General features: G+C 43.2%; 38 protein-coding genes. 21 read left to right on the top strand and 17 right to left on the bottom strand.

Translation table 11 applies throughout. The features are described 5' to 3' along the window. The first annotated feature begins 336 nt into the window (after positions 1–336). A complete protein-coding gene (locus ACT3ID_RS18330; protein ID WP_491543518.1) occupies positions 337–1,191 on the top strand; it encodes a 3-hydroxyacyl-CoA dehydrogenase family protein in 855 nt (284 codons plus the stop codon). Positions 1,192–1,669: 478 nt separating this feature from the next. Beyond that, positions 1,670–1,816 carry a DUF8066 domain-containing protein gene (locus tag ACT3ID_RS18335; RefSeq protein WP_491543519.1) on the top strand — a complete coding sequence of 49 codons (147 nt, stop codon included), beginning with the start codon at positions 1,670–1,672 and terminating at the stop codon, positions 1,814–1,816. Positions 1,817–1,832: 16 nt separating this feature from the next. Here the strand turns inward: ACT3ID_RS18335 and ACT3ID_RS18340 are convergent, their stop codons facing one another. Then, complete coding sequence (locus tag ACT3ID_RS18340) at positions 1,833–2,159, bottom strand: hypothetical protein (protein ID WP_491543520.1); 327 nt, start codon at positions 2,157–2,159, stop codon at positions 1,833–1,835. Positions 2,160–2,706: 547 nt separating this feature from the next. Between ACT3ID_RS18340 and ACT3ID_RS18345 the strand changes: the two genes are divergently transcribed. From ACT3ID_RS18345 to ACT3ID_RS18355, 3 genes are all read left to right on the top strand, one after another. Next, positions 2,707–3,690, top strand: a complete 984-nt coding sequence (locus ACT3ID_RS18345; RefSeq protein ID WP_491543521.1) for a threonine ammonia-lyase — start codon at positions 2,707–2,709, stop codon at positions 3,688–3,690. 131 nt (positions 3,691–3,821) lie between these two features. Then, a complete protein-coding gene (locus tag ACT3ID_RS18350) occupies positions 3,822–4,358 on the top strand; it encodes a hypothetical protein (RefSeq protein ID WP_491543522.1) in 537 nt (178 codons plus the stop codon). Next, positions 4,336–5,349, top strand: coding sequence for an alpha/beta fold hydrolase (locus tag ACT3ID_RS18355; RefSeq protein ID WP_491543523.1), 1,014 nt, complete (start codon positions 4,336–4,338; stop codon positions 5,347–5,349). The genes ACT3ID_RS18350 and ACT3ID_RS18355 overlap by 23 nt, the downstream gene beginning before the upstream one ends. A 32-nt stretch (positions 5,350–5,381) precedes the next feature. On the opposite strand, the gene ACT3ID_RS18360 is transcribed toward ACT3ID_RS18355, so the two are convergent. Beyond that, positions 5,382–6,527 carry a helix-turn-helix domain-containing protein gene (locus tag ACT3ID_RS18360; protein WP_491543524.1) on the bottom strand — a complete coding sequence of 382 codons (1,146 nt, stop codon included), beginning with the start codon at positions 6,525–6,527 and terminating at the stop codon, positions 5,382–5,384. 283 nt (positions 6,528–6,810) lie between these two features. Between ACT3ID_RS18360 and ACT3ID_RS18365 the strand changes: the two genes are divergently transcribed. The 6 genes from ACT3ID_RS18365 (at position 6,811) to ACT3ID_RS18390 (ending at position 12,563) form a co-directional block, all read left to right on the top strand. Continuing rightward, on the top strand, positions 6,811–7,653 hold the full coding sequence (locus ACT3ID_RS18365) for a LytR/AlgR family response regulator transcription factor (RefSeq protein WP_491543525.1): 843 nt from the start codon (positions 6,811–6,813) through the stop codon (positions 7,651–7,653). Between the two features lie 124 nt (positions 7,654–7,777). Further along, on the top strand, positions 7,778–8,407 hold the full coding sequence (locus ACT3ID_RS18370) for a peptidase associated/transthyretin-like domain-containing protein (protein ID WP_491543526.1): 630 nt from the start codon (positions 7,778–7,780) through the stop codon (positions 8,405–8,407). Then, positions 8,400–9,065, top strand: coding sequence for a YceI family protein (locus ACT3ID_RS18375; RefSeq protein ID WP_491543527.1), 666 nt, complete (start codon positions 8,400–8,402; stop codon positions 9,063–9,065). Before ACT3ID_RS18370 ends, ACT3ID_RS18375 begins: the two co-directional genes overlap by 8 nt. 103 nt (positions 9,066–9,168) lie before the next feature. Further along, positions 9,169–10,830, top strand: coding sequence for an extracellular solute-binding protein (locus tag ACT3ID_RS18380; RefSeq protein WP_491543528.1), 1,662 nt, complete (start codon positions 9,169–9,171; stop codon positions 10,828–10,830). 29 nt (positions 10,831–10,859) lie between these two features. Next, positions 10,860–11,381: a lipocalin-like domain-containing protein gene (locus tag ACT3ID_RS18385; RefSeq protein WP_491543529.1), complete on the top strand. Its 522-nt coding sequence runs from the start codon at positions 10,860–10,862 to the stop codon at positions 11,379–11,381. A gap of 162 nt (positions 11,382–11,543) precedes the next feature. Beyond that, a complete protein-coding gene (locus ACT3ID_RS18390; protein ID WP_491543530.1) occupies positions 11,544–12,563 on the top strand; it encodes a threonine aldolase family protein in 1,020 nt (339 codons plus the stop codon). A gap of 151 nt (positions 12,564–12,714) precedes the next feature. Here ACT3ID_RS18390 and ACT3ID_RS18395 read toward each other — a convergent pair whose 3' ends face one another. The 3 genes from ACT3ID_RS18395 to ACT3ID_RS18405 form a co-directional block, all read right to left on the bottom strand. Further along, positions 12,715–13,143, bottom strand: a complete 429-nt coding sequence (locus ACT3ID_RS18395; RefSeq protein WP_491543531.1) for a hypothetical protein — start codon at positions 13,141–13,143, stop codon at positions 12,715–12,717. A 48-nt stretch (positions 13,144–13,191) separates the two neighbouring features. Beyond that, positions 13,192–14,385, bottom strand: a complete 1,194-nt coding sequence (locus ACT3ID_RS18400) for an aspartate aminotransferase family protein (RefSeq protein WP_491543532.1) — start codon at positions 14,383–14,385, stop codon at positions 13,192–13,194. Positions 14,386–15,661: 1,276 nt separating this feature from the next. Then, positions 15,662–17,836, bottom strand: coding sequence for a Tex family protein (locus ACT3ID_RS18405; RefSeq protein WP_491543533.1), 2,175 nt, complete (start codon positions 17,834–17,836; stop codon positions 15,662–15,664). A gap of 110 nt (positions 17,837–17,946) precedes the next feature. Between ACT3ID_RS18405 and ACT3ID_RS18410 the strand changes: the two genes are divergently transcribed. Next, entirely contained in the window at positions 17,947–18,720 is a 774-nt protein-coding gene (locus ACT3ID_RS18410) for an inositol monophosphatase family protein (protein WP_491543534.1), read from the top strand. A gap of 965 nt (positions 18,721–19,685) precedes the next feature. Here ACT3ID_RS18410 and ACT3ID_RS18415 read toward each other — a convergent pair. Together ACT3ID_RS18415 and ACT3ID_RS18420 are read right to left on the bottom strand one after the other, a co-directional pair. After that, entirely contained in the window at positions 19,686–20,309 is a 624-nt protein-coding gene (locus ACT3ID_RS18415) for a sterol desaturase family protein (RefSeq protein WP_491543535.1), read from the bottom strand. An 88-nt stretch (positions 20,310–20,397) separates the two neighbouring features. After that, complete coding sequence (locus tag ACT3ID_RS18420; protein WP_491543536.1) at positions 20,398–21,519, bottom strand: sulfotransferase family protein; 1,122 nt, start codon at positions 21,517–21,519, stop codon at positions 20,398–20,400. Between the two features lie 167 nt (positions 21,520–21,686). Between ACT3ID_RS18420 and ACT3ID_RS18425 the strand changes: the two genes are divergently transcribed. Then, positions 21,687–23,054, top strand: coding sequence for a 1-acyl-sn-glycerol-3-phosphate acyltransferase (locus ACT3ID_RS18425; protein WP_491543537.1), 1,368 nt, complete (start codon positions 21,687–21,689; stop codon positions 23,052–23,054). On the opposite strand, the gene ACT3ID_RS18430 is transcribed toward ACT3ID_RS18425, so the two are convergent. Further along, a complete protein-coding gene (locus ACT3ID_RS18430; RefSeq protein ID WP_491543538.1) occupies positions 23,037–24,092 on the bottom strand; it encodes a VOC family protein in 1,056 nt (351 codons plus the stop codon). The genes ACT3ID_RS18425 and ACT3ID_RS18430 overlap by 18 nt on opposite strands. 218 nt (positions 24,093–24,310) lie before the next feature. Between ACT3ID_RS18430 and ACT3ID_RS18435 the strand changes: the two genes are divergently transcribed. Together ACT3ID_RS18435 and ACT3ID_RS18440 are read left to right on the top strand one after the other, a co-directional pair. Continuing rightward, positions 24,311–25,870 carry an MFS transporter gene (locus ACT3ID_RS18435; RefSeq protein WP_491543539.1) on the top strand — a complete coding sequence of 520 codons (1,560 nt, stop codon included), beginning with the start codon at positions 24,311–24,313 and terminating at the stop codon, positions 25,868–25,870. Between the two features lie 704 nt (positions 25,871–26,574). Continuing rightward, the gene (locus ACT3ID_RS18440; RefSeq protein WP_491543540.1) at positions 26,575–28,932 is read left to right on the top strand and encodes a M1 aminopeptidase family protein; all 2,358 of its coding nucleotides are present in this window, start codon (positions 26,575–26,577) and stop codon (positions 28,930–28,932) included. 298 nt (positions 28,933–29,230) lie between these two features. Here ACT3ID_RS18440 and ACT3ID_RS18445 read toward each other — a convergent pair whose 3' ends face one another. Together ACT3ID_RS18445 and ACT3ID_RS18450 are read right to left on the bottom strand one after the other, a co-directional pair. Next, positions 29,231–30,538 (bottom strand): ABC transporter permease, encoded by a 1,308-nt coding sequence (locus ACT3ID_RS18445; protein ID WP_491543541.1) that lies wholly within the window; start codon positions 30,536–30,538, stop codon positions 29,231–29,233. Positions 30,539–30,541: 3 nt separating this feature from the next. Further along, a complete protein-coding gene (locus ACT3ID_RS18450) occupies positions 30,542–31,462 on the bottom strand; it encodes an ABC transporter ATP-binding protein (protein ID WP_491543542.1) in 921 nt (306 codons plus the stop codon). A 175-nt stretch (positions 31,463–31,637) separates the two neighbouring features. Here ACT3ID_RS18450 and ACT3ID_RS18455 point away from each other — a divergent pair, with 175 nt between their 5' ends. Together ACT3ID_RS18455 and ACT3ID_RS18460 are read left to right on the top strand one after the other, a co-directional pair. Next, complete coding sequence (locus tag ACT3ID_RS18455; RefSeq protein WP_491543543.1) at positions 31,638–33,077, top strand: glycogen synthase; 1,440 nt, start codon at positions 31,638–31,640, stop codon at positions 33,075–33,077. An 8-nt stretch (positions 33,078–33,085) separates the two neighbouring features. Beyond that, a complete protein-coding gene (locus ACT3ID_RS18460; RefSeq protein ID WP_491543544.1) occupies positions 33,086–34,357 on the top strand; it encodes a glucose-1-phosphate adenylyltransferase in 1,272 nt (423 codons plus the stop codon). Positions 34,358–35,090: 733 nt separating this feature from the next. Here the strand turns inward: ACT3ID_RS18460 and ACT3ID_RS18465 are convergent. The 4 genes from ACT3ID_RS18465 to ACT3ID_RS18480 form a co-directional block, all read right to left on the bottom strand. After that, a complete protein-coding gene (locus tag ACT3ID_RS18465; RefSeq protein WP_491543545.1) occupies positions 35,091–36,398 on the bottom strand; it encodes a type IX secretion system plug protein in 1,308 nt (435 codons plus the stop codon). Then, a complete protein-coding gene (dapF, locus tag ACT3ID_RS18470) occupies positions 36,370–37,206 on the bottom strand; it encodes a diaminopimelate epimerase (RefSeq protein WP_491543546.1) in 837 nt (278 codons plus the stop codon). Before dapF ends, ACT3ID_RS18465 begins: the two co-directional genes overlap by 29 nt. Next, positions 37,203–38,405 carry a DNA polymerase III subunit gene (locus ACT3ID_RS18475; protein WP_491543547.1) on the bottom strand — a complete coding sequence of 401 codons (1,203 nt, stop codon included), beginning with the start codon at positions 38,403–38,405 and terminating at the stop codon, positions 37,203–37,205. The genes dapF and ACT3ID_RS18475 overlap by 4 nt, the downstream gene beginning before the upstream one ends. Before the next feature lie 145 nt (positions 38,406–38,550). Continuing rightward, the gene (locus ACT3ID_RS18480; protein ID WP_491543548.1) at positions 38,551–39,219 is read right to left on the bottom strand and encodes a heme exporter protein CcmB; all 669 of its coding nucleotides are present in this window, start codon (positions 39,217–39,219) and stop codon (positions 38,551–38,553) included. Between the two features lie 158 nt (positions 39,220–39,377). On the opposite strand from ACT3ID_RS18480, the gene ACT3ID_RS18485 reads away from it, so the two are divergent. The 4 genes from ACT3ID_RS18485 to folD all read left to right on the top strand — a co-directional run bounded on the left by ACT3ID_RS18485 (position 39,378) and on the right by folD (position 43,721). After that, positions 39,378–39,842 carry a PTS sugar transporter subunit IIA gene (locus ACT3ID_RS18485; protein ID WP_491543549.1) on the top strand — a complete coding sequence of 155 codons (465 nt, stop codon included), beginning with the start codon at positions 39,378–39,380 and terminating at the stop codon, positions 39,840–39,842. Between the two features lie 38 nt (positions 39,843–39,880). Next, complete coding sequence (gene dacB / locus ACT3ID_RS18490; protein ID WP_491543550.1) at positions 39,881–41,350, top strand: D-alanyl-D-alanine carboxypeptidase/D-alanyl-D-alanine endopeptidase; 1,470 nt, start codon at positions 39,881–39,883, stop codon at positions 41,348–41,350. A gap of 5 nt (positions 41,351–41,355) precedes the next feature. Continuing rightward, on the top strand, positions 41,356–42,729 hold the full coding sequence (locus tag ACT3ID_RS18495) for a sigma-54-dependent transcriptional regulator (protein WP_491543551.1): 1,374 nt from the start codon (positions 41,356–41,358) through the stop codon (positions 42,727–42,729). Positions 42,730–42,827: 98 nt separating this feature from the next. Next, positions 42,828–43,721, top strand: a complete 894-nt coding sequence (folD, locus tag ACT3ID_RS18500; protein WP_491543552.1) for a bifunctional methylenetetrahydrofolate dehydrogenase/methenyltetrahydrofolate cyclohydrolase FolD — start codon at positions 42,828–42,830, stop codon at positions 43,719–43,721. Positions 43,722–43,886: 165 nt separating this feature from the next. Here the strand turns inward: folD and ACT3ID_RS18505 are convergent, their stop codons facing one another. The 3 genes from ACT3ID_RS18505 to ACT3ID_RS18515 all read right to left on the bottom strand — a co-directional run bounded on the left by ACT3ID_RS18505 (position 43,887) and on the right by ACT3ID_RS18515 (position 46,196). Further along, entirely contained in the window at positions 43,887–44,183 is a 297-nt protein-coding gene (locus ACT3ID_RS18505; protein WP_491543553.1) for a hypothetical protein, read from the bottom strand. Between the two features lie 341 nt (positions 44,184–44,524). Next, positions 44,525–44,659 carry a hypothetical protein gene (locus ACT3ID_RS18510; RefSeq protein WP_491543554.1) on the bottom strand — a complete coding sequence of 45 codons (135 nt, stop codon included), beginning with the start codon at positions 44,657–44,659 and terminating at the stop codon, positions 44,525–44,527. Between the two features lie 367 nt (positions 44,660–45,026). Next, a complete protein-coding gene (locus tag ACT3ID_RS18515) occupies positions 45,027–46,196 on the bottom strand; it encodes a sodium:solute symporter family transporter (protein ID WP_491543555.1) in 1,170 nt (389 codons plus the stop codon). Positions 46,197–46,241 lie beyond the last annotated feature (45 nt).

The following is a 46,241-nucleotide window of genomic DNA, read 5'->3' on the forward strand; positions in this document are numbered from 1 at the left end:
GCCTTTCTTCCGCTTGCTGGTACGTTAAAAAGAAGAAGTTAATGGCAATTCTCAACACAAGAGATAAGTCTAACAGACTGGGCTAATAATAGAATAAGCTGTCTGAAGACAGCTTATTCAAAACTAATTTAATGCTTGATCCTCGTCGAGCATCTGGGTTCGATGACCGACGAGTAAAATTTCTTTATCTCATTCCTAAGCTCCAGCTTAGAATGAGTATTTAGTATAAATATGTTAAATGAAAATTCTACTCGCTGATCGTTGAAAAAACTCAAGAAAATCGATACCCTCTGCCATAAAGTGATTAATCAAAAATATTAACAAAGCTCTATATTTATGAATATCAAGAAGGTAGCAGTAATCGGCGGCGGTACAATGGGCAATGGAATTTGCCATGTCTTTGCAATGCACGGCATACCCGTTAATCTGGTTGAGACAAAACAAGAGCTGGCCGACAAGGCGCTGGAGACGATCGATAATAATCTTGAGCGAATGGTGAAGAAGGACAAGATCGATTCGGATCAGAAGGTGCAAGCGCTTGAAAATATTGAGACGACCATTAATATTGTAGAAGCTGTCAACGATGTGGATCTGGTTGTAGAGGCGGTGCCAGAGAATTTTGAACTCAAAAAGAAGGTGTTCGCCGAAATTGACAAAGCGGCACCGGAAGAAGCTATCCTGGCTTCCAATACGTCATCCATTTCTATTACCAAGCTTGGTGCTACAACTTCACGTCCGGAGAAATTTATCGGGATGCACTTTTTCAATCCTGTACCGGTAATGAAACTTGTTGAGGTTGTCCGCGGATTTGAGACCAGTGATGAAACAGTGGATCTTGTTCATAAAACGGCGCGGCTGCTTAATAAAAATCCCGTCCCGGTGGCTGACTATCCAGGCTTCGTCTCTAACCGCGTGTTGATGCCTATGATTAACGAAGCGATCTTTTGCGTGCATGAAGGTGTGGCTGAACCCGAAGAGATCGACGATGTAATGAAGTTAGGAATGGGACATCCGATGGGCCCATTACGACTGGCTGATTTTATCGGATTGGATGTGTGTCTGGATATCATGAATGTATTACACGAAGGATTTAAGGATCCCAAATATCGCCCGTGTCCGCTGCTGGTAAAAATGGTAGATGCAGGGAAGCTGGGAGACAAAACCGGTGAAGGGTTTTACAAACACGATTAGAATTGTAAAACCACTTATCTCATGCTGTCCCAAAAGCTTTCAGGATAAGCATTTGTTAGCAATTATTCTTTAGGAGCTTGGGAGCTGCTTTCTCACCAAGTTTAAAGTTAGTAAAAGGAAGAAAAATAGCAGCGATAACTTTTGATTTCGGTGAGGCCGTCCAAAAAGAGTCTCATCAAATTGAAGTAGCCAAATAAATAAGGTAAGGCTTTGATTTTTTACCAGGTCTCATCCCCCTGTCCCCCTTCGAAGGGGGAAACTCACGGTTGTTTGCCGTGAGTAGGGGGATGACATTGAGCAAACGTTAATTATTTAGGTGCAATTTTTCAGAAATTAACTTATTGGGACAGCCTAACCTATCTTCACTTCTGCAATCCTGTCAGACAAAGAAGTGAAATTTTAAGTTTGTCCCAATTCTTCTAAATTGGTTGATATAATTTTCATCAATTATACTTATATGTATTCTTTCGGGAGCTGGATGATTTTTCCATTTTTGATCTATCTGTTTGTGATACTATTTCTTGTTTGGTTTGGCTATCGATTTGTGAAGGCTCATGAATCGATGGCTGAAAGTCTTGAAAGTATTGATGAGAAGTTATCCGAACTAACGCTTGATCAGGAGTGAATCCCCGGATTGTCAGTCACCAAAACTTCCACAACTCGATATAGCTTTTCATCCGATCGGTAAAATACCTGCCGCGAAACCATCCGTAAACACCGCAGATTGCAAGTGCAGCGACAATGACAATATTTGTTATATCTCCCACAAAGCCGACCAGGTGATGAGCCGAAGCGAACATATGCAGACCGAAGATGCCCGGACCCGGAAACATCCAGAAGCCTACAATATTGATAAGAATAAATCCCAATAAAATAGCCAAGCCGGCATGCCTTAGCCGCTCGGTGGTACTTGGAACACGCTCATGGTTATCCTCATCAATTTTTATGTGGAATTCATTGTCACTCATTCTGTATGGATTGTTGTTGACTGCTAAACTAATAAATTTTTCGAGAAACTATAGCGTGAGCGTCCGCTCGTGTTAAATACTTGTAGTTAACCGCAGAGTTACACAGAGGTAATCTCAGAGTTGCACAGAGGATATTTTTAGTCGGTGGAGAGATCTTTGTTTGTTCTTGTTAGTTCGGGCGTACAACTCCCTCACAACTCTTAAACGATTTCCTTTCTAACAAATAGGAATATCCTGAAATCCTAAAATCATAGCATTGTCATCGAAAGGGAGTGGTTTTCGACAACTTCGATCTCCACATTGAATCAGGCGGCTTCAATTACATCAGGGGATTGCCTCCGGACTACTGTTGTATCTTCGAATGTCTCGGAGTCGCTACATTTGCAATGACAGATTCCTTAATGAGAGGCGGACCATCCTCCGATAATTTCGTCCCGAATGTGCTAAAGTGCCCGATCCTGTAAAAATATTTTGGGTCACTTCCATTTCTATCATATTCTTCTTATTAGTTGAAGGCACTGTCAGCATTAATCAGAAATTCAGCAAGATGGAAACAATTCAAATTCCGACTCCGCGACAAATTGAACAGGCTCGTGAAAAACTTGGTAACAAAGTGCGAAGGACGCCGGTCTGGGAGTGGAAAAGTGATGTTAAAGATCAGCTGTTAACCGAAGAGACCAATCTGTTTTTGAAAATGGAGCTTTTCCAATACGGAGGCAGTTTTAAGCCGCGGGGTGCGCTGATGAACATGCTGGATTTGTCTGATGAACAAATCGACAATGGGGTAACAGCTGTGAGTGCAGGTAATCATGCTATTGCCGTGGCATATGCGGCTAAGTCGCTGGGGACCACCGCCAAGGTGGTAATGCCAAAAACAGCCAATCAATTCCGCGTGGATAAATGTAAATCCCACGGTGCTGTGGTTGAGCTGGTGGATGATGTCCACGTTGCTTTTGATCGTGTAAAAGAGATAGAGGAGCAGGAAAACAGAACGTTTATCCATCCATTTGAAGGCGAACAAACGGCACTGGGTACGGCAACGGTTGGGCTGGAACTACATCAGGATGTGCCGGAGTTAGATGCTGTAATTGTTCCTATTGGCGGTGGTGGTTTATGTGCCGGGATATCGGCAGCTGTAAAACAGATGAATCCTGATTGTAAAGTGTACGGAGTAGAACCAGTCGGCGCGGATAGCATGAGCAAAAGTTTTGAGGCCGGAAAGCCGGTAGAAATAGATAAAGTGGATACCATTGCTGACAGCCTCGGTGCTCCGCATGCTGCGCCATATAGTTTTGAATTATGCCACCGTTTTGTGGATGAAGTTGTAACGATTTCAGATTTAAAAATGGCTCAGATAATGCGAGTCATGTTCGAAGAGCTGAAGTTGGCTGTAGAACCAGCGGGTGCTTCGGCACTTGCCGGAGCAGTGGGGCCGCTATCAGAAAAAGTTGTCGGCAAGAATACAGGTATTATTGTTTGTGGGACAAATATCGATACCGGCAGTTTTCATGACATTGTGGAAGAGATATAAAGTTGTCTACAGAAAAATGCTGTTTCGGTGGATGGTTCATAAATATTTTTTGGCAAGGTTTATAAAGACTAACGAATTTCATCTTTCAGAGATGTTTATTTCAGCAACCAGTTCCACCAATTGTCATCACTATGAAGACAATCATTTTAGTACTTCCTGTATTACTGATTTTATCTGTTCATATTCAATCATCTTTTGCCCAAGCAAATCTGGAGGATTCAGAACCGGAACAATATTTCGATTTTTGGCTGGGTGAATGGGATTTAACCTGGGAAGATGCTGATGGCACCGAAGGGAAGGGGACGAACCATATTGAATGGGTGCTGGATGATAAAGTGATCAAGGAGAATTTTAAAGCACATATCGGTGCCTATAAAGGATTTATTGGTAAAAGTTATTCAGTCTACAAATCTTGTACCGGTGAATGGAAGCAAACCTGGGTGGATAACAGCGGCGGCTATTTGGATTTTACCGGAAAGTTTACCGAAAACAAACGCATCTTCAAACGAAAAGGAGTCGACCCGCAAGGAGAAGAGATCCTGCAGCGTATGGTATTTTATGATATCACCGAAAATTCGCTTACTTGGGATTGGGAAAAATCTGAAGATAAAGGTCAAACCTGGCAGCTTCAATGGCGGATATATTATGAGCGAGCAGAAGAAAAATGAGAACCAACAGGTTTTGAGAAAAACAACTATTCTGCCTCTTGCTATGGTAATTAATCTTGCCATTGGGGTAATGCTGATAGCCTGTTCCTCTGATAAATTGGTAATGGAGCAGGGGTACCTTACCGGAGCAGGCGATGCAGAATTGTATTATCGCGTTATGGGAACAGAGGAAGACACGATAGTAGTGATTCACGGCGGACCGGGTGCCGGCATGAAGACGGTGATTCCAATGATGCAGCCGCTGGCCAATTCTTTTACACTCATATTTTATGATCAGCGGGGCGGGGGACGTTCTACCCTGCCTGAAGATACAACCCAATTACAGCCTCAGTATTTTGTAGAAGATCTGGAGGCAGTCAGAGAACATTTTGGCCTCGAGCGGATGAATGTAATTACTCATTCCTTTGGATCAATTTTAGTAGCTGAATATGCCAAAAAATATCCCGATCGTCTCAAGCGGATGGTATTTCACGGTTCCACGGGTCCCGATAGGTCAGAGGCCGGAAAATATTATCGTGCAAGAGCCAGGACAACAACTAACTCTCCGGATACCACGCTCTCAAAACGGGCCGCTGAATTGCTACAGTCTCTAATGAACGGCACAGCCTCCGATCCGGTAAAAGTCTGCCGGGAATATGAGGAGATCAGCAAACAACTGCTTATCGCCAGCGGTGATTCAACGAATTATCGGGGATCAACGTGTGATGCACCACCTGAAGCTGTCCGTTATTATTATAGATATACTGCTCAACTTGCTCCACGCTATTTTGGAGACTGGAATTATACGGAAGACTTGCAAGAACTAACCGCACCACTGCTGGTTGTCTATGGAGAACAGGACACGCTGGGAATTCCGATGCAGCAGCAGTGGGTGGAATCAGTGCCCAATGGCAGGCTCTTATTAATAGCCAGTGCAGAGAAAGGGGCGTTATCAGATAATCCGGAGATGGCTATTCCACCAGTGGAGGCATTTTTAAAGGGAAAGGAATAAGAAAAATTATTGTCGAGTTGCTGACTTTCTGACTAGGTTATACTATTCTGCTCTTTGCGAAATTGTGAAGGCGTGGTTCCAACATTATCTTTAAATGCACTATTAAAGGTTGTTTTATTATTGAATCCGGATTCAAAAGCAACTCTGAGAATCTTAAAATCTTTCTTTTTCGGGTCCGTAAGGATTTTTTGGGCTTCCTTAATCCGGTATTCATTTACAAATTCAAAAAAATTTTTCTCAAGTCGGCTGTTAATTATTTGGGATAAATGATGGGAAGAAATGGAAAGCCGCTCAGCCAGATCACTAATTTTCAGGTCGCCGTTGAGATAGGGCTTTTGTTCTGTCATATGAGTTAAGAGCTTTTTCAGATACTCTTCTGCCTCTTCGGCTCCCAGAGAAGAACTTTGATATTTGGAGTTGCCATTGTGTGCTTCTTGGAGATAGTTCGGTTTTATCAGACCCACATAACCAATTCCAAAGATGAAACAGCTCATCGCAAATGAAATCACATAATCATATTCAATGCGGAAGTTGATGGTTTCTACAAGCACATAATATGTGGCAAATGAAGTTACGAATCCCAAAAAGTTGTAGCAGAGTATCCGTATCCAGTTATATGTTTCGGTTGAAAATCCTTTTAAACTTTTTTGGTTCCATTTCTTCCGGTGGAGGAAGAAGTGGATAATTGTAACTGCATAGCCTGTCATTATTGCGGCTTTTAAGAATGAAATTATCAGCGCACTAGCTGATAATCCTTGATTTGATGGATCTGCATAGTGTATCAACATTGCTGTTTTCTCAGATGCTGACTGTAAAAAAAAGGGGAGCATCCAAACTATCAGGGCGAAAAAGGGCAAAAGATGTATGGCATCCTGTAATTTCCATTCTCTGTCCGGTTTGAAGATACTTAGTACATAGAAAAAAAGGATCGGACCGTAGAGAAAGTATAAAGTCCCTGAAATCCCGACCAAGTGGGGGAATACCAAATTGTATTTTGTCCAGTACAAAATGTTGCCAAACAAATTCAGAGAAAAAACAAGCAGCAGTAATCCCAGCAATCTGTTTGGTAATGTTCGCCCATCCTTCCGAAAGAAAAACAGCGTTGCCAGTATAATACCGTGGAGAGCAACAACTACGAAAAGGCTGGTCCAGGTATTAAATGAAGGTTCAATGTTCATAGATCCGAAGGTTATCTGCCACCGGTTAATCTGTCCATCTCCTATCTATATTACACATTCTGGATCAAGCATTCTAGAAAAAGTAGTATAGTATGGGTAAATGAACCCATATGAGTTTTGGACGCAGAAACCTGGTGCTTGTCGGCACAGAAATGGCGCGGAAAATCCATAGGAAGAGAGGTTAGTGTTTAACTAAGCACTACACGTTGCAAGTTTTTAGAAGTTTGATTCGTAATTTTTGTGTATTCTTTATAAGGAGGCAATGAGGATTTAATAATCTGATATGGCCGGTTTAAAGGAATCATATTTACAAATCGATTTATTGGCTGTTTTAAATAACAGCAGTAAGGCGGAAAGAAAATATTTCTATTGGTTTTGTATTTTTTGGCTGCTGATTGCTGTGCTTGAATTGGGACAGGATTATGTGAGTGCTGTTTTAAATAGCAATCAGTTTCATATTATCGAATCACTGTCCTACAAGCTGTTTTGGCTGTTGTTTATTCCCCTTTCAATGCTGGTTATTTATGTACTGGGAAAAACTCATTCCAACTTTTCCGGCGCCAAATATTTTATCCTCAATGCTTTTTTTGTATTGGTGATTACCCTGGTTCATCTCAATATATTTTCTTTCATCCTGTTCGGCATATCCAATTTCATCCACGAAAGTTCTTGGTCGTTATCCTTTTTAATATCTGAAAAACTCTCCACCCGTCTCTATATCGGTCTTTCGGTTTATATCATCTTTTCGATAATATTTTTCCTGATAAAACAGGGGGAAGCTAAGCAGATTGATCAGGAACCATCTTCAAAAACTATCACAGTAAAGAATGGTAAGCGTTCTGTTATTGTGAACGTTGATGAAATAAAATGGATCAGCTCCGACGGACCTTATCTTTACATCCACACTGCTGATAAGAAACATGTAATATTGGACAGCCTGAAAAATATCATCACAACACTGCCCGAAAACTTCAGGCGTATACATCGTTCTACTATTGTCAATATTGAAGAGGTGACAGAGCTCAGATCAAGAGGAAATGGGGATTATGATATCATTATTAATGATGGTCAAACACTCCGGCTCAGCAGAAATTACGCGAAGCCGCTGAAGGGATTGTTGTTATAGTCCTCATCTTATAGGGTATACTACTCAGCTTATATAATTCTTCTCTATAAATATTCCGGTTGTGGTTATCATTCAGAAACCTGATTGGTAACCGAATATTCCAATAACATCAAATTCCATTCTTATGAGTTGTTTAAATTTAAAGTTGTTTTCCCTGTTTTTAACAGTATTGTCTATATGCGTTTTATCTTCTGATTTGCCCGCACAGTCACCACGGCTTGTCGGCGGTCCGTGTGAAGGATGCGAGGCCGTGCTTGAATATGGCAACCAGGAGTTGACACCCATTGATACCCTGCCCGGGTTTGAACAGGCGGATGAAAAGTTGAAAATAACCGGAACCATCTTTCAGCCTGATGGAGAAACGCCTGCCAGCGGAGTTATTCTCTATATTCATCATACGAATGCCGAAGGCGTCTATCCCACGCGCGGCGATGAAACCGGCTGGGCGCGTCGCCACGGTTATTTAAGGGGGTGGATTCAAACCGGTACAAACGGCGAATATACGTTCTATACCCAGAAGCCCGGTTCCTATAGTGAAAATCCGGCGCATATTCACCCGCTAATTCTGGAGCCCGACGGCAAATATTATTACATCGATGAGTACCGTTTCGAAGGCGATCCGAATTTAGAGAACGTATCGGAATATATGGATAACCGCGGGGGTTCCGGGATTGTGGAAGCCAAGCGGAAAGGCAATCTGCTGATTGTGGATCGGGACATCATCCTGGGATTAAACGTGCCGGGCTATGAATAAGATTGGATATCTTTGTCTGCTACTTCTGCTCTCCATATCATGTACGGACCAGTATTACTCCGATGCGGTAATTGCGGAGGCCAACGAAACTGCTCTGCCCGCAAATCCACCTGACTCTGAGATCTTGATGCTGGATCTTGACAAAACGCAGATTGCATGGAAGGGCACCAAAATGTGGGGACGCGGTATGCATACAGGGGTAGTTCCCGTTAAAGAAGGATACCTGTTGTTTCGTGATGGTCGGCTGGCAGGTGGTACAATAACTGCAGATATGACCTCGATCGGTATCACCGACATCCCGCCGGATCAGCCGGAACCGATACGGATTTTGACAGGCCACCTAGAGGACCCGCTGTTCTTTGATGTGTCCGAATACCCGGAATCTTCCTTTACCTTTACGAGTATTGAATATATTAATAGCCGAGAACTTGTTATAAGTGGCAATCTTACCATAAAGGATGTCACCCAAAATATTACCGTACCTGCAATTGCAGATTCAAACGGTCAGCAATTTGCCACTACTTTTCGTATCAACCGGTTTGACTGGAATATTGCCTATCGAGGAGGATTCGGGGCTACACGATTTGCTGCAAGAAATTTCGTGGATAAATATATTAAATTGAAGATTGTACTAGTTGCTATCCCTTTAAAGCCATAATCTAGTTCAAATAAACCCGGCAGTTTTTATAAAAATTGACGCATCTTACTGCTGGAATTATAGCTTATCGATAAAATACTGCATTTATATAAGCTCTAGTTCCATGGGTAAAAAAGTACTTTTTTCGCTGATTTTCTGCGTCGGAATGTTATTTAATACAGTTTCTGCTCAGTCCGCTAGCAAACCCGGAAGTGATTATTTATATGCTATTATTGAATCGGATGGAGTGGAGGCAGCAATATCAAATTACAAAGAGTTAGAGAGGGAAGGAACAGGTGAATATGATCTCAGTGAAAATCAACTAAATATATTAGGGTACCGATTATTAAAGGAAGGGAAAGCTAATGCTGCGGTTGAAATATTTGAACTTAATGCAGAAATGCATCCCGAATCAGTTAACGTGTGGGACAGTCTGGCCGAGGGATATTTTGGAATAGGAAAGAGGATTTATGCTGAAAAGTATTATCGAAAAGTGCTGAAAATGCTTGAGTCTGACAGCACCCTGACCCCACAGGTCCAAACTTTTTATCGAAACCACGCTCGGAACCAACTCTTCATCGTACAGCATTTTGATTCCCCGGCTAAAGCTGAATTTCACTATGTGAGTTTTTATGGTGGACCACCAGCCGGCAAGTGGGATATGCAAAATGTTGCCAGTTTTAAAGAGCTGGAAGAGATCAGTTTAAGTTATAGTGGTAATAATTTGTATCGGAGTCCCGTACCCGAAAATGTAGAACAAACATTGACGGACAGGTATCCGGCTGATGTTTCCACCGGTTTTATGGCGGGCGACTATCGCCGGTTTATAGAAAGAGGATTATTGGCCGATATCAGTGACTTGTGGAAAGAGGAGGGATGGGGTGATCTCTTTCCAGCTCCATTCAAACGGATGTCCACCTACGAGGGTAAGCAGTATTTCGTGCCGATGGCCTACCAGTGGAATCCGGTCTGGTACCGGAAAGATATTTTCGAAAAGCATAATCTCTCACCACCCGAAACCTGGCAGGAGCTGCTGGACCTGTGTCGCCGGCTGAAGGAGCTGGGTTATACCCCCTTTACAATCGGCGTTCAAAACTGGCCGCCACCCGTCGCTCGCTGGTTTACTATCCTGAATCTACGGCTGAATGGTCCAGAATTTCACGAAGAGGTGATGCGGGGAGATGTGTCTTTCACGGATGATAGGCTGCGCGACGTGTTTGTCCACTGGCGCGAACTGTTTCGGAACGGCGCTTTTGCTGACAGTTCCTGGCAGAACAACTATCAGAAGGCCGTTCAAGAGCTGGTATCAGGCCCAGCTGTGATGTATAACCTGGGTGAATGGATTTTTGAAAGTCCACCAGTCAGGCAGATAGAAACAGATCTGGATTTTTTCCCATTTCCTGAAATGAATTCTGATGTGACTCCTGCAGAAATAGTACATACCTATGGCGCCTTTATGCGGGCCGGTGGGGATCATCAGGAAGAGTCGGAAAACCTGCTTCGATGGCTGGCAAGTACTGAATCCCAGCAGAGCAATGCCGAAACCAACAATCGTATTGTGGCCAATTCACAGATTGAACCGTCTGTATACAGCGATGTTCAGAAACGGATTGTTGATTACATAAATCGTACAGAAGTACTGGTGCCGCTATTTGAATTCAATACTCATCCCGAATTTGCGCGGAGAGCTTTGGCTATATTCCAGGAATTCTGGAAAAATCCGGAGAATTTAGAGGAAGTATTGAATAAACTGGAGTCAGCACGAGTGGAAGTGTTTGGAAAATAGAACAACATTTAAAACAGTAAAAGATTCGTATGGTTACATCAACAAAGGTTTGTTTTTCTTTCGTCCTGTTCTGCTTTATCGTTAGCTGTGGATATCAAGAGAAAAATAATTCAAGCGCGTTATCTGGTGCCTGGCAAATGATCTCCTCTGAAGCTGTTGGTCCGGATGGAACAAAATATCCGTCTTCTACTCAGGAAAGTTTACTCTTGTTTACTGATCGGTATTACAGTATGAATCGGGTATCCGGAGCCGAACCATCGAATTTTTATAAAGAACGATTTCAGCCCACTGATGCGGAAAAACTTGACCGGTATAATCGTTTGCTGGTAAATGCAGGCACGTATTATGTTGAAGATTCTGTGCTGGTGATTCAGCCCACTTTTGCTCTTGTCCCCGAATTTGTCGGAGGCCTCGGCAGATTCATCTATTCACTTGATGATGATACTCTGAAATTAGATTGGAGAGAAATTATTTCGGCCGATAGTGTGTCGGATCCATACACTTCAAAGGGGTTTCATTTTAAATATGAATTCATTCGGATCCTAGATTGAACGGTTGAATCGGAAGAATTCTTTGTCGAAAAACGGGATGCTAGCCGGTGATAACAGATTTGGAATCGTTGTTTTTCAACTTCTTAAAACTCTCTTTTTGAAGGGTTGAGGATTCTTTTTATCTACTTGTTTAATAGATAAAAAAATTAAAAGAATTCTCAGATGATTGATTTGCGAAGTGATACGGTAACAAAACCAACCCCGGAAATGCGTCAGGCGATAGCCGAGGCCGAGGTTGGAGATGATGTTTTTGGCGAAGATCCCACAGTAAATTCCCTGGAAGATAAAGTTGCTGAACTGTTTGGTTTTGAAGCCGGATTGTTTGTCCCCAGCGGTACCATGGCCAATCAGCTGAGTATCAATGTGCTGACGGATCAGAGCGATGAAGTGCTGATCGAGGAAACCGGTCATATTTTTAACTATGAATCCACAGCGGCTGCACATCTTTCTTCAATACAGCTGAGAACGTTGCGTGGACAAAAAGGCAAACTGTCGGCTGAATTGCTTAAGGATGTAATTCGCGGAGATCATGACTGGGAGCCGCGGACGAAAGTTATAGCTGTTGAAAACTCTACCAACAAGGGCGGGGGATGTTGTTATTCAGAGCAGGAGCTTACGGATATACGGACGTTTGCCGATAAAAATAATTTGTCGGTCCATCTCGACGGGGCTCGCCTCTGGAATGCGATGACTGTAACCGATACCGATCCTGACTTTTACAGTTCCGTGGCTGACACGCTTTCGGTCAGTTTTAGTAAAGGGCTTGGAGCTCCGGTGGGATCGATGCTGCTTTCATCCGAAAGAAAAATAGCAGAGGCCAGACGCATGCGTAAAATGTGGGGCGGAGGAATGCGCCAGATCGGTATTTTGGCCGCTGCTGCTGATTATGGTTTGGAGCACCATTTCCCGTTACTGGAAGAGGATCACCGCCGGGCCAGAGAACTGGCAGAGACGATCAATGAATGTGATCAGCTTTCTATCGATATCAATGCGGTAGAGACGAATATTCTGATTTTCGATATCAATTCGATGACTTCTAAATCTGCTGTGAAGCAACTGGAAAAGGAGGGGGTTCAGATAGTTCCTTTTGGTCCGCATACACTTCGAGCCACATTCCATTTCCAGATTTCGGATGGTGATCTCCAAAAAGTGAAATCAGTCTTTCGCGATATTTTTAATTGATTATTTTTACCACTTAGATTACCCACGGATGAATCCGTGGGCTAAGAATAATTTGTGAAGCTCACTTAAAGTGAGCTTGGTTTTATCATTTTAGCCTGATGATTTATCTTCAGGCGGAGATTTTTAATATTAACGACCTATAAGGCAATAACTACTCTATTTTTTCATCATTGCTATATGACTGCCAGAGCGGATTGTTCCGATCAGGATATTCCAGCTGCATTGTTTGAAAGGCTCCGAGCTCTAACCTGATGAACGGACTCACAGCTTTAAGGAACTGCCAATACCAGTTATCCCCCACCTGATTTTCAATCTCCTTGCGATATGCTTCCACAGCCATATCAAGATATTCCTGTCCCTTAAATGGATGTTGATAATACTGTGTTTCATTTGGGATCTGGTACGTACCCATCTCTGTCATTATTCCGCCCGACATTGAACGATCAAGCCGTTGTTGAATATCTAATTGTCGTCTCTCCTCAAAATCCAGCTCTTGACGAGTCGTATCTTGATCCTGTCCTGAAGCTAAACCCGGCAGCAGAAGAACAGAAATTAATATAAGCCCGAAATACTTATGCATGGCAGTTTTTTTCTTTGGCTTTGTTCATTCGTATAACACAAAAAACAGCTAGTTTGTTTTATTGTTGAATGAAGTTTTTTCAATTGCCTCAATTAATGTTTCGGCTAAAGATTCCAGGTCATCTTTTTCAGTGATCAGTGGTGGTACCAGGCGGATGACGTTTCCCTGCGTACAATTCGAAAGCACGCCCCGTTCCATCATATTCTCAACCACCTTTCGACAACCAAACGAAAGTTCAACACCGATCATGAGTCCTTTACCGCGAATATCTTCGACTTCTGAAAGATGGGTACTTAACTCGGCTATTTTGTTTTTCAAGAACTGTCCTTTTTCACGAGCTTGTTGCGACAGGTTCTCGTTAACTACCGTTTTTAGTGCAGCTATTGAAGCCGCACAAGCAAGCGGATTTCCACCGTACGTACTTCCGTGATCTCCGTAGCTCATAGTCTGGGCTACTTTCTCGGTGCAGAGCATGCCTCCGATGGGAAATCCGCCCCCCATAGCCTTGGCAATGCCGATGATATCCGGCTGCACGTCGTAATGTTCATAGCTGAATAACGCGCCGGTACGACCGATTCCTGTCTGCACTTCATCAATAATCAGCAGGGCTTCGTGTTTTCTGCAAAGTTGCTGAATAGCATCCATAAAATTTGCGGACGCTACATGTAGTCCTCCCGATCCCTGTATGGTTTCGAGCACGATCCCGATCGTTTGGTCCGTGAATTTGGATTCAAGGGCTTCGATATCATTCAAAGGGATCTCATCAAAACCATGCAGCAGCGGATCATAGCCCTTCGCGTATTTTTCCATACCCATTGATATGGTTCCCATCGTTCGCCCGTGAAAGGCGTTGCTCACTGTTATGAGAGATCCCTTTTTGTCATGGGCCTTGCTGTATTTGCGGGCTGCCTTCAGGCAGGCTTCCATTGCTTCTCCGCCGCTGTTGCAGAGAAAACCGCGATCGAGTCCTGACAGTTCAGTCAGTAGTTCCAGTAGTTCGGCCTGGGGCTTGCTATAATAAAAATTCGAGATATGCATCAGCTGTTCTACCTGTTTCTGTACTGCTTCCACAACATTGGGATGGCAATGGCCTAAACTGTTAACAGCAATGCCGGCCAGAGCATCCAGATATTTATTGCCTTCATCATCCCAGACGTATGATCCCTCACCTTTTACCAACGTAATGGGAAATCGATTATAAACGGGCAGGTGAAGCTCTTCAGTCAGCTGTTGATAATCCATTAAATAATTTGATTAAGACCAGTGTAAAAAAGATTCTTATTGAAGTAACGATTGCAAAAAACAAGATCAATAGTAACAAAAATTTAACCAAACTATGAAATGTAATGTGCTTGGTTTCACCTTCAGTCAATCGACTCTTCTACTTGCTGTTTTATGAGGGAAAACCACACCTGGAAATGGACCGAATAACTCCTTTGGCTTTTGGTGTTATGGTGTTTTTCGGGATGCAAGCTTGGCGATTTCACCGGATTAATAACTACTCATTATAGCTGCTTTAAAAGTGACAGAAAATATTCTAAAATCTATAATTATTTCTCATTGAAAAGCGATGAAAATATAGGTAAAAATAGTTTACCTATAAGGAGTGAAAAAAGTTCAAAATAAGTTGATTAACAGGGCAGAGGGATAAGGGATAAAAATGATTGTACGGAATATCTTTGTCCGGACATTAGCAGAAAATTTAATTATTAATCTGCTTTAAAAATTTAAAGTTGCCGGTCAGTCACTATGACAGAAAAATGTTTTATAAAGAGGAATTTCGTTGCTTCCCAAAGCCTTAGCGTGATCATTGAAAAGCAACCATAATTTATTCCAGTGATAGGTACCTATGGCAAAGATTCAATTTGTCAAGGAAAGAAAAATAGTAAGGATATAATTTGCTATTTGTTTCCTACAAAATACTTGTGTGAATGACCTATAATTTACTTTAGGTAAAAAAGTAAAGGTTTCCGAGAGTGACTTAATTTATTTAGGCGGATAGATTGAGCATTTTATAAAACTATTATATTAACAGGATATAGATCTCTATAACTTATTGATATGCATGACGTTATACGGATTTATAATTTTTATCTGTTTCAAGCTTAATAGGTCTTATTTCGCCTTAAATAATTTAGGTACGGATAAAAATTAGGCAGACAAACAATTTTCATGCCTAAATATGATAAATGTAACTTACTGTGTTAGCTTAACTTGATTTGTTTATCTATAAAAATTATAGAGGTAAATAAGCGAAAAAGTGCTCACATCAAGTGAGTCTCGGCTTTTTTTGCTTCTTAGCCTGATGATTTATCATCAGGCGTTAGGCAAACAACCTGATAAACTTCCGTACTGACCCAATACGGAATCTTACGAAAAGAAATATTTCGCTTCTCAAAAGAGCTGTAGAATCAATAATAAAAAAAGGCTGAATCGACGTACAATTTGAGACGATTCAGCCTTTAGAATTCTACTGGTATCCAAGTGAGATTAGTGAATGATCAACCGGTAATAAAGGTCAATCAACCAGTGACAATCCGATGCGTCCGCGCTCCAGATCGAGCGACACAATTTTAAGTTTCAGGATGTCTCCGACAGCCACAATTTCGTGCGGATCTTCAACCTTGCGATCGGCCATTTTTGAGATATGTAACAGTCCGTCTTGCTTCACTCCGATATCCACAAAAGCACCGAAGTCGACGACGTTGCGAACGGTGCCCTCGAGCACTTGTCCTTCGCTCAAATCTTCCATCTCCATGATGTCATTTCGGAGTACCGGTTTTGGCAAAGACTCGCGCGGATCGCGTCCCGGTTTTTGCAGATTTTCGATGATCAATTCAAGAGTGGGAACGCCCACATCGATCTGCTCAGCCACCTGCTCTTTATCGATATTTTTTAGCTTTTCGGAAATTTCATCCGTTTGCTCGTTCAGTTTTTCGAGATCGATGCGAAAAAGATTACAGAGCTTCTCAGTCGCCTCATAACTTTCCGGGTGGATGGCAGTATTGTCGAGTGGGTTGTCTGATTCAGGAATTCGCATAAATCCGGCCGCCTGCTGGAAGCGAAATTCGCCAACGCCCTTGATATCTTTGATCTGCTCGCGATCTGTGAACTTTCCGGAGCTCTCCCGATGGTTGACTATGCGTTTGGCAACACGACTGCTTAGACCCGAAATATGGGACAAAAGCGGCGCGCTGGCGGTATTGAGATTCACTCCCACCTGATTTACACAGCTTTCTACCACATCATCGAGCGATTGCGCCAGTTGATTTTGATTGACATCGTGCTGGTATAATCCCACGCCAATCGACTTCGGATCAATTTTTACCAGCTCAGCCAGCGGATCCTGTACACGTCGGGCTATCGAGATATTGCCACGCTGCGGGGCGTCCAGATCAGGAAACTCCTCGGCGGCTACTTTCGATGCCGAATACACCGAAGCACCGGCCTCGTTGACTATCATATAGTTAAGCTCCTCATCAGGATGCTTTTCCTGACGCTTCTGAATAAAGTTCGCTACAATCTGTTCGGTTTCACGGCTGGCTGTGCCATTACCGATCGCAATGAGATTCACATCATACTTGTCGATCAGCTTATCAAAAACCTCTTCAGCTTCGGTCACTTTTTTCTGTGGCGGAGTGGGATAGGTGGTTGTTCCTTCCAGGTATTTTCCCGTCTCGTCCACCACGGCTACCTTGCAGCCCGAACGATAGGCAGGGTCGATGCCCATGACCACTTTGTGGTCGAGCGGCGGCTGCATCAGCAAATTAGAGAGATTTGTGGCAAAAGTCTCAATAGCATGCTGATCTGCTTTTTCGGTCAGCTTGTTGCGGAGTTCACGTTCCAGTGACGGGAATAGCAGCCGTTTGTAAGCATCCTCGACGGCATCCTGCAGCTTGGGGACAAATATGCTCATCTCGTTTTCGATAACCACATCGTCAATATTTTCGAGCGTGATATCATCCCAAAGCTCTACGTTAACAAAAAGTACGTTTTCATTCTCTCCGCGATTAATCGCCAGAATCTGATACGGTTTCAGGTGCTTGGCTTTTTGAGAAAACTCGTAGTAGTCCTCAAAGTTGGTGCGTTCATCAACGGCAGGATTTTTCTCCGTCTTTATCACGGCATGCTCCTGGAAAATATCGCGCAGTTTTTCGCGCACCTCAGCCGATTCGTTAATCCACTCGGCCACAATATTGAGAGCGCCTTCCATAGCTTCTTCGGCGGATTCCACCTCTTTTTCTTCATCCACATACTTTGCGGCGTACTCCATAGGATCTCCCTGCTCGATCTCCTGTTCCCAAATAAGCTCGGCCAGCGGTTCCAGTCCTTTTTCTTTCGCCATATCGCCTTTGGTTCGGCGCTTGGGCTTGTAGGGCAGATATAGATCTTCAAGGGTATTCAGATCAGTACATGCCTTGATCTTTTCCTCGAGTTCGTCGGTCAGCTTATCCTGTTCATCGATCGTTTTGAGGATCGTCTCTTTACGATCTTCGAGTGTATGGTGGAACTCCAGTTTGTCTCGTACACTTCGAATTTGCTCTTCATCGAGTCCCCCGGTCGCCTCTTGACGATAACGCGCCAAAAATGGTACGGTCGCCCCGTCATCCAAAAAATCAGCGACGCTTTTCACCTGTTTTGATTTAAGATCTAATTCTTGTGCTATACTGCTAAAAATCTGTGAGTCGGTCATGAAAAAGGTAGAAACTATTTGCAATTGAATTTCTCCAGAATTCTGAATTCCGAATTCTGAACTCTATATTTCGCCTGCTGAAAATAATCACCTAAACACTTTATGTACACATGAATTTTGATCTTAATTCCGTTCACCAGGCAGCAAAAAAAATCGCAACAAAAGGCGGCGACCATACGCTCAAATATTTCAATAAAAAATTTGATGTGGAGCGAAAAGCTGATGATTCTCCCGTAACGGTGGCCGACCGTGAAGCGGAGATGATTATGAGAGAGGAGATTATGAATCGTTTTCCCGAACACGGAGTTGTGGGGGAGGAGTATGACGATCACAATTCGGAAAGTGAGGTGCAGTGGATTCTAGATCCTATCGATGGAACTAAGTCCTTTATCCACGGCGTGCCGCTTTACACTACGTTAATTGGCGTGGTAGTTGATAAAGAACCGGTGGTTGGTATCATCTATGCTCCGGCGCTGGATGAATTCTGTGACGCGGCCAAAGGAAAAGGTGTGCGGCTAAACGATGAGGCCTGCAGTGTGCGTCCGTGCGAAAATTTATCCGAAGCCAGTTTTATGAGTACGGACGTCTATACTTCGGCTGGTTTTGGTTATGGAGATGCATTTAATACCCTTCTTGAAAAGACACGCTTCCACCGCACATGGGGCGATGCTTATGGACACATGCTCGTTGCCACTGGACGCGCTGATCTGATGTTCGATCCCATTTTAAGTATATGGGATGCGGCGCCGCTGCTTACCGTTCTTCGTGAGGCGGGAGGCATCTTCTGTGATACCGATGGCAATGAGACGATAGAGTCGGGCAATGGTTTTTCATGCAGCCGTGAACTTTTGCCCGAAGTCTTGCGGGTTTTTCGCGATGCGTAATGCATAATGAGTGATGCGGGAGTTATATGCACGAGTGCATTATTTGAGGCCGCGGTCACACGGATTTTCTAATTACGAGCTTTTTTGGATCAAGCCCCGCAGTGAATGAAGGATCTTTCTTTTGCACCTTTTGAATGAGCCTCGAAAAAGTTCGGGCCAGGCAACGGTGCGGTAAAACTCATTCCGAAGCATCGGAACTTCGGCGCACGGGCTCGTCCGGACCGGAAATAAATGCAAGACATTGTACTTTCTGTAGCCCCAAGAATCTCCTGCTTCGGAACGTTCGTAGCTTTTGCCACTACTTTCCCCATTTATTTCTGCTCGGCCCGTCCTTTGCCCTTTCCACACCTCACCCGCTTAGGCCAGAAGTTCGGAGATTCATTGCTTATTTCTATGCTTAATAGCTTTATTCTAACCCACCCCACCGCCCCGCGGTACCCCTCCCGAGGAGGGGACTTTTGTTGTTGCCGGTTATTACTTTTCCGGCCTTAGAAAAGTTGGCCGCCCGGATTGATCAGAATCGGAGCGTATAGAAATCATTTCTGTCTGAGGACCGAAGGGACGAGTTAAATGATTGTAGCGAAGATGGCGATCGATCAGGCCAAGTTTTCACAGCTGGCGATTTTTTGGGTTACTTTTTTCATCGTTGAAAAACAGTAACGGAACAACGAAAGGGGTAAACTCTAAATTTTTATTTCGTCTCTTGAATACAACCTCCCCTAACGCCCCACCTTTTCTAAGGAGGGGATTTTTGTTGCCAATTTCACGGTTTTAATCCATCCGGAATAACGACGGGTGAAGGCGATTACAGTATTCTCAGCGGATACTTTTTTGGTAGTTCTTTTGTCCCGACTCCCGTCGGGGGTTTTAGTTTAAATGAACAGAATAAGTCCATTAAATAGGAATACAGAAACGATTTCATACTTCATCATTCCTTGTTCGCTATTCGATATTCATTATTCCATTTAGGCATCTTCTGGCGGCATAGTACCAAAAACCCGATCCCACAGAGTGGTCGAAATACCGAATGCCTTTTCGGGATATTTGTAGTGGTGCAGAGAGTGATGACGATAATGAGATTTAAGATAAGAAGGCACCGGCGGTGTATGAGTCAAATAATGAACCCGCGTGTATAGGAGATATCCCGTTACAAATCCCGGCATAAAGATATATGCATAGTCACCGAGAATAAGCAGAAATACAAAATATAATATACCAATAATCATTAGTCCCGGCACAGGAGGCATAATGATTCGATCTTTATCTCTCGGATATTCGTGATGAATACCGTGAAAGGTGTAAGCCAGTTTTTGTGCGAATTCTGATTCTGGAAAATACTCATCGATGTGAAACAGATAGCGATGCGCAAAATATTCGAAGAGCGTCCAGAAAAAGATAGCGCCCACAAATATTGCTGCGCCAGACCAAAAGGTATCAACAACCTGCATCTGATATCCTATCCAGAGTAAAACAAGCACCGCAACGATATATATTGTGCTTGAAACATAGGGTGGTGCTTTTGTTAATGGTTCTAAAAATGAATTCTCAAATAATGATCCTTGACCTTCTTCTTTTATTTCCCGATGCATAATACTTCATTTTTTTAATGATTATGTAATACTCTCTTAAATATCTCAAATCTGTAACAAACTGCTTTTTTTCTAGTTCCAGCAGTTGTTATGCTGGTACAAAATATTCGCTGCTAATAAGCGGGTAATCCCACTCTTTGAAAGCAAACTCCCAGTTGGTATTGATTTTTTCAACAATCCGGGTTTCATAATTATAGTCACTGGATTTACCTTCTGCTTTTTGATCTAAAAAATCAAAAAAATACTTTTGAGCATTTTCAAATCCGTTTAATCCAAGCTGATTATACACATTCTGCAGTTCGTTTAACGGATGAGAAACAAAATCTTCAAAACCGATCTCAGCGAGTTGTCCGTCCGGTATGTTATTTCGTTGCTTCAAATAACGCTGTATCAGTTTTCGATAAACGGTTATAATCTCCTCTTCCACCTTTTGCTTTCCAATTTCTTCAACAGCCAGATTATCCAGCATTGTATTCCAGAGTTTTTTACTGGAGTAAAAAACGTCGTACGGATTTCGATGAATAAAAATAAATTGCGCATTCGGATACATCTGCAGAAGTTTATCAGTTCGGGCAGTATTACCGGGACTCTTAATCAGCAGTTGTCGACCGTCATTTTTGAGTGACGTTTTACGAATTAAGTAGCGATAATCCTGTTTCCACTTCTCTATATCACTGTTATCAGCTGTTTCGAAAAACAAGTATTTATTGAAGTATTCTTCTGCATTTTGCGGAAAAATATGTCCCCAGTGCAGACTGGCAGGAGAGATCATCGTAGTTAAAGCGATCTCAATTTCGCTGGGACTGTCGAGCTCCAGGTTTATCGACATATTTTGTGCGTCCCGGATAAGATTCAAACTTTTTGGAATTCGTTTTACTAGTGGTTTCAGAAAAGATTCAGAACTAAGAAAAATATCGGGAAATACAACCTGGAATTTGTTCATAAAGCCGAATTGCGGATCTTGCCCCAGAAGATACTGTAAAAAACTAGTCCCGCTGCGCCAGTGGCCAATTACAAAGATGGGATCTTTGCTAAGCTGATGGTTTCTTATCCTGCTGTTCCACCTGACGTTTTCATAAAGTCTGAACGGTTCCTGCAAAATCAATTTGAGATAGAAGGCAGAAATTTTCGATATATTTTTTGCTGTAAAACTATCGTGTTTTAACAGCTGCTTAGTTAAGTTTCTGACCGGATGCCTGCGAGAATTCATCGTCAAAAAATATTTTAGACTAAATTATTCTTACGCCGATTTTATCAAATTGTTTGCAATTACTTTTGTTATGATGTAACAATTATAATTATTTGTTGCCAAATGTGTGATTAATAAATATTCACAAACTGATCAAGTTTAGCGAACGAACAGTGAAAAAGGCTTCCATGGATATTCAGATAAAAGATTGGACATTTACACATTGGTGGGTGCGTCCCACCGTAAAGATCTGGTTCGATCTGTACCATAAAACGGTGACATATTCCGGAATGGAAAATATCAATTGGCAAAAACCGGTTATTTTTGCGCCATCGCATCAAAATGCTTTTTCGGATGCGCTGTGTCTTATTCTGCCTACGAAATATACTAATGACCGATTTATTTACCCGCTGATCAGGGCCGATGCTTTTGGCAATAGCCGGGCTTTGGACTGGATGCTCACGACCTTTCATATGCTGCCGGTATATCGTCCGCGTGACGGCGTAGATTTAAAACAGCGCAACAGATCCGTGTTTTCGCACTGCCATCAGATTTTATTCCAAAATCGCAACTTGCTCATTCATCCAGAGGGCAATTGTATCCCGAAGAAAAAAGTAGGGCGATTTAAAAAGGGACTGGCGCGTATAGCATTGGGGGCCGAAGCCGAAAAAAAATTCAGGTTAGGTGTAAATATTGTGCCTGTTGGCATTAATTATCGAGCGATTACGAAAGCTCGAAAAGGAATCCATGTCAAGTTTGGTCCTCCGATTTTGGTTTCTGATTACCGGGAGCAGTACCGGAGATCTGAAGCAGTGGCTATTGCAGAGCTCACTGCGGACGTTGAAAAAGGTGTCAGGGATGTGACGGTGGATATCAATACACGCGATTACCAACTTACAGAGCAGATGTTAGATCTGCTGAAGCATAACGATCCACAAATGGATACGGCTGCTGAATATGATGATCAAGAGTTGCTTTTTGAGAAGGATCTCATTGCTCATTTACAAGAAAAAGAGGCTCGAAATAATGAATTGACTGAAGATCTTCGGCAATCTTATCAAAAGCTGGAGACAACGGCTGCCAAATATAACCTTGATCTGGATTGTCCGCTCGTGGAGCGAAAACCGAGCGTCCGGCTTACGATGGAAGCGATCGGATATCTGATCTTACTGCCGGTTTTTCTCTATGGATGGATCAACAATATTATTCCCTGGACGCTGATGCACAAGACGGCTGACAAAGTTGGGGAAAAACAATTTAAAAATTCGGCGCGAATGGTTGCCGGATTGCTGCTATTCCCCATCAGTTATCTGGTTCAAACGGCGGTCTTGGGTGTATTTTTGGGTTTTGGGATGGGATTGTTGCTTTATATAATTTCATTGCCTATAACTGGAATTGTTAGCTTAAAGATAGCCGAGAGCTTTAGTCAGTGGATGCAACAGGTTCGGCTGAAGAAAATGTCACAGACCGAACAAAAGAAGTTATCTGATCTGCTGGATGAAATTGCCGGACTCATTAAATTGCAGGAGACTGTCCAGTCACCTGACGCGGTTTAATCGCAAGAACTGCAGCATCCATTTGGGAATCGGCTTCTCCGGCGGTTTATTCTTCACATCCAGATACCAGCCGATATTTTCCCAGATAGGAATTTTATGCGTCTCGACGAATTCGATCAGTGTACCGTCGGGATCTTCGATATAGCTGAAACGTCCGGCGGCTTCGCCCATATCAAACGAATTCTTGCTGTCCACGGTAAATTCGAATCCCTTGTTATGGCACTCTTTTTTAAGCTGATCCATCCCTTTCACATCAAAACAGAGATGGATAAAGCCAAGATCGCCCCAGTAGCGATCGCGGAAAATCTTGCGTGGCTCGCGTCCGTACGTTTGAACAAGCTCAATTTTGCTGGGGCCCAGAAGCTGACTGAATGAACCTTTTCGCGGCTCACTGTGGCTTAATAATACGCGTCGCATTTTTTGGGAGCCGCCGTCAAGTGCAGTAAAATCATCAAAAACACGTTCCTCGTCATATTCAATTTTATCGTATTCCAGGATATCCTTGTAGAGATTGAGCGATCGGTCGATATCAGAAACGCCGATGATACAGCCGGCAATACCACCCGTATTATATTTACCATTCGAAAACCAGGAGTTACCTTCAACAAGCTGGAAGAGAAGTCCATGCGGATCTTTTACAAAGAAATGAGGAGCTCCTGAAGGATCATTGTTAATACCATCAACGATATTTACTCCCTTCGATTGCAGAAAATTAAACGCCTCTTCAATATCCTTGCATTTTACTTTTGTGGCATATAGTCCCAGATCACCAATCTTGATGTCAAAGGGGGGCGGCTGTGGATCACGGCTGGTATACTGCCAGACTTCAAGACCACCACCACCCTGAAGATTCATAGCCAGCGTAGCGGAACGAGTTTGGATCTCATTGCCCGTATAATCGGTCATTAACTTTGCCTCCGCAGCATCCTGAAATACACAGATGTCCATGCCTAGTTTTTTTCGGTACCATTCAAAAGCTTTCTCTTCGTCGGGAGTACCAATCCCGATCTGCTGGATACCACTGATAATCTTAGTCATAAATTTGTTGCTTTAAAAGAAATCGAGGTCAATCATTGACCGTTCAGATACTTACTACATTGCAATTACTGCTTCATCTGAATCTGGAATCTAAATAATATAATATCTGCTAAGCATCTACAACTTTGAGACGAGGTTATTAGACCTTTTGTAATAAAATAAGTTAACCTATACATTCCGGCTTTGAAGAAAATTCTACTTTTACTGTAGATACAGTTATGACAAAAATTTCTTCCCGGCAAAAAAAATGGGCTTTGGCCGCTACAATTATCGGATCGGGAATGGCCTTTATCAACGGTTCTGCTGTGAATGTGGCACTTCCGGCTATACAGTCATCACTGGATGGTTCGGTAGCCGATATGCAGTGGGTAGTGAGCATTTATGCATTTATTTTAGGTACGCTCATTCTTACCGGTGGATCGGCTGGCGATTATTACGGCCGCAAACGTGTTTTTGGTTACGGCGTTTTTTTGTTTTTGATTTCAACCATCTGGTGTGGTCTAGCCCCGAATGTACAGCAGTTAATTTTTGCACGCGGGGGACAGGCGGTCGGCGGAGCCCTGATGATCCCCGGCAGTTTAGCTATTATTACGGATCTTTACGATAAGGAAGAACGGGGGAAAGCTATCGGCACGTGGTCAGGTTTTACGGCGCTATCCACGGCAGCCGGCCCGCTGTTGGCTGGTATACTCGTTGATCAGTTGTCATGGCGATTTATTTTCTTGATCAGCGTACCGTTGGCCCTTGCCGTGCTTCTTATCTTATTCTGGCGCGTGCCCGAAAGTAACTCTGCTGAAACGCATGACAAGCCTGACTGGGCAGGTGCTCTGCTTGCCACACTGGGGCTGGGACTAATCTGCTACGGCATGATTGAGGCCTCTGATCTGGGAATGTCACATCCTGTGGTACTTTCTACAGCACTTTTGGGATTACTGATATTAGTTGGTTTTGTATATTTGGAGACGAAACTGGATCAACCGATGATGCCGCCTAAGTTGTTCAGATCCAAAAATTTCAGCGGTGCCAATCTGGTAACGATGAGCTTTTATTTTTCGCTGGCAGGCGGCTTTTTCCTGTTACCATTTAACTTTATACAGATCCAGGGGTACTCGGCCACGGCGGCCGGGGCGGCCTTTATTCCATTTCCGCTATTGGTGGGACTGCTTTCACGCTGGTCAGGTGGACTAATTGTCCGTTTTGGGGCACTTCCGCTGCTCGTAGCCGGTCCCATTATTACAAGTATTGGTTTTATTCTATTGGGTATTTATGGAGTAGATAGTTCGTATTGGATTAATTTTTTTCCGGGAATCGTTTTTATGGGATTGGGTGTGGCGATTAGTTTTGCACCGCTTAATACCACGGTTATGAGTTCTGTTGATCGATCAGATGCAGGTAAAGCCTCAGGAATTAATAAAGCAGTATCCCGGCTGTCAGGGATGATTTCTGTAGCACTTCTGGGAGCACTGGCAATAGCAATTTTTGGTCAGCATCTGTCTGATAGAATGGAGCAGGAAAATGTTCCGCAACAGGTCCAGCAGCAGATGATTAGCGAGGCAACGAATTTAGCAAAGGCAGAAATCCCACAAAATGCATCGGCAGAAACTCAACAACTCTTAGAGCAAAATATCAGGGAGTCATTTTTATCCAGTTTTCGTATTGTCATGTTTGTAGCTGCCGGACTGGTGTTTATGGGTGCTATTTGTGCGATGCTGATGGTCGATTTTCATCCTAAAAGCTCTGGAGAGCTGGAAAAAGAAGAAATGGCAGAACATCAGTAGATCTGAATAATAAATAGTTATTTAATGACGAATCTCGAAATATTCTACACCTGAAGATGAATTGTCAGGCTGAGAAGAACTGAAGCTCACTTTAAGTGAGCTTTTACAAAATATCTTTAGCCACGGATTCATCCGTGGTAAGATTCTATTTTCCCTTATTCCGAAGCTCTTACTTCGGAATCCTCTTAAGAAACTCTGCTTCCACGGTATAACATTCCCAAGCAAGAGCTATATCTCGTCCTGATGCTTGCCTGCGCGTAGCCATTTTCTTTTATACTTAATTATATACAGAATGCTTCGGCGGAAGGCAGGCTCTGCGTCGGGACCGGGAGAAACGCTCTGCGTTTAAACTATTTATTCTCTTCTCCACTGGCGCAAGTTTGTGATGTATGCCGGCAGTATCAACGGGCACAAGTTGCAAACTTGCACCAGGTTAGGTTGTTCCATGATTATATCAGCGCTTTGAAAATATTTTATAGATAGGCATTGGTATGGATCCGAACTGTGTTCATCTCTTTTGCCGCGCGAGATTCCACATCGGAGTTCGGAATGACGCTGTAGTTGACTATTCACAGAAGATGGAACAATCGTCTGCTGCAACACTTAGATTTATGGGAAAGAAGAAGACTCCTTATATTCTCCTGTTATAAATAGTATTTTTACATTTAGCTGTGACTTCTAACAATATTACATAGGAAATGCTCATGACCCGAACAGGTATTTTAAAAATTACCCCTTTCAAACTAATTGCCGCTCTTCTTATAACTCTTTTTTGGATAGGATCAGGGGTAATCCCAGTACAAGCACAGTCATTTGATCATGAACCCTATCCCCAGCTGGATTTCGATTTTGTCAGCCTGGATCTGGAGCTGGGATTACAGCCTCAAAACCTGCGTATTGACGGAGCAGCTACCTATCAGGTGAAAGCCAATGTAAGTGGCGCTGATACTGTTACGCTTTATGCGGCCCACATGGATATAAGCAGTGTAAGTGTGGATGGAGCTGGTACTGATTTTATGCTTCAAAACGATTCGCTTTTTGTACCTGTCGGCGAATCTGCCGAGGCCGGTCAAGAATTTGAAGTGCGGATTCGCTATTCAGCCAATCCCCAGTTCGGATTGTTAAAAAATGTCCATAATACGGTCAGAAGCTCACTACTACCTAAAAGTCAGCGGCACTGGGTACCCATTGTTGATAATCCTCATGTAGATTTGAAAACTACATTTACTATTTCTGTTCCCTCGGGATATCAGGTTTGGGCAACGGGTCAAAATACTGATCGAGAGACTGTTTCGGTGGATGTAATGCGTTTTCGTTTTGAGTCAGAGGAGGAGGTGCCGGCCTCGAGTTTGGCACTGGCTGTGGGTAGGTTCGATACCGAATCCGCAAAAGGAGAAACCAATGTGCAGGTGGCTGTAGAACAGGCGCTGAGCGATACCATTGGCGCTGATCAGCTTCTGCAAAAAGCGCAGGACTATTTAAGACGAATCTCCGATTCTTTGCAGGTTGATTATCCTCATAACCAGCTGACGGTTTTGGTGATGGATGACCACCAGTGGGAGACGAAATCATGGGCAGCTTCTGCAGTTCATCTCTATAAAAATCGGGGTGATCTTGATGCACAGTTGTTGCGGGGTATCATCGGTCAGTGGTTTGGTGTACATCAGCGCGAGGCGCAATGGAACCAGGCTGATGCTATAACATTGCAACAGGCGGTGAGTTTTCATTCAATCGCGGATTCGATTGTGGCTTTAAAAGAGCGGGATACTCTACGAGCTTCGGTAGAAAGTGTTTACGATGGTTTCGGAGTTAAAAATTGGAACAGATGGATCGAAGGATGGGCCAGCTGGGAGAAAGAAAATCTTAAATCCGTGATAAAAGAGGCACAAACGGATGCACTACAGGAGTTGCCACCTGTCGTCAGTTGGAATGATTATGCCAAATTATGGTATCGAAATAGTGGACAGAGGTTGTTTGAGATACCGGAATTGAATGCGACCGAAGATGCTGATGCGACGAATTCATCTACAGAAAATGCTGATTCGATAGCTTATAAAGTTACTTATGACTATAACGAGGCTGAGGGACAGCTTATATTAAATTTTGAAGCTATGCATGGGGTTTATGAAGAGTTAACATCAATAAATGCCTATGAAGTATATCCCAACAGTACCGATACTACAGAAGTGACTTTCACTGGCACAAAAGATTCGGTTGTGCTACAGGTGGATCCGACGATAAGTACAGTGTATCTGGAGGCTCCCAACCGGCCGGATTTATATCTGGATGAATTCAAACCTTCCTCATTTTTGATCAGTGAGTTACGTAATGCCGAAGAGGTAAAGCGGCGTGCAGCTGCCGCCCGAAAATTGGGGGCACATACCGAAAATCCTGATCTGCAGCTGGCCATAAGGGATTTTATGAATCGGAATTTAGAACCTGAAGTAGAGGCCGCATTGTTGAGCTCATATGCTGATATAACGGCTGGAGCCTCGGGAACGGAAGAGATATTTATGGATGCACTGGAAAGTGATAGTAGAGCTATTCGCGAGGCTGGGCTGATGGCATTACAAAATTTTGAAGGAAATTCCACGGTTATGAATCAGGTGGAGCAGCTGGCTCTGAATACAGAAGATGATGATTTTTTTAAAAAGGCGACGCAGGTGTTGGTTGCAATTTCTTCGCCCGGACAGTTTGAATCATATACCGAAAATATCATACAGCAGGATAATGCCGGGCGATCTATATTTGCAATTCAGCAGTTGGCCAATATGGGTGAAGTGGAAGCAGCGGTGGAGAAAGCAGAGTTATTTACATCTGACACCTACAGCTATACTATACGCAGCACGGCTCTGGAAATCCTTATTCAGCACGACCATGCACCGGCCAGTTGGTTATCTAGAGCTGAAGAGTTGCTGGAGTCGTCTGATCCGCGTATTCGGTATCTGGTCATCAGTGGACTTGCCAGGCAGGAAGGTGATGAGGTGAGAAACTTCTTGTCAGAATACCGGCAGGATGAATATGACGAGCGGGTGTATCAGTTAATAATCCGTAATGAGTGATCCGTGATGCATGGAGGGTGATACGTAATGCGTAATTCGTTGGTTTTGGCCTCGATTAAAAGGTTGCTGCCGATAAGAGTTATGATGGGCAGGATTGTTGAGATTAGCAGGATTTTATGTAGCTCATTTTCCAAGTTGTGGCACAATTGTAAGGTAGTTCTCCTTACTTAGTATACATTTAAGAAATACTATGCTCTTGAACAATTATAACGTATCCTGTTAATCCTGCCTAATATGGGCCATCTTGGTACTACTTGGTACATCTCACGCATTACGAATTACGTATCACGAATTCCCATCAATTACCTTGTCGAATCCATTTCCATAGCTCTTTCCAGTTAGCACTTTGACCATAGCTCAGGATACCCACACTGTAAATTTTAGCACTCAGCCACATCGTACCGGCAAAGGTTGCTATCATCAAAAAGATAGAGAGTCCAATTTGCCAGATAGGAACATCCGTGATTGCAATACGCGTCACCATCAAAATGGGCGTGCAAAAGGGGATGAGGGATCCCACAACCGAAAGTGTACCGTCAGGATTATCCATCGTTTGAAACATGATAAAATATGCCACAAAAATAGGCACCATAATCGGGAACATATATTGCTGGGTATCGGCTTCGGAATCTACGGCCGAACCGATGGCTGCAAATAATGAGCTGTAAATGAGATATCCCAGGATAAAGAAGAGGGCAAAATAGATTATAAGCGATGTTTCGATTGTAGGAATCGAAAACACAGCTGGATCTACTCCCTGTGATGCCTGGGCTGCTTCCTCAGCGTTGGGCATTTGAGACTGTTGAGCAGCGAGAAACATACTGGCTACTGGCCCAGCCGCCGCAGCAAGGCCGAAGAGCGTAGCAATCCAGATCGTCATCTGCGTGAGTGCTAATGATCCGATCCCGCCTAGTTTACCCAGCAGTAGCTCGATCGGTTTTACTGATGAGGCGATAACCTCAATTATGCGGTTCGTTTTTTCTTCAATAACACTCCGGGTGATCAATCCTCCATAGCCGGAAATGGCGCCAAAGATGATAAAGCCCATTGCAAGACCAACAATCGTGAGAAATCCGGTGTCGTCTTCGGTTTCTTTACCGGTTTTGGTGAGTTTACGTGTTTCAAGACTGACGTCACTTTCGTAAATATCTTGTATATCTTCTGACACATTGGCCCGTGCCAGTCGTTCGTTGCGGATGACTTCTCGCAGATCAGATTGAATGGATGACTGGAGACCGAGTCCGCCAGTGCCGCTGGATAAGAATTCCGGATCTGCCTCACCTTCGATATGAGCGTTCCTGAGTAGAATGTATCCATCAATTTTCTCTTGGGTCACCAGCGAGCGCAGCGAATCTTCGGTGAGGTCAGAAAAATCTTTGTACCGTTCGGGTGCCATCTCTTCCAGGCGGGGGTATAGCACTTCTGTTTGATCCACAATGCCGATTGTACGCTGCGTATCAGAATCCCAAACGGAAATGCCTACCACAATGCCGACGAAAGCAATCATACCGAGAGGGATTAAAATAGTAGCAATGATAAATGCTTTGGAACGTATACGGGTCAGATATTCCCTCTTAAGAACAAGTAAAATTTGGCGCAAACTCATAAATCAAGCTAATTCATTTGGATTAATATTATCTTCGCCAACAGTAGAGATGAAAATTTCCGTCAGAGATGGTTCCACGCGTTCAAACTTGTAGATTTCGGCATGATCCATCGCCGTTTTCAGGATATCCTGCATATGCTGTCCATTGAGCACGCGGATTTCGGCAAAGTTTGTCGAGCGATTATTGATCCGAACATCTTTAAGCTTGTCCAAAAAGCTGTGGTCGCCTTCAAACTCAATGTTGACGGTGTTTTTGCCAAACTTCTGTTTAATATCTCGCAGGTTTCCTTTAAGTACTGCCTTACCTTTATTAAACAGGCAGATCTCATCACACATCTGTTCCACCTGTTCCATCCGATGTGTCGAAAAAAGAATAGTATTTCCTTTCTCCCGAAGCTCAATTACAATTTCTTTCAGCATTTCACTGTTGATCGGATCAAGTCCACTGAAGGGTTCGTCAAATATATAGATGTCAGGGTCATGAGCAACGGTGGCAATGAACTGTATCTTTTGCGACATCCCTTTTGAAAGCTCACCAACCTTTTTATTCAACCAGTCGGCCGCATCAAATCGGTCAAGCCAGTAGTGCGTCTTCTTTTCAGCTTCGGCGCGGCTCAATCCCTTAAGTTGAGCCAGATAGATAAGCTGTTCGCCCACCTTCATTTTTTTATACAAACCACGTTCCTCAGGCATATATCCGATCATACTCTGCGTCTTCGGACTCACAGGTACACCATTAATGGTTACTGATCCACTGTCGGCAATGAGAATGTGATTAATGATACGAATTGCTGTTGTCTTGCCGGCTCCATTAGGACCGAGCAATCCGAAGATACGCCCTTTTGGAACATTAAAACTGACATTTCTGACCGCTTTTGTATCTCCGAACGATTTACTGATGTTTTCGACTTCAATTACAGCCATAACGTATTTGTTTTATTTTTTGCTGATCGGAAAAGTAGTATAAACTTATGGATAAAGAAAGAGTTTGATTGGTGCTCAAACTTTTGATTATTTCATCATAATCTAAACCCAGTTTATTATTTGCCCAGAATTGGGCATTACGATTTTTATTATTGCTAGTTTCAATTAGGATATTATGAACATTTATCATCTCAGCGCCGAATGTTATCCTGTTGCCAAAGTGGGTGGTCTGGCAGATGTGGTTGGTTCCTTACCTAAATATTTGAACAAGCAGTCGGTTGATGCTTCTGTTGTGATGCCAAAATATCATAATAATTGGATTGCAAACCATGAATTTGAAACGGTGCTGGCAGGTAGTGCACCATTGGGCGACCAGCAGTTTGATTACTGGATTCAGCGCGAGACGGATGATTCACTCGGTTTTCCTCTCTATGTTGTTGACATTCCGGGCCGCTTCGACCGTCCCGGTATTTATGTTGAGCAAGATACAGGTACCGGTTACTGGGATAATTTCGAACGGTTTGCCAGCTTTCAGATAGCGGTACTCGACTGGTTTAATGGGATGAGAGAGAAGCCAGATCTCATCCATTGCCATGATCATCATACTGGATTACTGCCGTTTATGCTTACCCAGTGTTATCGTTACATAGATCTGAAGCATATTCCGACTGTATTCACGGTACATAATGGTGAATATCACGGGGTGTTTAACCGTGACAATGCTTATCTATTACCTAAATTTGATGAGAGCAATATTGGTCTTCTCGACTGGAATGGAGATCTGAACTGTCTGGCTGCAGGATTAAAAACATGCTGGCAAATCACCACCGTTTCTAGTTCTTACATGCAAGAGCTGGCCCATAACAGTAATGGATTGGAATGGCTTTTTCGGAATGAAACACAGAAGTCGCGCGGTATCATAAATGGAATAGATACCAGCGTGTGGAATCCAGATACCGACCCAATGATTGCCCACCATTATAATGCCCGAAAAATGGCAAAAGGCAAGCGTAAAAATAAAGAAGTACTTTGCGAACGTTTCGGACTCGACCCGCAATATCCCACCATTGCATATATTGGTCGGCTGGCTTATGAAAAGGGGGCAGATTTACTTCCCGACCTGTTTCGAAGTTATCTTGAATCGCCACAAAGTGTTAACTTTATTGTGTTGGGCACAGGCGACAGAAGTCTGCATCATGAATTTGAGGCTATGAGTGATCGCTTTGTGGGATACTTTGATGCTGCACTGGATTACAACGAACCGCTGGCTCATCAGATCTATGCAGGCAGTGATTTTATGATTATGCCATCCCGTGTTGAACCATGCGGACTTAATCAGATGTATTCCATGCGATATGGGACGGTTCCGATTGTTCGCAATATAGGTGGATTAAAAGATACGGTTGTGGATATAGGTGAACCAGACGGATATGGTATTACGTTTAACGATTTTGCACTGCATGCAGCTAGCAATGCAGTACAGAGAGCAATCACGTTATTTAAAGATGGAAGGAAGTTAACGGGGGTTCGAAAAAGAATTATGAATCTAGATTTTTCTTGGAATGCCTCGGCTAAAAAGTATATTAACATGTATAATGAACTGTTAAATCGATAAACATTTTTATGCGACGCAAAGCAATTGCAGTTATTTTAGGTGGCGGACAGGGTACAAGATTATATCCTTTAACAAAGTTACGTTCAAAGCCAGCAGTGCCGATAGCCGGTAAATATCGGTTAGTGGATATACCCATATCCAACTGCTTAAACTCAGATATTCGTCGGATCTATGTGCTTACTCAGTTTAATTCAGCCTCTCTGAACCGTCATATCAAAAACACTTACAATTTTGATGTGTTCAGCAGCGGTTTTGTTGATATTCTTGCCGCTGAACAGACTCCCAAAAGTAAAAACTGGTATCAGGGGACAGCCGATGCCGTTCGCCAGTCGATCCATCATATGGAGAATCACCGACATAAACATGTCTTCATATTGTCGGGTGATCAGCTTTACCAGATGGATTATCGGAATATGATGGAGAAGCATGAAAAAAATGATGCTGACCTGACGGTTGCTACTATTCCGGTTGTTGCCCAAGACGCTACGGGATTCGGTATAATGAAGACAAATAATGAAGGAGTCATTGAAAACTTTGTTGAAAAGCCGAACTATGAAGAGTTGGATAAGTGGAAATCTGATACACCGGAAAAATTTAGCAAAGACCGGCGTGTTTATCTTGCTTCTATGGGAATTTACATTTTTAAGAAAGAGGCTCTTAATGAACTGCTCGACGAATATGAAGATGCAACAGATTTCGGGAAAGAGATAATTCCACAGGCCATTGAAAAAGATTATAAAGTACAAAGCTTTGAGTTCGACGGCTATTGGACAGATATCGGGACGATAAAATCATTCTTCGAGGCAAACCTGGCCCTTACTGAAGATCTGCCGCAGTTTAATCTTTATGACAACGAGGATTTTATTTACACCCATGCGCGTATGCTGCCGGCTTCCAAACTTTCGGGTACCACATTTGATCATTCTGTTTTGGCCGAAGGCTGTCTGATTGAAGCAAGCAGAATAGAGCGCTCTGTTGTTGGTATCCGGTCACGTATTGGCAAGGGAACTACTATAGAACACTCTATTATTATGGGGAATGATTTTTTCCAGTCCCGTGAAGATATCGAAAACAGCAGCAATGATAATCCGCCAATGGGTATTGGACGCCGCTGTTTTATTAGCAATGCTATTATTGACAAAGATGTGAAGATTGGAAATGATGTACGGATTGCTGGAGGTGAACATCTGGAAGATGGAGAGTACGGTAACTATCATGTTGTAGATGGCATTGTCATTATCCCAAAAGGAGAGATTATCAAAGACGGGACTAAGATTTAAACTCAATCCACCCGCTCACTGGACTCGCAAGCCGGTGGATAAGGGGGGCTTGAAAAATCTGATGGTATTCTCTAGTTGTGAGGCAGTTGTACTCCCGAACTCTGCTTTTCCCAGCCACCCGATGGCCAACTCAGCTATTGGATGTCACTCTTTCCGCCTGTTTGCTGTATTTGCGTTATGATGGATAGGAGAGCCTTTAAAAAGTCGGGTGTCATCCTGAATTTATTTTCAGGATCTATAGATAAAACACGATTTAAAGGCTTTAAACCGAACTTAGCAACAGATGCTTATCCCGAAAGCTTTCGGGATAGCAAGACATGGGCATTTTTTAGACTCCTACCAACAACTGATCGGCTTCGGCTTAGCATAGCCCTGAAAGAGCAAAGCTACGAAGAAAAAATAAGAAGCTGTTTGAAGAGAGCTGAGAAATCAAATGATAAATACTGATCCCCTTAACAAAGATTCCGGGAAATCATGGAATTTACAGTTTCCTCAAGGAACAATGAACTACTGTTACTTCACAGTTTTTAAATTGGGGTTTGGGGGAATCGGGGAAAGCTGCTTTAGCATAACGACTAATGTGGAATAGCTATTCCTGTCTTCTAGCCTCATCTCGTCGCGATGCTCTGCGTCGCGACGTTTATTTTCTTCCGCTAAATTGGTTACGAAGCGAAGCATCGTAGCCAGATGAAAATAAATAAAAAAGGCAAATATCCTCTCAAGACAAACTTTTTCACTCCGAAATGACCCGATCTATTTTCAACAGGCGATCGTAATTTCGCTCCGGATCATTAAAGTAAATGAGAGTTAAATACTGCTGTCGGGGAAATAAAAAGCTGTGGTCCAGGGCTAAATCGTTGATCCTGTTATTTTCCACTAAAACATATTTATATGCGTATTCGCCTTGTTTAATGAATGCTTGACCCTCCCACAACTTCTCTTCGGTGTTAAAACTCATTTTATTGAGCTCGTTGATCATCCAGTTGTTGAACTGTCCTACAATATAAATATCCGAAGAAAGTGGAATTGATGCATCAGTCTCTAAACGAAACTCAACCTGTGCATATTCACTATTGCGGTCATCCATGGGATAACCAAAATTTGATGACGTTGAAAATAGATCGGGATCGGCATCGAGGTTTTGGATATCACGCCGCAAAATAATTCGCGGAGGAGTGTCTCCCGGCTGATATTCCAGGATTTGCTGGCCATCTACATCAAATGAACGAAGATCGAGATATTTAAACTCGTAGTTTCCAACGAAGGCCTGATTAGGTTCCTGATGCCCCTGAAGTTCACCGGGTGTGATTGTATCCAAGAATCCCGCCTCCTGCATGCGACCCCAAAAGTTGTGTGGCACGAAAAACATCGACAGATCGAACTGTGGGTATTCGACAAAATCGGGATACCGGTACGTGCTGAATAGCTGGTCCATCGGACGTCCATCATCACGCTGTGCAAAAAGCCGCTCGATTCGCGTTTCAATTGAGCCCTCATCTTCGGTAATAAAAAACGGCATCGAAAACAGTAGATCGCCGTTATCATAGGAATACACTTCAATCAGATAATTTCCACTTACAGCAGGAAGAAGTTCATTATTAGGGAATACATATTCTACGTGATGATAGGGGGGACGCTGGCTAAAACTGGCTCTCGATTGCTGGATCTGTGTTTCTGAAAAGCTGTCGAGAAAAAAGGTAGGACTTATCGGACTTTGATTCCATTGCCGAGAGCGGTGTGAAACTTTTACCCGAAACTGGCGGCTTTCTGTTCCCAAATAATCAAAAGAAAGCACCAGGTTTTGACCGCTATTCAGTTCAATAACGGGAGGCATATTGGGATTCCCTTTGGGATATATATGGACGCTTTGAATGCTATTGGGGGGCGCTTTTTGTTGCGGGAGTGCAAAACTTCCGAACGTCTGCTGCTGATTTTTTTCGTCTTGTACGTTTCTATCCTGATTGACAACCGCACAGCCCGTACTCCATACAAACAATAAAAAAGCAACAAAATTACAGCAGATATTGGCCTTCGAATACAAAATGGGCAGGTCCTTCGAGTTTAATATTTGAATATGTTTCAGTAGAAGAGTTGAAGGAAAAATAAACGTGTAATGTTCCCCCTTTGGTCTCTACCGTGTATTTTTCTGACTCTTTTGATGAATCTTGCAGATGGTGCCAAGTCAGAGCAGAGGCAATAGCTCCGGTGCCACATGCCAGGGTCAGATCTTCAACCCCCCGCTCATAGGTTTGCAGTTTCAGTGTATTTTCATCAACTCCACAGATAAAATTTACATTGGTCCCTTTCGGTTGAAAATGACTGTGGTGGCGTAACAGACGTCCCTCTTCCCGAAGGTTATCTTCATTTTCCATCGCATGTTCATCGATCGTAGTGACTACATGCTCGGTACCCGTATGCGTGACATACATTTGATGCCCGTCCAACGTAAGCTTCTGGGCTGATGCTTTCATAGGAAAAGCAATACTCACCGATTCGTCGTCGTGCACTTCTGCTTCGTAGATTTGGCTGTGCACATTAAAACGATGCCGGGTATCAAATCCCAGCAAATGAGCAAACCGTGCAATACAGCGAGCGCCGTTTCCGCACATGCCGGCATCACTACCGTCGGAATTACGGTAGTACATTGTATAATCTGCCCCTTCTTTTTCGGCAGGTAGAAGAGCCATAATACCGTCCGATCCTACACCAAACTTACGATCACAAATTTCAGGCGCAAGGTTGATAATCTCCTGTTTACTCAGAGATCCGGACCGATTGTCAAGTATGATAAAATCATTTCCGGCTCCCTGCATCTTAGTGAACGGTATACTGTTTTTTTCTTGGGTCATTGAGAAAAAGCGGGTAGATGTTTCCAGGATTCTTCTTGAGAAATTATCGGATCCTGATTTCGCATTAAGCTGGAGAAACGAAGCGCAAGGGCGGTAAAGATGAGTTTTGGCTGAACATTCTGATAGACCATAGGCTTGCATTCACTGACCTGTTCAATCATTGACTCCAGACGTGCATCGCCCAGTGTTTCGCAGAATTTTTGTATCACATCAATTTGATCGGCATTGGTAATAAGCTCTTTTTTCTCCGTGGATCGATATACCAGCAGGTCGCGCAGGAAAACTTCCATTACGTTAAGTATTGCAATCTGTCCTTCAAGATTTTGCTCGCTCTGCCAATCCTGTGCTTGTTCAGTAATGTTTACAGCATCCTGAACATACGCATAACGCAGATATTCGATGATTTCTTCCCTTGTTTTCTTGAGCGTATCTACGTCATAAAAGCGTGTCATCGCGTAGTTTCCGCCGGATACACGAGCCAGGTAAGAGGCTTCTTGTGCCGGCACACCATCGTGCTCGATAAGCGCCTGTTCAATTTCTTGTGTTTTCAGGGATGAAAACTGAATGTGCTGGCATCGTGAAATGATCGTCGGTAGCAGCGCCTCGGTATTATCGGTAGTGAGAATAAACATCAGATTTTCCGACGGTTCTTCGAGCAGCTTCAGGAAAGAGTTGGCCGCTTCCTTTTTCATACTTTCTATTCCTGTCATAATAATCACCGTTCTTCGCCCTTCATTGGGTTTGTAGTAGGCTGCAGGACGTATTTCTTCGCGAAAGTAATCAATAGGATAAAACGCTCGCTTATTTTTTGTGCTGTCTTCATCAGTTAAGGAGGGACGCAGGCTGAAATCAACAATTTCGTAAGGATCTTCGCGTAATAACTGCAGTCTTTTTCGCAATTCCTCAACAGAAACATTGGTAGGCACCGGCAGAAAAGTGTGGATATCCGGGTGGTTAAACCAAGATGATTTTTTAGAAAACGCCTGATTTCCCAGAGCGGTTAAATGATCAATTCCATTTATGAGCTCAGCGAATGCGAGGGCGAAAGCCGTTTTGCCTACACCCGGTGGTCCCGAAAACAGATAGGCATGGCTGATGCGCCCCGATCGGACAATACGTTCTATCTGTTCACGGGCAAACTGCTGACCTACCAGTCGTCGATCGCCAAAATTAAATTTTAGATCTTTATAGTTATTCATAGAGCTTAAAATATTATCAGAGCCAAATACATTTTAAGAAATAAAATGCTATTAGAACCACAGAGTCGCGCAGAGGTTGAAAAATCCTCTGAGAAACTCTGCGATATCTTTTGTTCATCCTGCGGTTGAATTCAAATTACGTCTTTTATTCTTCCCAAATATAATCAAAAAGTAAAATGCCGGCTGTTATTGTTACCCCTGCGTAGCCTACTAGCGCCCAGAAATCATTAAGATAATTATCAGTAAATCCTTCGATTAGAGCAGCTTTGGTAGTACGCACGAGAATCAGGATAAGGGGAAACAACAGTGGAAGACTAAGAACCGAAAAAATGGCTCCCTTACGGTCGGCCTGCGAGACAATTGCTCCCAGCATTGTTGCTACTCCCGAAAGCCCGGCCGTCCCAAGTAATAGAACAAGGATAAATGCCATTACATCAGCAATAGGCATCCCCAGCAGGAAAATATAAAAGAAAAATGTGGCTAAATTTACTGACAAGGTAAAAAGAAAATTATAGCACAGCTTTCCCACGAAAACTTCGCTAGCCTTACCGTGAAGGCGGAGTAAGTCATAGGTTCGGCGTTCGGTTTCCATCACAAATGAACGTGATAAACTCGAAAGTGCAGCAAATAAAATAACGATCCAAACTAATGCACTTTTAGGTGTAGGTGCTAGCTGCTCAGCGTTCATAGCAAACAGAATCAGTAGCAGCGATGCGCCCACAAATGCCAGAACCGTATTGATGGCATATCGCGAGCGAAGCTCCGATTGCAAATCTTTGCGTAAAACAGCTGTTATTCCCTGCAAAAAATCCATGAGCAAAGTTTACAAAAATTGTAAGCAAGTTTTAAATCCATATTCTATCAAAGCCAACAGAATAACCTTGATATTTGTATCGTAATTAAGTTGTAACAGACGTAAAACGATGAGTATATTTGAGCACCATATGGAAAAGATTAATTTAGAGTTTCTTCATGAATATTTTCAGCCTTTTAAGCCCGAAAACAGTTCTGCCAAACCTACAAGCAAGTGATAAAAATGAGGTTTTAGAGAAGATGGTTTCTTCTCTGGAGGGCGAAGTGTCGGACGGGGAGATCGAAAGAATTCGCGACGCCGTTTTTGAACGAGAGAAAATTATGTCAACAGGTGTGGGGAAAGGGTTGGCCATTCCGCATGGTAAGGCTTCAGGGATAGAACAAACCTATGCTGCCTTTGCAATTTTGGATGAGCCGGTGGACTACAAGGCGATAGATGATGAGCCGGTAAATATGGTTTTTCTGCTTGTGGGGCCGCAGGCAAGCAACAGTTTGCATATTAAAATGTTGAGCCGTATTTCACGTTTAATGAATAACAGCGCGTTTCGCGAACGATTGAGAAAGTGCTCATCGGCAGAAGAGATTATTGACCAATTTAAAGAAGAAGAACACGTTTCATTTTAAAGATCAGAAGGTTACAATATCCAGATAACCGGGACAGTATGAGAAGTAGACGATTACTTGCGAAAAGTATATTGGTCCTTGTCCTTTGTTCTTTCCTGGCGCCGGATAGTAGGGGACAGAATATTACTTTTTCTCTTGATATTGTACAAAGCATAGAAAGTAGCCGGGCCAACAGTGCTTTTTGGTCTGTAATTGCCCGCGATACTACCGGCAACATAGTTGAGGGATATAATTTTAATAAAACAGTACGGCCTGCTTCAAGCTTAAAACTATTAACCTCTGCAGCTGTTTTGGATGAGCTTGGTGCTGATTATACCTATTCAACGAAAATGTACGGTCTTGGCTATCAAGCTGGTGATGTGTGGCATGGAGATATTATCATTCGTGGAGCTGGTGATCCTACAATCAACGGTGAATTTTATGATGATGACCGGCTGTACGTGTTTGAAAAGTTTTTCAAGGCGTTATACTCGAAAGGCATTCGTAAGATCAACGGCAATCTTATTGGCAACGATGCCTTTTTTGATCAGCAACCATATCCGGAAGGCTGGAGCTGGGAAGATCTTTCGTTTTATTATGGGGTGGAAATAAGTGCACTCTCATTCAATAATAACGCTGTAGATCTGACGGTGTATGCGGATGAAGATATTGGAGAAAAGCCTACTATCGAATGGTTTCCATTTGATACTGATTATGTAGAGTTTGTTAATGAACAGGTGATTACGCCGCCGGGTACAGAATATGACGAATATTACCGCAGATTGCTGGGTACAAATACTATTGAGTTACGGAGTAAACTTCCCAAGGATTACATAGAAAAGGAGTCACTTTCTATTAAAAATGCTCCCATGTTTTTCCTGGATACATTTAAGAAATATCTCAAAGATGGAGGCATATCTCTGAGTGGGCGCATAATGGTGGACAGCCAGCGGCAGGATTGGAGTGATGAAAAATATGTAGTACTGGCCGAGCATACTTCTGAACCGCTAAAAAAAATACTCAAGCAGGTTAATAAAAACAGTGATAATTTTTATTCCGAAATGTTGTTAAAGACAATGGCTGCCGAACATTATGATGTAGCCGGCAGTACGGAGCTCGGAATTAGTCTTGTTGAGGATTTTGCTGCCTCAAAGAAAATGGATACAGCCAGGCTGGAAATGTCTGACGGATCTGGTATGGCCCCTTCAACACTTATGACAGTTGAGGATCTGAGCCAACTACTGGTTGAGATGCGTAATCATCCTGAATTTGAATATTACAAAAATAGTTTATCGATTTCGGGAGTTGACGGATCACTTAAGTATAGGTTCAACCAATCGCCGATGAAGGGAAAGATATATGGAAAGACAGGTTATCTCTCGGGGGTACGATCGTTAAGTGGTTATATGGAAGCCTCTTCAGGACAGACCTTGGCTTTTTCTGTAGTCACCAATAATTATACGAATAAAACCTCTTATATTGATTACGTTCAAGAAGAGATTATTCAAACGCTTTACGAAAAACATTGAGTTCAATGTCGAATGACAAGCCTACAATATTAGTCACGGATGATGAGAAAAGCATTCGAAATTCGCTCCGGGATATCCTCGAGTTCGAAGATTACGAGGTTTTGGAAGCCGAGAATGGCAAACAGGTTTTTGAAACACTGAAAGAAGAGCAGATTGATTTGATGCTGCTCGATATTAAGATGAAGGGGATGGACGGGATGGAAATTCTCTCGCGGCTGAAGGAGAATAACCACCGGTTTCCGGTGATCATGATTTCAGGTCACGGCAATATTGAGATTGCTGTAGAAGCCACAAAAAAGGGAGCCTTTGATTTTATAGAAAAACCCCCAGACCTGAATAGACTGCTGGTGAGCGTCCGTAATGCGTTGGATCAACAACGGCTGACTGAAGAAAACAAGAATATAAAATCACGGCTGCCTGAGGTTCCGCAAATTATCGGCCAGAGTGACGCCATTCAAAAAATAAAAGATACCATCGACAAAGTTGCCCAGACTAATTCGCGCGTTATGGTAACCGGTGAAAATGGTACGGGAAAAGAACTGGTAGCGCGCTGGATCCATGGAAAAAGTAATCGCAGTAGCGGTCCATTTGTGGAAGTAAACTGTGCTGCTATTCCGGCTGATTTGCTGGAAAGTGAACTTTTCGGGCATGAAAAGGGAGCATTTACAGGAGCCAGCCGTCAGCGTATCGGTAAATTCGAACAGGCTAATGGCGGAACACTGTTTCTGGATGAGGTAGGAGATATGAGCGCCGATGCGCAGGCCAAGGTGCTGCGTGCTCTGCAGGAAAATGCAATTATTCGCGTTGGCGGTACCGAAAAAATATCAGTAGATGTGCGCGTGATTTCTGCAACGAATAAAGATCTTCTGGATGCTATTGAGTGCGGTGAATTCCGGGAGGATCTTTATCACCGGCTTAATGTTATTCCGATTAACGTGCCGCCGCTGCGTGAGCGGCGTGAAGATATCCCGCTGCTTGCCCAAAAGTGGCTGGATCAGCTTGCGGAAAAAGATATTATGTTTTCCGGTATCAGTTTTACCGATGAAGCATTGAATGAGCTGAAAAAACTAAACTGGTCAGGAAATGTACGAGAGCTCCAAAATGCTATTGAACGTCTCGGATTGTTAGCGGAAAATTCCGAAATATCAAAAGAGGATGTAGAAGGGCTTACACTTTCGGGCAGACAAAAAAACGGGGAAATAGACAACCTGCTCGAGAGTACTGACAACTTTCAGCATTTTAAAGAATCGGTAGAACGGTTATTTTTGCTCCGCAAACTTGAAGAACATGACTGGAATATTTCAAAAACGGCAGAAGCTATCGATATCCAGCGGAGTCACATCTACAACAAAATGAAAAAGTACGATATCGAACGGTAGATGTTGAAATATAGAGGTTAGAAGCTGGATATTTACGCCGATTATTTCCGATTAAAATTGAACTTACAACCCAAGACTCATTACTCAAGACTCATACAATGTCAGCAAAAATTATTGATGGTAAGAAAGTAGCAAAACTAACCAGGGAAGAAGTCCGCAGGGATGTGGAAGACTGGGTTAATGACGGTAATCGACCTCCCTTTTTACAAGTTATTTTAGTGGGAAGCAATCCTGCTTCGGATGTATATGTAGGTGCAAAAACCCGGGCTTGTAAAGAAGTAGGTATCGAAACAGATACAATGCGTTTGCCGGATACGATTTCTGCAAAAGGACTTAAATCTACCATCAACGAGTTAAATAGTGATGATTCTGTAGATGGAATACTGGTGCAGTTGCCTTTACCTAACCATCTGTCTTCGCACGATGTAATCGAGTCTATCGACTACCGTAAAGATGTGGATGGGTTTCATCCCATGAATGTAGGTCGATTGACAGTAGGACAGCCGAGTTTTCGCTCATGCACGCCTGCAGGCATCATTGAATTATTCAAATATTATAGCATTCCTACAAAAGGTAAGCACGCTGTTGTAGTTGGAGCCAGCAATATTGTTGGACGGCCAATTTCGATTCTTCTCAATAAAGAAAAAGGCGAAGAAGGAAAAGCTACAACTACGGTTTGTCATAAGTTTACCAAAGATCTTACACAGCACACCATTGCTGCAGATATTTTAGTGGTTGCAGCGGGGCAGCCCAACCTGATTAAAGGCGAAATGGTCAAAGAGGGTGTCGTGGTAATTGATGTGGGGATCAACCGTGTGGCTGATGAAACGAAAGAGAAAGGTTACAGCCTGGTGGGTGATTGTCACTTTGAGAGCGTCAAAGAAAAAGCCAGCTGGATTACACCCGTGCCCGGTGGTGTGGGGCCGATGACGGTAGCTATGTTGATGAAAAACACGCTGCTGGCGGCTAAGAAGTCGATCTATCCCGAATAATTTAGTTCTAACAAACTTTAAATAAAGGTTTAGAAGGCTTTGCAAAACCTCTAGATCCAATTCTGACATTGCAAGCCTGTGAAGCGATCTCCATTTCCATAATTCAAGCAGGAGATTGCCGCACAGCGTTCGCAATGACAGTTAGTTTTGCAAAGCTGAAATTCTTTATAGGCATTGATCGGGATTTTCGGGATCTACATAACAGGCATCAGATGTTAAACTTCTGCTGAATGATAAATCCTGATCCAGCTTGCGGATAAACTTCTTGATCTCTTCTTCAGATGACCAGGTGTCATGTCCGTCGCTGAGCACTGGCAGATCTTTTGAATCTATACCATCAGGCAGAGAGTGTTCGCTATTGGTATCAACCAGTTTATGAGCAATAACCATTGTCTCCAGCTTATCTTCAACCCATCTTGTAAGGTTAGTTTTGTTATTTTTATTCCGGTAGAATTTCAGCATGATGTGTGAGATCGATTTTACAGAATGTACTTTATAACATCTCAAAATATATAACGGTTCCGTTGGGCGGATGTCTCGTCACAACTTGGGCCGATCCTTTTCTTTGATATGAGGCCGGTCAACCCACCCTGATTTGCTATAGTTGTTATATCGATAGCGTGGGAATTAATTCCCGCGCTCGTGATGTCTCTTTCTATAGCTATCAATACTTGTCAGAGTCTGGTTTTGACGTCCAACGAGTATTTCTAAGCAAGATGGAGTGTCGTCGGGTCAGTGTGAAGAGACAGCTTTGTCTTGTTCAAAGCTCCAGCTTCGGAACGACCTGAAGGTCTACTTTCAGGCTAGAGCTTCTGAATGAGATAAATAGCCGTTGCTTTGTATATTTTGCCAGATGGGTTTTTCTGCCGTGCCAGATCCCGGATCCGCCGATAGTCGGACAGGTCAAGTCCGGGATGACGTCGTGGTTTTCCCCTCATTCCGAAGCTCTGCTTCCAAGAAATTGCATTTCTAGGCAGAAGCTTGTGTAATATTGCTAAAGCCTGAAGATAAATCATCAAGCTAAGGAAGCAGAAAACCGAAGCTCACTTCAAGTGAGCTTTTAAATGATATTCTTAGTCCACGGATTCATCCGTGGGTAAAAGTCTGAACTCTCTCTGTTTTCATTGCGGACCCGCCTATGCTGAAGCTTCGGAGGACAGGCTTGATCCGCAATCTCTTATGGCAATAGACTGTGAATATAAAAAGTTGGGCCAACAGCTCGTTATTTCTTTAGATAAGGTCGAACGTTAACTCGTACCGAACCTCTGGTTCGGTACGTTCCATTTGGTTCTGAGCCGCTGAAACTCAAGCAAAAGCCAGAGAAAAGCTGAATATAGTGATGATCAAAAAGTATATGCCGAGTAGTAAGCTTTCGGTTGTGTAGACTTTTATTGCCTCTGATTTCACTAATTCAGGCACATGATCATGCTTGAAGAGGGTACTGTATCCATAGGCGACACTCGCAGTGACAGCAAAGCCTGTGAAATTCCACCAGAACCAGAATACCTGGTCCGAGAAGAAAATCCACAGGATAAAATTGAATAGTACGCCGGCAATAATACCGATATTAATACCTGTGGTATTTGTCCGTCTGGTGAGAATAGCAAGGGCAAACGTGGCTATAATTGGACCATAAAAAAACGATCCCATTTTGTTGATAGCTTCAATGATGGTGTCGGCAATATGTCCGGCCGAAAAAGCCAGTGTAATGCAGACAACGCCCCAGCCCAGCGTTGTCATTTTCGAATATCGCATCTCTTCTTTGTTGGTAAGCGTCTCTTGGTGTTTGGTGCGGAGTATCAGATCCTCGACGCTGGCAGCGCTTAATGAGTTGAGAGCCGAATCCAGCGATGACATAGCGGCCGAAAAAATAGCTACTATCAGAAATCCGATGATACCGTGTGGCAGATATTCTACGATGAACGTAGGAACCATGTAATCAGGGCGATCGGCCGGTATCTGCCCGGCGAAGGAGGGGGCTGTGAGTGCATATGTGCCGATGATTAATCCCATTATACAGTATAGCAGCACTAGCGGAAAACGAAGCATGCCGTTAAATAGCAGGGCTCGTCGTATTTGCTTGAAACTGCTTGCCGACAATACCCGCTGGGCCTGGCTTTGATCGCACCCATAATACGAAGCATAAAGAAAAAATCCCCCGAACACCATCGGCCAGAAACCAAATTCTTCGCTGGTGCCAAAGCCGGTATTATCGAGTTCAAAAACCTGCAGCCTTGACGGTTCAATATTGCTGACAAAATTCTGCCATCCGCCGATGAGATCCAGGGCATACCATCCGCAGATAAAAATGCCAATCGAGAGGATAGCCATTTGCAGGACATCAGAAATGACGACCGCTTTCATGCCGCCTAAGTAATCATAAACAAGGGCGATGAATCCCGCTATAATGATGTTGATCCACAGTGGAATTTCGAACACAGCCGAAAGGAATGCTATGACTTTTTCAAGTGTCAAGCGGCTTTTTTGTCCCGGTCAAACCGGGAGGTGTGATTCGGATCG

This window comes from Fodinibius sp. GM108 (assembly GCF_058386985.1).

Bases quoted from the DNA above. Each gene is read 5' to 3' on its own strand.
- ACT3ID_RS18330 (WP_491543518.1), top strand. From the start codon at position 337: ATGAATATCAAGAAGGTAGCAGTAATCGGCGGCGGTACAATGGGCAAT.
- ACT3ID_RS18335 (WP_491543519.1), top strand. From the start codon at position 1,670: ATGATTTTTCCATTTTTGATCTATCTGTTTGTGATACTATTTCTTGTT.
- ACT3ID_RS18340 (WP_491543520.1), bottom strand. From the start codon at position 2,159: ATGAGTGACAATGAATTCCACATAAAAATTGATGAGGATAACCATGAG.
- ACT3ID_RS18345 (WP_491543521.1), top strand. From the start codon at position 2,707: ATGGAAACAATTCAAATTCCGACTCCGCGACAAATTGAACAGGCTCGT.
- ACT3ID_RS18350 (WP_491543522.1), top strand. From the start codon at position 3,822: ATGAAGACAATCATTTTAGTACTTCCTGTATTACTGATTTTATCTGTT.
- ACT3ID_RS18355 (WP_491543523.1), top strand. From the start codon at position 4,336: ATGAGCGAGCAGAAGAAAAATGAGAACCAACAGGTTTTGAGAAAAACA.
- ACT3ID_RS18360 (WP_491543524.1), bottom strand. From the start codon at position 6,527: ATGAACATTGAACCTTCATTTAATACCTGGACCAGCCTTTTCGTAGTT.
- ACT3ID_RS18365 (WP_491543525.1), top strand. From the start codon at position 6,811: ATGGCCGGTTTAAAGGAATCATATTTACAAATCGATTTATTGGCTGTT.
- ACT3ID_RS18370 (WP_491543526.1), top strand. From the start codon at position 7,778: ATGAGTTGTTTAAATTTAAAGTTGTTTTCCCTGTTTTTAACAGTATTG.
- ACT3ID_RS18375 (WP_491543527.1), top strand. From the start codon at position 8,400: ATGAATAAGATTGGATATCTTTGTCTGCTACTTCTGCTCTCCATATCA.
- ACT3ID_RS18380 (WP_491543528.1), top strand. From the start codon at position 9,169: ATGGGTAAAAAAGTACTTTTTTCGCTGATTTTCTGCGTCGGAATGTTA.
- ACT3ID_RS18385 (WP_491543529.1), top strand. From the start codon at position 10,860: ATGGTTACATCAACAAAGGTTTGTTTTTCTTTCGTCCTGTTCTGCTTT.
- ACT3ID_RS18390 (WP_491543530.1), top strand. From the start codon at position 11,544: ATGATTGATTTGCGAAGTGATACGGTAACAAAACCAACCCCGGAAATG.
- ACT3ID_RS18395 (WP_491543531.1), bottom strand. From the start codon at position 13,143: ATGCATAAGTATTTCGGGCTTATATTAATTTCTGTTCTTCTGCTGCCG.
- ACT3ID_RS18400 (WP_491543532.1), bottom strand. From the start codon at position 14,385: ATGGATTATCAACAGCTGACTGAAGAGCTTCACCTGCCCGTTTATAAT.
- ACT3ID_RS18405 (WP_491543533.1), bottom strand. From the start codon at position 17,836: ATGACCGACTCACAGATTTTTAGCAGTATAGCACAAGAATTAGATCTT.
- ACT3ID_RS18410 (WP_491543534.1), top strand. From the start codon at position 17,947: ATGAATTTTGATCTTAATTCCGTTCACCAGGCAGCAAAAAAAATCGCA.
- ACT3ID_RS18415 (WP_491543535.1), bottom strand. From the start codon at position 20,309: ATGCATCGGGAAATAAAAGAAGAAGGTCAAGGATCATTATTTGAGAAT.
- ACT3ID_RS18420 (WP_491543536.1), bottom strand. From the start codon at position 21,519: ATGAATTCTCGCAGGCATCCGGTCAGAAACTTAACTAAGCAGCTGTTA.
- ACT3ID_RS18425 (WP_491543537.1), top strand. From the start codon at position 21,687: ATGGATATTCAGATAAAAGATTGGACATTTACACATTGGTGGGTGCGT.
- ACT3ID_RS18430 (WP_491543538.1), bottom strand. From the start codon at position 24,092: ATGACTAAGATTATCAGTGGTATCCAGCAGATCGGGATTGGTACTCCC.
- ACT3ID_RS18435 (WP_491543539.1), top strand. From the start codon at position 24,311: ATGACAAAAATTTCTTCCCGGCAAAAAAAATGGGCTTTGGCCGCTACA.
- ACT3ID_RS18440 (WP_491543540.1), top strand. From the start codon at position 26,575: ATGACCCGAACAGGTATTTTAAAAATTACCCCTTTCAAACTAATTGCC.
- ACT3ID_RS18445 (WP_491543541.1), bottom strand. From the start codon at position 30,538: ATGAGTTTGCGCCAAATTTTACTTGTTCTTAAGAGGGAATATCTGACC.
- ACT3ID_RS18450 (WP_491543542.1), bottom strand. From the start codon at position 31,462: ATGGCTGTAATTGAAGTCGAAAACATCAGTAAATCGTTCGGAGATACA.
- ACT3ID_RS18455 (WP_491543543.1), top strand. From the start codon at position 31,638: ATGAACATTTATCATCTCAGCGCCGAATGTTATCCTGTTGCCAAAGTG.
- ACT3ID_RS18460 (WP_491543544.1), top strand. From the start codon at position 33,086: ATGCGACGCAAAGCAATTGCAGTTATTTTAGGTGGCGGACAGGGTACA.
- dapF (WP_491543546.1), bottom strand. From the start codon at position 37,206: ATGACCCAAGAAAAAAACAGTATACCGTTCACTAAGATGCAGGGAGCC.
- ACT3ID_RS18475 (WP_491543547.1), bottom strand. From the start codon at position 38,405: ATGAATAACTATAAAGATCTAAAATTTAATTTTGGCGATCGACGACTG.
- ACT3ID_RS18480 (WP_491543548.1), bottom strand. From the start codon at position 39,219: ATGGATTTTTTGCAGGGAATAACAGCTGTTTTACGCAAAGATTTGCAA.
- ACT3ID_RS18485 (WP_491543549.1), top strand. From the start codon at position 39,378: ATGAATATTTTCAGCCTTTTAAGCCCGAAAACAGTTCTGCCAAACCTA.
- dacB (WP_491543550.1), top strand. From the start codon at position 39,881: ATGAGAAGTAGACGATTACTTGCGAAAAGTATATTGGTCCTTGTCCTT.
- ACT3ID_RS18495 (WP_491543551.1), top strand. From the start codon at position 41,356: ATGTCGAATGACAAGCCTACAATATTAGTCACGGATGATGAGAAAAGC.
- folD (WP_491543552.1), top strand. From the start codon at position 42,828: ATGTCAGCAAAAATTATTGATGGTAAGAAAGTAGCAAAACTAACCAGG.
- ACT3ID_RS18505 (WP_491543553.1), bottom strand. From the start codon at position 44,183: ATGCTGAAATTCTACCGGAATAAAAATAACAAAACTAACCTTACAAGA.
- ACT3ID_RS18510 (WP_491543554.1), bottom strand. From the start codon at position 44,659: ATGAGGGGAAAACCACGACGTCATCCCGGACTTGACCTGTCCGACTAT.